At 66.5% G+C, this 57,671-nt stretch carries 49 protein-coding genes (2 of these 49 running past the window's edge); 24 read left to right on the plus strand and 25 right to left on the minus strand.

Features of this window, described 5'->3' with window-relative positions:
• The 7 genes from V8V93_RS17360 to V8V93_RS17390 all read right to left on the minus strand — a co-directional run.
• Positions 1-805 carry the 5' portion of a glycerophosphodiester phosphodiesterase gene (locus V8V93_RS17360; protein WP_338667892.1) on the minus strand. It extends 38 nt beyond the left edge of the window, so 805 of the gene's 843 nt are visible here — the first part of the coding sequence; the start codon lies at positions 803-805; its stop codon lies off the left edge, out of view.
• Positions 805-1,659, minus strand: coding sequence for an ABC transporter permease (locus V8V93_RS17365; RefSeq protein ID WP_338667893.1), 855 nt, complete (start codon positions 1,657-1,659; stop codon positions 805-807). The genes V8V93_RS17360 and V8V93_RS17365 overlap by 1 nt, the downstream gene beginning before the upstream one ends.
• Complete coding sequence (locus tag V8V93_RS17370) at positions 1,656-2,510, minus strand: ABC transporter permease (protein ID WP_338667894.1); 855 nt, start codon at positions 2,508-2,510, stop codon at positions 1,656-1,658. Before V8V93_RS17370 ends, V8V93_RS17365 begins: the two co-directional genes overlap by 4 nt.
• Before the next feature lie 4 nt (positions 2,511-2,514).
• Complete coding sequence (locus V8V93_RS17375) at positions 2,515-3,600, minus strand: ABC transporter ATP-binding protein (RefSeq protein ID WP_338667896.1); 1,086 nt, start codon at positions 3,598-3,600, stop codon at positions 2,515-2,517.
• A gap of 84 nt (positions 3,601-3,684) precedes the next feature.
• Positions 3,685-4,743 (minus strand): extracellular solute-binding protein, encoded by a 1,059-nt coding sequence (locus tag V8V93_RS17380; RefSeq protein WP_338667897.1) that lies wholly within the window; start codon positions 4,741-4,743, stop codon positions 3,685-3,687.
• Between the two features lie 121 nt (positions 4,744-4,864).
• Positions 4,865-5,677 carry an ethanolamine ammonia-lyase subunit EutC gene (gene eutC / locus V8V93_RS17385; protein WP_338667898.1) on the minus strand — a complete coding sequence of 271 codons (813 nt, stop codon included), beginning with the start codon at positions 5,675-5,677 and terminating at the stop codon, positions 4,865-4,867.
• A complete protein-coding gene (locus V8V93_RS17390; RefSeq protein ID WP_338667900.1) occupies positions 5,661-7,049 on the minus strand; it encodes an ethanolamine ammonia-lyase subunit EutB in 1,389 nt (462 codons plus the stop codon). Before V8V93_RS17390 ends, eutC begins: the two co-directional genes overlap by 17 nt.
• A gap of 414 nt (positions 7,050-7,463) precedes the next feature.
• Between V8V93_RS17390 and V8V93_RS17395 the strand changes: the two genes are divergently transcribed.
• Positions 7,464-7,967, plus strand: a complete 504-nt coding sequence (locus tag V8V93_RS17395; protein ID WP_338667901.1) for an AbrB family transcriptional regulator — start codon at positions 7,464-7,466, stop codon at positions 7,965-7,967.
• Between the two features lie 9 nt (positions 7,968-7,976).
• On the opposite strand, the gene V8V93_RS17400 is transcribed toward V8V93_RS17395, so the two are convergent.
• The 3 genes from V8V93_RS17400 to V8V93_RS17410 all read right to left on the minus strand — a co-directional run bounded on the left by V8V93_RS17400 (position 7,977) and on the right by V8V93_RS17410 (position 11,217).
• Complete coding sequence (locus tag V8V93_RS17400; protein ID WP_338667902.1) at positions 7,977-9,302, minus strand: amidohydrolase; 1,326 nt, start codon at positions 9,300-9,302, stop codon at positions 7,977-7,979.
• Between the two features lie 201 nt (positions 9,303-9,503).
• Positions 9,504-9,800, minus strand: a complete 297-nt coding sequence (locus tag V8V93_RS17405) for a hypothetical protein (RefSeq protein ID WP_338667903.1) — start codon at positions 9,798-9,800, stop codon at positions 9,504-9,506.
• A 181-nt stretch (positions 9,801-9,981) separates the two neighbouring features.
• The gene (locus V8V93_RS17410) at positions 9,982-11,217 is read right to left on the minus strand and encodes an NAD(P)-dependent oxidoreductase (RefSeq protein ID WP_338667904.1); all 1,236 of its coding nucleotides are present in this window, start codon (positions 11,215-11,217) and stop codon (positions 9,982-9,984) included.
• Positions 11,218-11,834: 617 nt separating this feature from the next.
• Between V8V93_RS17410 and V8V93_RS17415 the strand changes: the two genes are divergently transcribed.
• From V8V93_RS17415 to V8V93_RS17465, 11 genes are all read left to right on the plus strand, one after another.
• Positions 11,835-13,802: a TonB-dependent receptor plug domain-containing protein gene (locus V8V93_RS17415; protein WP_338667905.1), complete on the plus strand. Its 1,968-nt coding sequence runs from the start codon at positions 11,835-11,837 to the stop codon at positions 13,800-13,802.
• A 25-nt stretch (positions 13,803-13,827) separates the two neighbouring features.
• The gene (locus V8V93_RS17420) at positions 13,828-15,171 is read left to right on the plus strand and encodes an ABC transporter ATP-binding protein (protein ID WP_338667906.1); all 1,344 of its coding nucleotides are present in this window, start codon (positions 13,828-13,830) and stop codon (positions 15,169-15,171) included.
• Complete coding sequence (locus V8V93_RS17425; protein WP_338667907.1) at positions 15,155-15,856, plus strand: energy-coupling factor transporter transmembrane component T family protein; 702 nt, start codon at positions 15,155-15,157, stop codon at positions 15,854-15,856. Before V8V93_RS17420 ends, V8V93_RS17425 begins: the two co-directional genes overlap by 17 nt.
• A complete protein-coding gene (locus V8V93_RS17430; protein WP_338667908.1) occupies positions 15,853-16,395 on the plus strand; it encodes a hypothetical protein in 543 nt (180 codons plus the stop codon). The genes V8V93_RS17425 and V8V93_RS17430 overlap by 4 nt, the downstream gene beginning before the upstream one ends.
• A 13-nt stretch (positions 16,396-16,408) precedes the next feature.
• On the plus strand, positions 16,409-17,143 hold the full coding sequence (locus V8V93_RS17435) for a hypothetical protein (protein WP_338667909.1): 735 nt from the start codon (positions 16,409-16,411) through the stop codon (positions 17,141-17,143).
• A gap of 41 nt (positions 17,144-17,184) precedes the next feature.
• Entirely contained in the window at positions 17,185-18,021 is an 837-nt protein-coding gene (locus V8V93_RS17440; protein WP_338667910.1) for a DUF3450 family protein, read from the plus strand.
• Entirely contained in the window at positions 18,018-19,457 is a 1,440-nt protein-coding gene (locus V8V93_RS17445; RefSeq protein WP_338667911.1) for a MotA/TolQ/ExbB proton channel family protein, read from the plus strand. The genes V8V93_RS17440 and V8V93_RS17445 overlap by 4 nt, the downstream gene beginning before the upstream one ends.
• The gene (locus V8V93_RS17450; RefSeq protein ID WP_338667912.1) at positions 19,454-19,990 is read left to right on the plus strand and encodes a MotA/TolQ/ExbB proton channel family protein; all 537 of its coding nucleotides are present in this window, start codon (positions 19,454-19,456) and stop codon (positions 19,988-19,990) included. Before V8V93_RS17445 ends, V8V93_RS17450 begins: the two co-directional genes overlap by 4 nt.
• Positions 19,987-20,436 (plus strand): ExbD/TolR family protein, encoded by a 450-nt coding sequence (locus tag V8V93_RS17455; RefSeq protein ID WP_338667913.1) that lies wholly within the window; start codon positions 19,987-19,989, stop codon positions 20,434-20,436. The genes V8V93_RS17450 and V8V93_RS17455 overlap by 4 nt, the downstream gene beginning before the upstream one ends.
• Before the next feature lie 180 nt (positions 20,437-20,616).
• On the plus strand, positions 20,617-21,075 hold the full coding sequence (locus V8V93_RS17460) for an energy transducer TonB (RefSeq protein WP_338667914.1): 459 nt from the start codon (positions 20,617-20,619) through the stop codon (positions 21,073-21,075).
• Positions 21,072-22,379: a tetratricopeptide repeat protein gene (locus V8V93_RS17465; RefSeq protein ID WP_338667915.1), complete on the plus strand. Its 1,308-nt coding sequence runs from the start codon at positions 21,072-21,074 to the stop codon at positions 22,377-22,379. The genes V8V93_RS17460 and V8V93_RS17465 overlap by 4 nt, the downstream gene beginning before the upstream one ends.
• 294 nt (positions 22,380-22,673) lie before the next feature.
• Here the strand turns inward: V8V93_RS17465 and V8V93_RS17470 are convergent, their stop codons facing one another.
• From V8V93_RS17470 to V8V93_RS17490, 5 genes are all read right to left on the minus strand, one after another.
• Positions 22,674-23,441 (minus strand): tetratricopeptide repeat protein, encoded by a 768-nt coding sequence (locus tag V8V93_RS17470; RefSeq protein WP_338667916.1) that lies wholly within the window; start codon positions 23,439-23,441, stop codon positions 22,674-22,676.
• Between the two features lie 13 nt (positions 23,442-23,454).
• A complete protein-coding gene (locus tag V8V93_RS17475) occupies positions 23,455-25,002 on the minus strand; it encodes a SpoIID/LytB domain-containing protein (protein WP_338667918.1) in 1,548 nt (515 codons plus the stop codon).
• Positions 25,003-25,082: 80 nt separating this feature from the next.
• Positions 25,083-25,907 carry a hypothetical protein gene (locus V8V93_RS17480; RefSeq protein ID WP_338667920.1) on the minus strand — a complete coding sequence of 275 codons (825 nt, stop codon included), beginning with the start codon at positions 25,905-25,907 and terminating at the stop codon, positions 25,083-25,085.
• 19 nt (positions 25,908-25,926) lie between these two features.
• Positions 25,927-27,120: an S-layer homology domain-containing protein gene (locus V8V93_RS17485; protein ID WP_338667921.1), complete on the minus strand. Its 1,194-nt coding sequence runs from the start codon at positions 27,118-27,120 to the stop codon at positions 25,927-25,929.
• A 218-nt stretch (positions 27,121-27,338) separates the two neighbouring features.
• Positions 27,339-27,821 (minus strand): hypothetical protein, encoded by a 483-nt coding sequence (locus V8V93_RS17490; protein WP_338667922.1) that lies wholly within the window; start codon positions 27,819-27,821, stop codon positions 27,339-27,341.
• Between the two features lie 570 nt (positions 27,822-28,391).
• Between V8V93_RS17490 and V8V93_RS17495 the strand changes: the two genes are divergently transcribed.
• From V8V93_RS17495 to V8V93_RS17505, 3 genes are all read left to right on the plus strand, one after another.
• The gene (locus tag V8V93_RS17495) at positions 28,392-31,469 is read left to right on the plus strand and encodes an AAA family ATPase (RefSeq protein ID WP_338667923.1); all 3,078 of its coding nucleotides are present in this window, start codon (positions 28,392-28,394) and stop codon (positions 31,467-31,469) included.
• Positions 31,470-31,963: 494 nt separating this feature from the next.
• Positions 31,964-32,725 carry a hypothetical protein gene (locus V8V93_RS17500; protein WP_338667924.1) on the plus strand — a complete coding sequence of 254 codons (762 nt, stop codon included), beginning with the start codon at positions 31,964-31,966 and terminating at the stop codon, positions 32,723-32,725.
• A gap of 21 nt (positions 32,726-32,746) precedes the next feature.
• On the plus strand, positions 32,747-34,828 hold the full coding sequence (locus V8V93_RS17505) for an ankyrin repeat domain-containing protein (RefSeq protein WP_338667926.1): 2,082 nt from the start codon (positions 32,747-32,749) through the stop codon (positions 34,826-34,828).
• A gap of 260 nt (positions 34,829-35,088) precedes the next feature.
• Here V8V93_RS17505 and V8V93_RS17510 read toward each other — a convergent pair whose 3' ends face one another.
• The 4 genes from V8V93_RS17510 to V8V93_RS17525 all read right to left on the minus strand — a co-directional run bounded on the left by V8V93_RS17510 (position 35,089) and on the right by V8V93_RS17525 (position 40,809).
• Positions 35,089-35,550 carry a tetratricopeptide repeat protein gene (locus tag V8V93_RS17510; RefSeq protein WP_338667927.1) on the minus strand — a complete coding sequence of 154 codons (462 nt, stop codon included), beginning with the start codon at positions 35,548-35,550 and terminating at the stop codon, positions 35,089-35,091.
• Between the two features lie 107 nt (positions 35,551-35,657).
• Positions 35,658-37,973, minus strand: coding sequence for a hypothetical protein (locus V8V93_RS17515; RefSeq protein ID WP_338667928.1), 2,316 nt, complete (start codon positions 37,971-37,973; stop codon positions 35,658-35,660).
• 14 nt (positions 37,974-37,987) lie between these two features.
• Complete coding sequence (locus V8V93_RS17520; protein ID WP_338667929.1) at positions 37,988-40,126, minus strand: AsmA-like C-terminal region-containing protein; 2,139 nt, start codon at positions 40,124-40,126, stop codon at positions 37,988-37,990.
• 329 nt (positions 40,127-40,455) lie between these two features.
• The gene (locus V8V93_RS17525) at positions 40,456-40,809 is read right to left on the minus strand and encodes a DHCW motif cupin fold protein (protein ID WP_338667930.1); all 354 of its coding nucleotides are present in this window, start codon (positions 40,807-40,809) and stop codon (positions 40,456-40,458) included.
• Positions 40,810-41,049: 240 nt separating this feature from the next.
• Here V8V93_RS17525 and V8V93_RS17530 point away from each other — a divergent pair, with 240 nt between their 5' ends.
• A complete protein-coding gene (locus tag V8V93_RS17530) occupies positions 41,050-42,348 on the plus strand; it encodes a (Fe-S)-binding protein (protein ID WP_338667931.1) in 1,299 nt (432 codons plus the stop codon).
• Between the two features lie 124 nt (positions 42,349-42,472).
• Complete coding sequence (locus V8V93_RS17535) at positions 42,473-43,627, plus strand: iron-containing alcohol dehydrogenase (RefSeq protein WP_338667932.1); 1,155 nt, start codon at positions 42,473-42,475, stop codon at positions 43,625-43,627.
• Positions 43,628-43,634: 7 nt separating this feature from the next.
• Here V8V93_RS17535 and V8V93_RS17540 read toward each other — a convergent pair whose 3' ends face one another.
• Genes V8V93_RS17540 through glpA form a run of 6 tightly spaced genes read right to left on the minus strand, consistent with a single transcriptional unit; the run spans position 43,635 to position 51,664 of the window.
• Positions 43,635-44,753 carry an acyltransferase family protein gene (locus V8V93_RS17540; RefSeq protein WP_338667933.1) on the minus strand — a complete coding sequence of 373 codons (1,119 nt, stop codon included), beginning with the start codon at positions 44,751-44,753 and terminating at the stop codon, positions 43,635-43,637.
• A 21-nt stretch (positions 44,754-44,774) separates the two neighbouring features.
• Positions 44,775-46,286 (minus strand): glycerol kinase GlpK, encoded by a 1,512-nt coding sequence (gene glpK, locus V8V93_RS17545; protein ID WP_338667934.1) that lies wholly within the window; start codon positions 46,284-46,286, stop codon positions 44,775-44,777.
• A gap of 44 nt (positions 46,287-46,330) precedes the next feature.
• The gene (locus V8V93_RS17550; protein WP_338667935.1) at positions 46,331-47,203 is read right to left on the minus strand and encodes a CoB--CoM heterodisulfide reductase iron-sulfur subunit B family protein; all 873 of its coding nucleotides are present in this window, start codon (positions 47,201-47,203) and stop codon (positions 46,331-46,333) included.
• A complete protein-coding gene (locus tag V8V93_RS17555) occupies positions 47,203-48,795 on the minus strand; it encodes a 4Fe-4S dicluster domain-containing protein (protein ID WP_338667936.1) in 1,593 nt (530 codons plus the stop codon). The genes V8V93_RS17550 and V8V93_RS17555 overlap by 1 nt, the downstream gene beginning before the upstream one ends.
• 20 nt (positions 48,796-48,815) lie before the next feature.
• Entirely contained in the window at positions 48,816-50,084 is a 1,269-nt protein-coding gene (gene glpB / locus V8V93_RS17560) for a glycerol-3-phosphate dehydrogenase subunit GlpB (RefSeq protein ID WP_338667937.1), read from the minus strand.
• Positions 50,081-51,664: an anaerobic glycerol-3-phosphate dehydrogenase subunit A gene (gene glpA / locus V8V93_RS17565; RefSeq protein ID WP_338667939.1), complete on the minus strand. Its 1,584-nt coding sequence runs from the start codon at positions 51,662-51,664 to the stop codon at positions 50,081-50,083. Before glpA ends, glpB begins: the two co-directional genes overlap by 4 nt.
• Positions 51,665-52,000: 336 nt before the next feature.
• Between glpA and V8V93_RS17570 the strand changes: the two genes are divergently transcribed.
• From V8V93_RS17570 to V8V93_RS17600, 7 genes are all read left to right on the plus strand, one after another.
• The gene (locus V8V93_RS17570) at positions 52,001-52,705 is read left to right on the plus strand and encodes a DeoR family transcriptional regulator (RefSeq protein ID WP_422394424.1); all 705 of its coding nucleotides are present in this window, start codon (positions 52,001-52,003) and stop codon (positions 52,703-52,705) included.
• A gap of 142 nt (positions 52,706-52,847) precedes the next feature.
• Positions 52,848-53,927, plus strand: a complete 1,080-nt coding sequence (locus V8V93_RS17575) for an ABC transporter ATP-binding protein (protein WP_338667941.1) — start codon at positions 52,848-52,850, stop codon at positions 53,925-53,927.
• A gap of 10 nt (positions 53,928-53,937) precedes the next feature.
• A complete protein-coding gene (locus V8V93_RS17580) occupies positions 53,938-55,032 on the plus strand; it encodes an ABC transporter ATP-binding protein (protein ID WP_338667942.1) in 1,095 nt (364 codons plus the stop codon).
• Positions 55,029-55,901: a carbohydrate ABC transporter permease gene (locus tag V8V93_RS17585; RefSeq protein WP_338667943.1), complete on the plus strand. Its 873-nt coding sequence runs from the start codon at positions 55,029-55,031 to the stop codon at positions 55,899-55,901. Before V8V93_RS17580 ends, V8V93_RS17585 begins: the two co-directional genes overlap by 4 nt.
• Entirely contained in the window at positions 55,898-56,701 is an 804-nt protein-coding gene (locus tag V8V93_RS17590) for a carbohydrate ABC transporter permease (protein WP_338667944.1), read from the plus strand. Before V8V93_RS17585 ends, V8V93_RS17590 begins: the two co-directional genes overlap by 4 nt.
• 12 nt (positions 56,702-56,713) lie before the next feature.
• Positions 56,714-56,992 carry a DUF2160 domain-containing protein gene (locus V8V93_RS17595; RefSeq protein WP_338667945.1) on the plus strand — a complete coding sequence of 93 codons (279 nt, stop codon included), beginning with the start codon at positions 56,714-56,716 and terminating at the stop codon, positions 56,990-56,992.
• A 126-nt stretch (positions 56,993-57,118) separates the two neighbouring features.
• Positions 57,119-57,671: the start of an ABC transporter substrate-binding protein gene (locus V8V93_RS17600; RefSeq protein WP_338667946.1), read on the plus strand. It continues 1,145 nt past the right edge of the window; the window shows 553 of its 1,698 coding nt (coding positions 1-553); the start codon lies at positions 57,119-57,121; the stop codon falls past the right edge of the window.

A 57,671-nucleotide genomic window follows, 5' to 3' on the forward strand; every position in this document is an offset into this window, starting at 1 on the left:
AGTCGGTGATGATCCCGAAGCAGCCCGCATCGATGAGCGCCTGCGCCCGGTCCATGTCGTTGACCGTGTAGGGGGAGACGTGGATGCCCGCTGCGGTCAACCGGCGGACCAGCTCCTCGTCGAGGATGGCCTCGTCCGGGTGGTAGCCCACCGCGCCGAGCGCGGCGAGGTACTGCTCGATGTTCTCGGGATGGGTCCCCTCCACCAGGGCGGCCACCGGGATTTCCGGGGCCAGACGGCGCATCTCGGCGAGGTAGTCGTGGTTGAAGGAGGAGACCAGGATCAGGTCCTCGGCCTTGGCCTCGCGGATCTTGCGCAGGACCTGGGAGACGATGGACAGGTCGCCGGGGGCGTACTCCAAGTCCTTGATCTCCAGGTTCATGGGGAAATCGTTGCGCCGGGTGAAGGCCAGGGTCTCCTCCAGGGTGGGGATACGCTGGCCGCGCATGCGCCCGAGATCGGACTTGCGCACCTCGCCGCGGGCGATGGTCCCGTAGGGATCGGACACGGCGAACCACGACCCGGCGTCCAGGGAGCGCAGCTCCTCCAGGGTGAACATGCGGACGGGCCAGGGCGCGCGCTCGCAGAACTCGGGACGGGACGAGACGTCCGTGGTCCGGCCCAGGTCGTCGTCGTGGATGACCACCAACTCGCCGTCGGCGGTCCGCTGGACGTCCATCTCCCAGAAGTCGGCGCCCTGCACCAGGCCGAGCTCGGCGGCCAGCATGGTGTTCTCGGGAGCCAGGGCACGCGCGCCGCGATGGGCGCAGACATAGCCCGCGCCTTGCAGATGATCGAAGAACATCAGTCCGTCTTCCTGGTAAAATAGAAATTGATCAGGGCGAGCAGGGAGGTGCCCACGATGAGCATCAGCGAGACCGCGTTGATGACCGGGGTGGAGCCGTCGCGCACCTGGAGATAGAGGTTGATGGGCAGGGTCGGTTCCGAGCCCACCAGGAACAGGGTCGTGTTGAAGTTCTCGAAGCTCATCAGGAAGGCCACGGCCCCGGCCCCGACGATGGCGGGCCGCAGGAACTTGAGCGTGACGTGCCGGATGACCCCGAAGTGCGTGGCCCCGAGGTTCAGGGCGGCCTCCTCCAGGGAGGGGTCGAACTTGCGCAGCCGGGCCGAGACCACCAGGGTGACGAAGGTGGTGATGAACGAGAACTGGCCGAGCACCACCAGCCAGAAGCTCGGCCGGAAGATGGGGATGTCCACGCCGAAGGTGTCGTCGAAGAAGGTGCCCGCCGTGTTGGCCGCGAGCAGCTGGGAGATGCCCAGGATGACGCCGGGGATGACCAGCGGGGCAAGCATGAGCATGTACAGCAGCCCCTTGAAGCGGAAGGTCTCCTTCTCGAACAGGAAGCTCGCGCAGGTGCCGACCACCACGCTCAGGATGGACACGAAGAAGGCGGTCTCGAAGCTGGTCAGGATGGAACGCAGGTTCTGCGCGTCGTGGAACAGGCCGACCCGGTCCGGCCCGTCGGCCAGGAACCAATCCAGGCTGAATCCTTGCCACGGCAGGGACGGGAAGTCCGAGTTGTTGAAGGCCAGCACGCAGGTGACCACCAGCGGCGCGAACAGGAACACGAAATAGAGGATGATGAACGCGTTGAAGGACCAGTCGTAGGTCTTGGAGCGCGGCAGGGAACGGATCATGAGGCCACCTCCCCGAGTTTCTGGCCCGACAGTTTGAGCCCCGCCCAGATGATCAGGGAGCTCAGGACCAGGAGCAGGAAGCCGAAGGCCGAGCCCTGGTTCCAGTTGAAGCTGGCGATGAACTGGTTGTAGATCTGCTCGGTGAACCACAGGGAGTTCTTGCCGCCCATGAGGTTCGGGGTCAGGTAGTTGCCCAGCGTGAGCATGAAGACCACGATGGCTCCGGAGGTGATGCCCGGCTTGCAGTGCGGGATGATGATCGTCCGCCAGATGGCCAGTTTCCCGGCCCCCAGGTCGTGGGCCGCCTCGATCAGGCTGTCGTCCAGGCTGTCCATGACCGAGACCAGGGGCACGACCATGAAGAGCATGGAGGTGTAGACCAGTCCCATGATCATGGTCGCGTCGTTGTAGAGCATCTCCACCGGCCTGTGCAGGATGCCGAGCTTGACCAGGAAGAAGTTGAGCACCCCGGACTCGCGCAGGAGGATCATCCAGCCGTAGATGCGCACCAGCTCGCTGACCCAGAACGGCAGCAGGATGAGGATCATCAACGCCCCTTGCATCCGGTGCCGGGCGAGCTTGGAGATGTAGAAGGCCACGGGCATGGCCAGGACAAAGGTGATGGCCGTGGTGATGACCGCGTAGAGCGCGGTGCGCACGAAGGTCAACCAGTAGATGGGCTCAGTAAAGAAATTCAGGTAGTTCCGTGTGGTCCAAACCATGTCGCCGTAGTCGTTCTCCCCCCGGAAGCTCATGGTCAGCAGGTCGAGGTGGGGCAGGACGATGAGCAACAGGAGCCACATCAGCACAGGGGCCAGGAAGATCCAGAAGGCGAGTCGCGAACGGGGCACGGCGCTAGTCCTCCGCCCGGAAGCAGATGCCGGACTCCGGGTGCCAGCCCACGCGGATGTGGTCGCCGGGCCGGATGTGGTCGAACTTGCGGTTCTGGGGCAGGGTGACGATCAGCTCGCGGTCCTCTTTGGTGACCGTGAGCAGGCGGCTGTTGGCCCCGTCGAAGAGGATGGACTTGACGGTCACGTCGAAGGTGTTCAGCCCCTCGCTTTCCCTGGGCTCGATGCGCATGGCCTCGGGCCGCAGGAAGAGATCCACCCGCTTGCCGCCCGCGCAGGAGCTGTGCGCCCGGGTGCGGAAGGAATAGCCCTCGTCGGTCGACAGGAGCACCTCGCCGCCCTCCAGGGTCTGGGTGATGGACCCGCGCCAGCGGTTGTTGTCGCCGACGAACTCGGCCACGAACGGGGTCTCGGGCTGGCCGTAGAGCTCCTGGGGCGTGCCCACCTGCTCGAACCGGCCCCTGTTCATGACGGCCACGTGGTCGGACATGACCAGGGCCTCGGACTGGTCGTGGGTGATGTAGATGAAGGTCGTGCCCACCTTGGCCTGAAGCTTCTTGAGCTCGACCTTCATCTGCTCGCGCAGCTTCAGGTCGAGCGCGCCGAGCGGCTCGTCCAGGAGGAGCACCGAGGGTTCCAGGACCAGGCAGCGGGCGATGGCCACGCGCTGCTTCTGCCCGCCGGACAGCTGGTCGATCCGTTTCGCCCCGAAGCCGGGCAGTCCCACCCGCTCCAGGATGGCCTCGACTTTCTTACTGATCTCGGCCCCTGCCGTGCCGCGGCGCTTCAGGCCGAAGGCCACGTTCTCGGTCACGTCCATCATGGGAAACAGGGCCAGATGCTGGAACACGAGGTTCACGGGCCGCTGGTTGGGCGGCACGCCGAGCATGTCGCGGCCGCGTATCTCGATGGCCCCGGAGGTCGGGGTCTCGAACCCGGCGACCATGCGCAAGAGCGTGGTCTTGCCGCACCCGGACGGGCCGAGGATGGAAAAAAAGGACCCGTCTGGGACGTCGAAGGTCACATCGTCAACCGCGGTGAAATCGCCGAAACGCTTTACCAGGGCTCGTACGGAAAGATCGTTGGTCATAGGTTCTCAACTGCTGGAGTACGGAATAAGGCGGGGAGCCTCGCCGGCTCCCCGCCCCGTGCAATTGTCGTAAGCCGGGTCAGATTAGTTGGCGGCCTTGATCTTGTCCAGGACTTTGCCCTCCAGGCTCTCAAGCTTGGCCGGAACCGGCGGATACCACTTGATGTTGTCGATGGTCGCCTGCGGGAAGGAACGGGCGAAGTTGTCCGCCACGGCCTTGTCCGTGTACTTGAGGGCGTCCTTCGACGCGGTGGCGTACTTCTCCTGCGAGGAGAAGAAGCCGCAGTTCTCGGGCTTCATCATGAAGTTGATCCACTTGTAGGCGGCGGACACGTTCTCGGCCTTGGCAGGGATGGCGAAGGTGTCGATCCAGCCCAGCGCGCCTTCCTTGGGGGCCTTGAAGTCGATGGCCGGATTTTCGGCGTGCAGCTTCCATCCGCCCGCATCCCAGGCCATGGCCACGTAGACCTCGCCCGAGCGCATGGATTCGAGCAGCGCGTCGCCGTTGGCCCAGTAGTTCTGGACGATGGGCTTGGCCTTGATCAGGGTGTCGGCGATCTTGTCGAGCATGGCCTGGTAGCCCTTGACGTCGCTGTACAGGGCGAACGGGTCATAGCCCAGGGCGAAGCCCATGGCGATCAGGGTCGGGCGCTTCAGGCGGTAGCTCACGCGGCCCTTGTACTTGGGGTCGAGCAGGGCCTTGAAGGAGTCGGCTTCCGGGGCCATCTCGCTGTTGACGATCAGGCCGGAGGTGCCCCAGCAAAACGGCACGGCGTAGGACTTGCCGTCCACCAGGGTGTTCTTCTTGACCGCTTCGAGCATGGACGGGATGAACAGGGGGGCGTCGATCTTGGAGTAGTCCAGGGCCTGGTAGATGTGGAACTTGGACTGGACCGAGGAAATGCGGTCCTGGGAGGGCTGGGCCAGGTCGAACCCGGCGCCGCGGGTGGCGCGCAGCTTGGCGATCATCTCCTCGTTGTTGGAGAAGGTCACCTCGACCTTGATGCCGGTCTCCTTCTCGAACTGCTCGATGAGCTTCTGGGGGGCGTATCCCTTCCAGGTCAAGAGTTTCAGGGTCTCGGCCTGCGCCGTACCGGCGAAGGCGAACATTGCCAGCATGAAGATCACGAAAATCCGTTTCATCATCGTCTCCGTTTGCACGTAGTGGGTTAAATTCAAACGCTTGTTACATTTATCCGGTCCGTTGCGCAATAACGCATTGTGACGAATACATTACGTTCTCGGGTAGGTTGCGCCATGGCCCCTACTCCGCCAACTCCCCGGCCCCGGCCCCGGGCGCCAGGGCCAGGGCGTCGTCCACCTTAAGCTCCACTCCGGACACCGAGCGCCTGAACGCCTCGCGCATCAGCGCGCACAGGGTCCGGACCGCCTCCGCGTATCCGAGCCCCGCGGACCGGATATTGGAGATGCAATTCCTGGCTTCGTCCGTCGTATCAGATTTCGGGGCGTATGTCATATAAATGCCCATGCTGTCCGGGGAGCTCAAACCGGGCCGCTCGCCGATGACGACCACGGCCATGCGCGCCTTGAGGGCCAGGGCCACGCGGTCGCCCAGAGCGACCCTTCCCTGCTCGGCGAAACACGGCGGAGCCGCGCTCAGGCCGAGGCTTGCGAACGCGGGCGCAAACTCGTGCCAGAAGGGCTGGAAATTCCTCTCCACGGCCGTGGACGACAGCCCGGCCGAGACCGTGAAGGCCACGTCGAACCCGTTGCCCGCCCGGGCTGCGAGCATCGCCTCGCTCTCCGGGGTGAGCAGCCGCCCGAGGTCGGGCCGCCGCAGGAAGCCCGCCCTGTCCGGGGCCCGGCTCGTCACTTCCAGAAATTCGATGCTTCCGAAGGCGGTCTCGCGGTCCAGGACCTGGTGCACCGCGTCTCGCGCCCTGGCGTGGTCCAGTTGGAAGGCGAGCACGTCGCGGGTGCGCTGGCTGACCCCGGCCCGGCCGAGCGCGATGCGGGCGTCGGTCCAGGAGCGCAGCCCGGCCCAGAAGTCCTCGCGCACCAGGTCGTCGGGCTTCGCGCCGTCTGCGGGACGGACGGATTCAGGAGGACAGGCCACGGAACCGCTCCTTGTCGGGGATGTGCAGGGAATGCCTGGGGGCCTTGAGCTCGCCGTCCTTGAACACGCCGGTGCGTTCCAGCCAGGCCGCGAACTCCGGGGCCGGGGAAAGGCCGAGCTGGCGGCGGAGGTACAGGGCGTCGTGGAAGGAGGTGGACTGGTAGTTGAGCATGACGTCGTCCGCGCCGGGCACGCCCATGATGTAGTTGCACCCGGCCACACCGAGCAGAGTCAGCAAGGTGTCCATGGAATCCTGGTCCGCCTCGGCATGGTTGGTGTAGCAGACGTCCAGGCCCATGGGCACGCCGAGCAGCTTGCCGCAGAAGTGATCCTCCAGCCCGGCCCGGACGATCTGCTTCTCGTCGTAGAGATACTCCGGCCCGATGAAGCCGACCACGGAGTTGAGCAGGAACGGCTCATAGTGCCGGGCCACGCAGTAGGCCCGCGCCTCCAGGGTCTGCTGGTCCACTCCGCAATGCGCCCCGGCGGACAGGGCCGAGCCCTGGCCGGTCTCGAAATACATGACGTTGTCGCCCACCGTGCCGCGCCTCAGCGACCGCCCGGCCTCCAGTCCTTCGCGCAGGATGTCCAGGGTCACGCCGAAGCTCCTGTTCACGCCCTCGGTGCCGCCGATGGACTGGAAGACCAGATCGACCGGTGCGCCCCGCTCCACCGCCTCGATGGTGTTGGTTACGTGGGTCAGCACGCAGGACTGGGTGGGGATGTCGTATTCCCGGCGCAGGCGGTCGAGCAGCTCCATGAGCCGGACGGCCGAGGCCGTGCTGTCCGAGGCCGGGTTGATGCCGATGCAGGCGTCGCCGCTGCCGTACATGAGCCCGTCGAAGACCGAGGCCACGATGCCCGCCGGGTCGTCGGTCGGGTGGTTGGGCTGCAACCGCGTGGCCAGGGTGCCGGGCAGCCCGACCGTGGTCCGGAACCTCGTGACCACGCGGATCTTGGAGGCCACGTGGATGAGGTCCTGGACACGCATGAGCTTGGACACGGCCGCGGCCATCTCGGGCATGAGGCCCGAAGCCAGGGCCGCGAGCGCCTCCCGGTCCGCTTCGGCCGAGAGCAGCCAATCACGGAACCCGCCCACGGTCAGCCCGGCCACGGGTTTGAGGGCCTCGCGGTCCAGGGTGTCCACGATCAGCCGGGTCACGGCGTCGTCCTCGTAGGGGATGACCAGATCGTCCAGAAAGGCGGTCAGCGGGACCTCGGCCAGGCAGAGCTGGGCCACGGCCCGCTCATGGGCCGACCGCGCCCCGATCCCGGCCAGTTCGTCCCCGGATTTGGGTGCGGAGGCTGCGGCCAGCAAGGTGCGCAGATCCGCATACTCATGGGTCACGCTGTCGATGGTGATGGCATACATGGCGGCACCGGGTCAGGGTTGTCGGAAAGGGGCTTTAGTCGCGAAGGGCTTTGACACCATTTGCGAAAACCATTCCACCTTTGAGGAATGATCTTAGGCCCGGCCCTATCCAGGCCACTATACCCCGTCCGACCCGCCCGAGACAAGGGAATTGCCGCCTTCCCGGACCGGACCGGCCGCGCGGCCGGACGCAGGGCGCGCCCGCCGTGCCGCGACAACATTGTCGAACAGGACGCGCCGATTGTCCCATATTGTGCAAATCCGGCAGGTTGCGCGGCGCGGGAGCGGATTGCAAATCCGGCCCGCAGGGCTTAGATTGCATGCTCCCGCGCCACGGCGCGACCCCAGAACAACAAGACCACTGCCCCAGGCGAAACAACCAGCGACCCGGTCACCGCTTTCGGTACATGAACAGTGCAACAACTCACGCAACTGCCGCTCATCCTCGGGGCGGCCCTTCTGGGCGGCCTGCTCGTCGGCCGCCTGAACATCCCCGGCGGCGTCATCATCGGCTCCATGCTCGCGGTCATCGCCCTGAAGACCCTCTCGTCCCTCAACCTGGAGCTGCCGGGCAACTGGCCCTTTCTCATCGAGGTCGCCGTGGGGGCCACCGTGGGCATGAGCTTCACCCCGGCCATCCTGCCGGAGCTGAAGCACTACCTCGTGCCCATCCTGACCTCGGCCCTGCTGCTCATCCTCCTGGGCGGATTCCTGGCCGTCGTCTTCTCCAAATTCTGGGGCATCGACCTGGTGACCGCGTTCATCAGCACCAGTCCGGGAGCCATGACCGCCATGACCGGCATGGCGGGCGGCCTCAACGTGGACATCTTCCTGGTGCTGACCTTCCACGTCATCCGCGTGGTCCTGGTCATCCTCCTCGCCCCGGCCCTCATGCGGCTGTGCCGCGCCCTGCTGTAGCGGGCCCGGCTAGACGCCGGATTCCACGGGCCGTTCCATGAGGTCCAGGACGCAAGCGGCGAACAGGGCCGCGCCCGGCGCCAGGCAGCGCTCGTCGAAGTCGAAGCGGGCGTTGTGGTGCCCGGCGGCCAGGTTGCTGCCGAGCATGAGGTAGGCGCCGAGCCCGCCCCGCCCCTGGACCTCGGCCAGCATCAGGGCGAAATCCTCGCTGCCGCGCAGGTCCATGCGGTCGATGATCCCGGCGGGAGCGAAAAAGTCCATGGTCTCGGCCACCCGCCGGACCCGCGCCGCCAGTCCGGGATCGCTCTCCCCGCTCACGCTGTGCCCCACCTCGGTCAGGACCGCGTCCACGCCGTACATTCGCGCGGCCCCGGCGACCACCTCCCCGGCCCGCTCGAACATGCAGTCGTTGATCGCGGAGGTCTCGCCGCGCGTCTCGGCCTTGATAAGCGCGTTCGGCGGGATAACGTTGCGCCCCCGCCCCGCGTCGAGCACGCCGACCGTGACCCTGGAGGCGCCCTGCCCGTGGCGGGGGATGGCGTGCAGGTTCAGGGCCGCGTTGGCCGCGGCCAGCAGGGCGTTGCGCCCCTGTTCCGGGGCCGCTCCGGCGTGGGCCGCCAGCCCGGTGAAGGCGACGTCGAACTTGGTGGTGGCCAGGAACCCGCCCGTGCCGCAAACCAGTTGCCCGGTCTTCGGCGCGCGGAACCCGATGTGGCCGCCCAGAAGATAGTCCACCCCTGCGAGCACGCCGGCGTCGACCATGGGCCCGGCCCCGCGCACGCCCTCCTCGCCGGGCTGAAAGATCAGCCGGACCGTGCCCCGCAGCCGGGCCCCGAGCCGGGCCAGGAGCTCGGCCACGCCCAAGCCGACGGCGACGTGCCCGTCGTGGCCGCAGGCATGCATCACACCGGGATTGATCGACGCGAACCCCTCGCGCATGGGCCGATGCTCTCGGTCGCGGGCTTCGTCCAGGTCGTTGGCGTCCATGTCGAAGCGCAGGGCCACCACCGGGCCGTCGCCGCGACGAAGCTCCCCGACCACCCCGGTCAGGCCGCCGCGCATGCGCTCTATCAGGTCCGGGGCGCCGCCCTGGGCCACGGCGCGCGCCATGTGGGCCGCGAGGTCCTCTTCCGGAGGCACGCCGAGCATGGACTCGCGGCGGACCGCGTCCTCTCCGAGGCGGACCTCGTATCCGGCGGCCGTAAGCCCGGCCGCCACGATCGAGGCGGTCCGGAACTCGGTCCAGGCGGCCTCGGGGTGGCGGTGCAGGTCGCGCCGCCGTTTGATGAGCCCCTCTTCCAATGCCGCCGCCAGCCGTTCGATATCCTCTGTCATGTCGCCCCTCCGTTCGTTCGTCCCCCTGTTCTGGCCCATCAGGCGGCCAAATGCAAAGGGGAACCCGCGTTCGCGCCCTCCCCGCCCGAGCCTGCCGCCGCCCATGCGAAAAGGCCCGGAAGGGATGCCTTCCGGGCCTTTGCCGTCCGGCCCTCGGGCCGAGTAGATTCGTTCGCGCCGGGCCGACGCCCGGCCACCCGCCTAGTCGTGGCTGTGGCCGTGGTCTCCGCCGCCGTCGTGGGCATGGTCCACGTCGTGGCTGTGCGCGCCGTGGCCGTGCTTGTGCTCGCCCTCGGTCCCGTGCTCATGCTCGTGGCTGTGCCCGTGGCTGTGCACGTGGCAGTGTTCGTGGGTATGGGTGGTGCCGTCCTCGTGGGTATGCTCGTGCACGTGGGAGTGTTCGTGCTCATGCTCGTGCTCGTGCTTCCCCTTGTCGCCGTGGGCGTGCTTGTGGGCCACCTTGTCCTTGCCGAGATTGCAACCGCAGTCCTTGCACATGGTGTCGCTCCTTTGGGGCTTGGTTATATCCCTCTGTGCATAATATGTATTCAATCCCCGCAGGAGGCAAGCCCCGCAAGAAAATTCTTTTCATGCCCCGGCCGGGGGACCGGCCGCCGCCGGGTGGCACGTCTTCACACGAAATCCGCGCCCGTTCGCGCCGCGGCACACGATGCCGGGATCAGTCGTCCAGGCCGGCCACGTAGTCCATGATGGCCCGGGCCGAGCGCTTGGACCGGGAAACGGCCTCGGCCACGGTCTTGGCGCCGGTGACCACGTCGCCCGAGGCGAACACGCCCTCGCGGGTGGTCCGGCCGTCCTCGTCGGTGATGATCAGGCCGGTCTTGCCCACCTCCAGGCCGACCAGGTTGGAACGCGGCGCCTGGCTGACCGCGATGAAGATCGAGTCGGCCTCGAACAGGAACTCCGAGCCCTCCACCGGGACCACGCGCATCCGGCCGTCGTCGCCCTCCTGCACCTCCGTCTCCACGCAGACCACGCCGTCGTCGTTGATCTCCTCGGGGGAGGTGTAGAACCGGAAGCGGACCCCGTCGACCTTGGCGTACTCGTACTCGTACTTGGTGGCGCTCATGTCGTCCTCGCCCCGGCGGTAAAGTACGGTGACGTCGCGGGCCCCCTTGCGCAGGGCGGTCCGGGCCACGTCCATGGCCACGTTGCCCGCGCCGATGACCGCGACCTTCTGGCCCAGGCTGTAGACCGAGGGGTTCTTGAGGTAGTGGATGGCGTAGTGCACGTGGCCCAGGGTCTCGCCCTTGAGCCGGAGCGGCCGGGGGTTCCACACGCCGGTGCCGATGAAGATCGCCCTGTACTCGTCCCGGAACAGGTCGTCGATGCCGATGACCGGCCCGATGAGCGTGTTGGGGCGGATCTTCACGCCCAATCCCAAGAGCTTCTCCTTGAGCTTCTCCAGGATGTCCTTGGGCAGGCGGAAGTCCGGGATGCCGTATTGGAGCACCCCGCCGATCTTCTCCTTGGACTCGAACAGGGTCACGTCGAACCCCTGCCGCGCCAGGATGAAGGCCACGGTGATCCCGGCCGGGCCGGAACCGACGATGGCGATCCGCTTGGCGTTGTTGCCGTTCGTCGGCCGCTCGGGCTGGAACTGCTCCAGGTAGTAGCGGGAAATATACTGCTCGATGCTGCTGACCTGGACCGGCGCGCTCTTCCTGCCCAGGACGCAGTGCCCCTCGCAAAAGTGCTCGTGCGGACAGATCAGCGAACAGACCGAGGTCAGCGGGTTGTTCTCGAACAGCAAGGCGCCCGCCTTGCGCATGTCGCCTTCGAGCAGGGCCTCGACCATCAGGTTGGCCGGGGTCGACACGGGGCAGCCCTTGCTGCACAGCGGTTTCTTGCATTGCAGGCAGCGGGACGCCTCTTCGATTATATGCTTGCCCATGTACTTTCCTTGTTGGTTGTCGATGCGGCTCTTCGAACCGGACAGAAGGATGCTCCTACAGCATGTGCGGCCGACGTGCAATTCCCCGGCGGAGGCTGTGGAAGTGGATCATTCCGACCCGGCACATCACCTGGATTGGGTCATATGATCACACCCGGCGGCATGCATCCCGGCCTGGAGCGGGCGCCCGGCTCGCCCGCGGGCGAGAATTCGACTATATAACAACCTTGATTAACAGTCTTTCCCCCTACACCGAGACAAAATTACCCACTACAACCGCAATGGCGCGCCGCTGGCCCCGGAATTGCTTGGACGGGTTCGTTCGACAAAACCCCGACACCGGCAAGGAGGCCGCCCGATCCGCACAACCCGGCCATGGAAATCCCGGTCCCGACCGGCTCCCGCAACGGTGCCGAACCATTATGCACTCCAATGTTTATTGACATGTTACATCGAGCATAATAATAGAACCGTCTGTCTGGGATCTCACATAATTCCCCACTGTTGGAAACGCTGCTGCTGGTATCTGCACCGCCGCGTTCCGCGCCGTCCTGGGGGGACGGCACGGATGTCCCGGACACGCGACCGGTCTGCCCACGCTCAAGAGGAAAACGGTAATGAAATGCTCTCGCCTGCTGCTGTTCATCGGATTGCTCACCACACTCTTCATCACGCCCGCCCTCGCCCAGGACGAAGGCGGCAAAACCAATGACCAGGCCGAGTACACCCTCGGTGAAGTCGTTGTCAGCGACTCGTCCAGCACCCTGCAAAAGTCGCTCACGGTGACGGAGATCACCGCCCAGGAACTGAAGGACGCCGGGGCTCTGACCCTGGCCGACGCCTTCAAGATGGTGCCCGGCGTGACCACCCGCACCGCTGCGGACGGCACCTGCCGCATCGACATCCGCGGCATGCGCACCCGGAATGTCAAGCTGCTGCTCAACGGCATCCCGTTCCAGTCCGTGCTGGACGGCCAGTTCGATCCCGACGCCATCCCGGTGGAGAACATCGCCCGCATCAAGATCACCCGCGGCGCCTCTTCGGTGCTCTACGGAAACGACGGCAACGCGGGCGTCATAGACATCATCACCAAGAAGGGTACCAAGGATTTTAAGGGAACGGCCGGCGTCCTGGCCGGTCAGGGGGATCTCTACAAGGCGCAGTCGACCATCGCGGGCGGCGACGGCAAACTGGACTACTTCGCCGGCGCCAGCTACTTGACGCGAAACAACTACCCCGTGTCCTCGGACTTCGACAAGACCGACGACCAGGACTCCGACGAGCGCAAGAACAGCTACCGCAAGCACGCCAACATCCTGGCCAACCTGACCTACCAGTCGAGCGACGACACCAACTTCGGCGCGGTCTTCAACCTGTTCGAGGGCGAATACGGCAAGCCGCCGTCCACCCTGCGCAACGCCAGCGACCCGTTCGCCAAGAACCCCAAGTATGAGAAGGTGCTGGACTACAGCGGCGCGGACATGCAACTGGCCATGAACCATACGTTCAACAGCACCGTGGACACCCGGCTGATGGTCTACGCCAGCCGGGAGTACAACGAGACCTCGCGCTACGACTACGCCAACTACTCGACCCAGACCAGGAAGAATTCCTATCACAGCAAGTCCACCTCGACCACCGTGGGCCTGAACAACCAATGGGGCTACAACACGGACACCTTTGGACGCCTCGTGCTCGGCCTGATCGGCGAACGGCAGAACTGGAGCGAAAACGGCTTCACCCGGCCCAACAACACATCCTCGGCGGAACTCGACAGCAACGAAACCCTGAGCAACTACACCGCCGCCCTGCAGGACGACCTGACCCTGTTCGGCAAACTGGGAATCTCCCTGGGCCTCAGCCTGAACGGACAGGCCCGCAGCGACAAGCGCTCGGACACCTACTCCTACGTGCTGGCGGCCAACTACCAGCTCTTCGAGGGCACCACCCTCAAGGCGTCCCAGGCGCGCAAGATCCGCAACCCCTCGATCCAGAACCTGTATGACTCCGTCGCGGGCAACTCCGACCTGGTCAACGAAGTGGACTGGCTTTACGAGATGGGCATCTCCCAGGCCCTGCCCCTGGCCTCCACACTGGACTTCACCGTGTTCAGAAACGATGCGGAGAACTACATCGAGAAGGTCGGCGACGTTTACGAAAACAACGACAAGTACCGCTTCCAGGGCTTCGAGACCACCCTGTCCAGCCGGATCATGGAGGGGCTGACCACCCAGTTGGGCTACACCTACCTGGACAGCCAGAACCTCTCGCGCAATGCCGCCACCGACCGGCTGCAGTACCGTCCGCGCCACAAGATCACCGCGCAGGGCACCTGGATCGCGCCCACCAAGACCAAGGTATACGCCGGGTGGCGGTTCTTCTCGGACCAGTACGCCCTGGACGGCGGCAACAGCAAGCGCATGCCCGACTACGGCCTGATCGACGTCAAGATCAGCCAGGCCTTTACGGACACGCTGTCCGCCTACGTCGGCGCGGACAACCTGCTGGATGTGGACTACGCCGAATCCTACGGCTTCGCGCGGCCCGGCCGCGTCGTGTACACGGGATTGGACTACACCTTCTAACCGGACACGGAGCGTTCCGGAGAGTATGTCGGCACACCTGCGTCTGAACGAACTGAGCATACGGTTCAACGACCAGGCGCCGCCGGTTCTCTCCGGCGTCCGCCTCACGGTGGGGCCCGGCGAATGCCACTGCATCGTCGGCCCCACCGGGAGCGGGAAGTCCAGCCTCTTGCTGGCCGTGGCCGGGCTGCTCCCGCCCGACGTTCTCGACGGCGCCATCGAACGGCCCGCGCGCCCCGGCGCGGTCTTCCAGAATCCGGGCACCCAGATCCTCTTCGACCACGTGGGGCCGGAGACCGCCTTCGCCCTGGAGAACGCGGGCGTTCCCCCGGAGACCATGCCCGACCGGGTCGCCCGCGCCCTGGCCGAGGCGGACCTGCCCGTGCCCACCCACACCCCCACCGCGAGCCTGTCCATGGGCCGCCAGTACCGCCTCGTCCTGGCCGGAGCGCTGGTCGCCGAGCCGGGCCTGCTCCTGCTCGACGAGCCGTGCGCCCAGCTCGACCCGGACGGCTGCCGCGCCGTGGCCGGGGTCATCGACGCCACCCTTGAGCGGGGCGGCGGTGTGCTCCTGTGCGAGCACCGTCCCGAACCTTTGGCCGAACGCATCACCCACTGGTGGCGGATAGAGGGCGGCGAGCTGCGGCCGTCCGTTCCGCCCCCGTCTCCCGCCAAGCCGGGCCGGGCTGCGGACCGGCCGCCCGAGTCCTCGGCCCCGCCGCTGCTGGACATCCGGGGGCTGCACGTCCGGCGGGGGACCAACCAGGTCTTTTCCGGCCTCGACCTGGCCATCCGGCCGGGCGAGGCCGTCCACGTCGAGGGCGGCAACGGCAGCGGCAAGTCCACCCTGACCCGAATCATGGCCGGGTTCCTGCCCCCGGACTCGGGCCGCGTGGCCCTGTTCGGCGAGCCCGTGGCCCCGGCGCGGCTGCGCGGCCGGGTGGGGCTGGTGCTGCAGAGCCCGTCCGGCCAGCTCTTCGAAGACACGGTCCTGCGGGAACTGGCCTTCGCGGCCCGGCGCAAGGGACTTTCCGACCACGAGGGCCGGGCCCGGCACGTGGCCGAGGAGCTGGGCATCGAGCACCTCCTGGGCCACGCCCCGTTCCTGCTCAGCTACGGCCAGCAGCGGCTGACCGCGCTCGGGGCCTGCCTGACCCAGGAGCCGGACCTGCTCATCCTCGACGACCCGTTCGCCGGGCTGGACAGGGACGCCAGGGAGCGTATCCACGGACTGCTGGACCGGGAGCGCGCCGAGCGGGGCATGGCCGTGCTGGTCACCGGCCACAATCCCGCCTCGTCCCTGCGCTTTCACAATTTCTACACCCGCGAGCTGCGGATCGTCGGAGGGCGCCTTGAACCCGTGGCCTGAACCGTCCCCGCAACGCACGGGCTGCGCACCCTCCCCCTGGGTCATGCTCATCCTCTGCCCGGTGCTCTCGCTCCTGGCCGTGGTCTGGCACGGCCCCTGGTCCATGCCCGTCCTGGCCGTTGTCGAAGGAGTGCTGCTCGTCATATCTCGACCCGGCCCGCGCCGTCTGCTGCGCCTGGCCATGGCCTGCTTCTGGCAGATCGCGGTGGTCACCGGGCTGTACTGCCTGCGCTTCGGGCCGCAGGAATGGCGCGGCGGCTTGGACGTGTCCCTGCGCCTGATCCTGGTCTTCGTGCCCGGCATGCTGACCATCCGCATGGTGCCCCCGGCCGCCTTCGAACGGATCCTCAAGCGCATCCTGCCGGGCAACCTGCCCTTCGTGGCCTCCTGCTGCCTGCGCTTTTTCCCCCTGCTCCTGGAGCGCGCCCGGATCATCCACGAGGCCCAGGTCCTGCGCGGGGCGCGGGTACTGCCGCGCGAGCTGCTCAACCCGCGCAACTGGCCCGACGCAGTGTCCTGCATCGCGCTGCCCGCCGTGGTGCAGAGCGTCGAGCTGGCCACAGAGATCGCCAACAGCGCCAGGGCCAGGGGGTTCAGCATGCGCGGCAGGCGCACGTCCTGGCCCCTGAACGAAGAACAACGCCACGCGGAGGCCCAAAGCGCCGCAAAGGAGTCCACCCGATGACCGACCAAGCCTCCGCCACCGGCCTGCGCGACACGCTGCTCGTGGGCTTCTGCGCCCTGTTCCTGCTGGTCACCAAACTGGCGCTCCGCTTGAACCTGGGCATTCCGGGGCACGCCATGTTCTTCACCATCTTCTTCCTGATCCTGCCCAGGGCGGTCACCGGGCGGAAGCTCGCGGCCACAGCCACCGGGCTGGCCGCCGGGCTGGCTTCGGTGCTCCTCGGCATGGGCAAGGGCGGCCCCCTGCTGCTGCTCAAGTTCCTGTTCCCGTCCCTGTGCGTGGACCTCGCCTTCCTGCTCTTCCCCGGCATGGGCGGCTCGCTGCTCTTCTGCACCCTGGTCGGATTCGTCGCGGCCGCCACCCGCATCGTCGGCGTGGCGGTCACGGACTGGCTGGTGGGCATGGACCCGGCGATCATCATGGCCCACGCCTTCATCAAGACCCTCGGCGGGGCCCTGTTCGGGGCCCTGGGCGGCCTGGCCGCCGCCCCCATAATCCGTAAACTCAAGGCCAGGGGGCTGCTTCCCCAGGGCCGATAACCACGAGGCAGACATGCTTTACTATCTGTGCATAGACGACACCGACAACCTGGAGACCAAGGGAACCGGCTGGCTGGCCGAACAGGCCTGCACCGAGATGAAGGAACTGGGACTGGGCTCGTTTTCGGCTATCAGCCGCCACCAGCTCTTCGTCCACGAGGACGTGCCCTACACCTCGCACAACAGCTCCATGTGCGTGGAGGTCACGGACTGCGGCGAGCCCGAGGCGCTTATCCGCTACATGCAGGATTTTTTGGAACGCAACGGCGCGCCCGGCTCGGACCCCGGCCTGTGCCTGGTCCCCGAGACCCTCTGTGACGAGGCCAGGGAGCGGCTCATCCGCTTCGGCAACGACGCCAAGTGCACCGTCCTGAACAAGGGGTTGGCCTACGGCCTGGCCGCGGAGCTCGGCGTGCACCTGTCCGAGCACGGCGGCACGGGCGACGGCGTGGTCGGGGCCCTGGCGGGCGTGGGCCTGCGCATGGGCGGCGAGGACGGCCGCTACCGGGGCTGGATGCACCTGGGCCCCGAGGACACGGCCATGCCCGCGGGCGATATCGCCCGGCTGTGCGGGGCCCATCACGTGCAGGACGAGGCGGATCATGCCCTGGCCGACGAAGCTCCGGTCCTGCTCCGGGAGCGCATCAAGCTCATCCGCCGCCACGGCCTGCCCGTGCTCCTGGCCCGGCCCGACGAAACCGGCGGAGCCATGCGGCTGTTGCACAAGAACGAATTGAAGATATACTGAGCCCACGGCCGCAGCCCGGCCCAAACCCGCAAGGATGTTCCATGACCGCCTTTCTCCGCCTGTTCGCCGCCCTGTCCCTTTTGTTCCTGCTCGTCGCTGGAGCTGCGGCCGAGAGCCCTCCCGGCCCGAAGGACGGCGCGGTGCCCGCGGCTCGGGCCGGGGTGGAGGCGGCGGCGCGCAAGGCCGGAGCCGCCGGGGTCCGGGCCGAACAATGGGCGGGCGAACGCGAGGAATTGCTCGACCAGGCCCGGCAACTGCTCTACGACGCCGAGGCGGCCCGCTTCGCCGTGGCCCGGCAACAGGCCTACATCGCCAGGGAACGGGCGGACATCGGCGAGCTCAAGGCGCGCACGGACGCGGCCCTGGCCACCCGGCGCGACCTGGACCCGGTGATGGAGACGCTCTACGCCGAACTCGCGCGGGCGCGGGACACGGGCCTGCCCTTTGACCGGGACGAACGGCGGGCCCGGCTGGGTGCCCTGCGCCGGACCCTGGACGACCCGGACGCCACGGCCGGGGAAAAGCTCGGCCGCCTGCTGGAGGCCCTGCGCATCGAGGCGGGATACAGCCTGGACATGGAGGCCGAAGACGTGGTCATGGAGCGAGACGGCGCGCCCATGGCCGTGACCGTGCTGCGGGCGGGCAGGCTGGCCCTGCTGCGCATGCCCGCGTCGGGCGCGTGGGTGGAGCGGTTCGAACCGGCCTCCGGCGAATGGGTCCGGCTGGCCGGCGCCGACGGCCGCGAGCTGGCCAAGGCGGTACAGATTTCACGCAAGCAGCGCATCGCGGAACTGGTCTACCTGCCCGTGGGCCACCCCGTTGCGCAGATGCCGCAGCAGGCTCCTCCGGCGGACACGGAACAAGGGGAGGCGCAATGATCCGCCTGGTCCTCGCCTCTCGTCGCGCCCTGCCGATCTGTTGCCTGGCCCTCTTTCTCGCCCTGACTGCCTGGACCGTTCCGGCCCTGGCCCGACAAGGCGATCCCCCGGTCCGGGAAGACGCCCCGGCCCGCCTGAACGGGCTGGCCGCGTCCATGGCGGCCCGGACCGAGGCCGTGAACAAACTCCTCGACCTCGATGAACACGAACTGCGTGCCCGCGTGGCCGCGCTGCGCAAGGCGCGCAACGCCGAGCGGGCCCGGCTGGACAAGGCCGTGGCCGAATTGGCCCGGCTGCGGACCGAGCACAAGGCCCTGGCCGACCGGTACGAGGCCGTGGCCGGGAAGATGCGCGCGGTGGAGGACGCGGTCCGGTCCAACGCGGCCCAGGCCCGCACGCTCCTTGAACAGAGCGCCCGGACGTCGCTTGTCCCGGACCGACTGGCTCCCCTGGACCGCATGGCCCGCTCCCGCGACTTTCCCGGACTCGAAGCCATCTCCGCCATGGGCGGCCTGCTCCTGGACGAAATCACCTCCGGCGCGACCGTGGAAACGCGCGACGGGACCTTCCTCGGCCCGGACGGGCAGGCGCGCCGGGGCAGCCTGCTGCGCGCGGGCAGCCTCTTCCTCGGGGCGACGGATCGGGACGGACACGCCTTTCTGCTCACCCCCGGCTCCATCCCGCCCCAGGCCGTGGCCGCCACGCCCGGAGCGGCGGCCGACGCCATCGAGGCTTGGGGGGACGGCTCGGGCAGTGTCCTGCCCTTGGACCCGTCCCACGGCGCGGCCCTGTCCCTGCTCCAGGCCCGGCGCACCCTGGATGACTGGATCCAGGGCGGCGGCCTGCTCCTGTGGCCCATCCTGGCCATCGGCCTGGCCGCGCTGCTGGTCGTGCTCTACAAGGGCGCGCGCCTGCTCCTGGCCCGCCCCTGCCCCGGAGATTTCCCCCGCCGGTTGCGGATCGCCCGGGACGCCGACGGCTGGCCGGGCGTGAAGCGGCTGCTCGGGTCCCTGCCCCGCTCCCCGGCCGCGCGGGTCCTCCTGTGGACCTCGCCCGACGCCGACCCGGACCTGCGGGACAAGCAGTTGCAGGAGGGGTTCCTCTTCGAGTTGCGCCGCCTGGAAAGCGGGCTCGGGTTCATCGCGGTCATGGCCGCCGTGGCCCCGCTGCTGGGGCTGCTCGGCACGGTCACGGGCATGATCGACTCCTTCCAGGCCGTGACCGTGTTCGGCACGGCCAACCCGAGGATCATGTCCAGCGGCATCAGCGAGGCACTGATCACCACCCAGGCCGGGCTCGGCGTAGCCATCCCGGCCATGCTTCTGCACCAGTTCCTCAAGCAGCGGGTCCAGGCCCTGTCCGCCGACATGGAGCAGCAGTGCGCGGCCCTCCAGGCCCTGCTCGCGTCCGAGCCCGACAAGGACGGCACGTCGTGACCGGCCTGCTGCACACGGTGCTCGACTTCGTGGATGCGGGCGGCGGGACCATGCCGCCCCTGCTCCTGTGCTGCCTGGCCATGTGGTACTGCATCCTGCGCGCCTGGCTGGACCTCCTGCCCGTCTCGGCGGACGCGCTGCGGGCCGAGATGGACCGGACCTTCGCCTGCCTGTGCGGGAGGTCCAAGGCCGAGGACGCCGACCTGGCCCACGTGCTGGCCGAGACCGTCCGCGCGCGCACGCGCCGCAGGCTGTCCCTGGCCGCCGTATTCGCGGGCGCGGCCCCGCTGCTGGGGCTGCTCGGCACGGTCACGGGCATGATCGAAACCTTCGACGGCGTGGCCCGCTTCGGCATGATGAGCCCCAAGGTCATCTCGTCCGGCATCAGCCAGGCCATGATCTCCACCCAGACCGGGCTGGTGGTCGCCGTGCCCGGCCTGATCGCCGTCTATTTCCTGCGCCGCCGGCTCCACCGCCGGCTGTTGGCGCCCGCAGGGGTCGGCCCATGCCCCGGCGGAGGGGACGCGCCATGAGAATCCAGCGCCGCATCCAGCGCGACGAGTCCGTGGACATCAACGTCGCCCCCATGGTGGACATGATCTTCATCCTGCTCATCTTCTTCCTGGCCACCGCCAGTTTCGTGCGCGAGAGCGGCCTGGACGTGCAGCGCCCGGCCGCAGCCAGCGCAAAGACCTCGCCGGACGAGGCCCTGATCATCGGGGTGACGGCCGCGGGGACCCTGGCCATCGAGGGCGAACGGCTGGACATCCGGGCCCTGCGCCCGCGCATGGAACGGTTCGTGGCCGAGCGACCGGCCGGGGCCGTGGTCGTGGTCGCGGACCGGGACTGCCCCACGGGCATCACCGTGCGCGTGCTCGACGCCTGCCGTCTGGCCGGGGTCCGCTCGGTCAGCCTGGGGGCGCGGGCCGTGGAGGACGGCGCGGGGTACGGCCCGGTAACGGGCGGGATGTCCCCATGACCTGCTGGAAACCGTGCCTGGCCCTGCTGGGCGCGGCGGCCGTGACCTTCGCCTTCTGCCTGCTCATCCCCCTGCTGGGCACGGTGCGCCACGCGGCCGCGCCGGTCCTCGAAACCGACCCGGTGCCGGTGGCGGCCATGCCACCCGACGCCGAACGCCGCGTGGTGGCGGGCGCTCCCGGTGCTGCGCCCCGCCCGCTGCCGAGCGCGCCGTCCGCCCGGCCGCACCCTGGCCCTGCCCGCGCTCAGCGGTCCCACGGACATGCCCGTCGCGGCCATGGAAGGGCTGCCCGACGCATCCAGCCTGTCCCTGTCCGCGCCCAAGGGCCCCGGTGCGGCGGCCGCCGGACCGGGCCAGCCGATCTTTGACCGGCCGCCGCGCGTGCTGACCCGCCTGGACCCGTATTATCCCCCCTCGGCCCGGCGAACCGGGACCGAGGGCCACGTCCTTGTCCGGGTCCTGGTGGACGAGTACGGCCGGGTGGAGGAGGCGAAGGTGGTCGAGTCCCAACCGGCGGGCGTGTTCGACGACGCGGCGCTCGAGTCCGTCCGCGGCTGGACCTTCTCGCCCGCCACCAGGCTGGGCCGCCCGGTGGCCGTGCGCATCGACATCCCCATCCGCTTCAGGCTGGACCGATGAACCGGCCGCAACGCCTTACCCTGCGGCCGGGCCCGGCTTCCGCCCTGTTTTTCGCCCTGTGCCTTGGCGCCGCGCTTTTCCTCTCCGATACGGCGTATGCGGCCCGCGCCAGAGACGAGCGGCTCGGTCCGGCGCAGTATGCCGCCGTGACCGAGGCCCGCGCGCTCCTCGACAAAGGCGACCCGGCCGGGGCCGTGAAGCGGCTCCTGCCCGTGGCCGACGACGCGCGCCCGCCCCTGCCGGTCCTCGATCACCTGGCCTGGGCCCAGGAGCGGGCCGGGGACCACGGCGCGGCCCTGGCCACCTACCGGAAGGCGGCCGCCCTGTACCCGGACGACCCCGGCACCCTGCGCAACCTGGGCATCCTGCTGTTCAACCAAAGACACTTCGCGGACGCGGCCCGTACCCTGGAACGGGCCTACGGCCTGCAACCCGAAGGCGCGCGCGAACCCGCCCTGCTGGCCATGGCCGGGTCTGCCCAAGCCCGCCTGAATCATTTCGTGAAGGCGCTTCGCCTCCTGGACCGCGCCGGACACACGGGCGGCAAGGTGCCCGTGGCCTGGTCCGCCATGGCCGTGTACTGCTGCCAGCGGCTGGAGCGGCCCGATGACGCCCTGGCCCGGAGCCGCGCCTGCGCCCAAAGCCACCCCGCCAGCCCGGCGGCCTGGACCCTGCTGGGCCGGGTGCTCGCCCGGCACGGCGACCCCCTGGCCGCGGCGTCCGCCCTGGAGACCGCCAAAGCGCTTCGGCCCGGCCTCGGAGCGTCCGGCGAATCCGAGGAACTGGCCGCCCTGTACGCCCTGGGCCACGCCCATGCCGAGGCAGCCCGCTGCCTGGCCGCGGACGACGGTCCGGACACGACCCTGCGCCGGGCCGGGCTGCTCTGGCTGGCCGGAGACAACCGGGCGGCCCTCGACGCCTTGGACCGCTTCGACCGGGAAGCGGCCGCATCGGACACAGCCGTGAAAGAGCGCCTGCGCGCCGCCCTGCTGCGGGGGCGCATTCTCCGGGACATGGGGAAACAAGGGGCCGCCGTGGACGGCCTGCTGGCCGCGGCGAAGGTCATCCGTCCCCCGGCAGCGGACCGAACCGGGCAACGGCTCCGGGGCGCACTCCTGTTGCTGGCCGGGGAACTCCGTTGGGCGCAACGGGACTGGACTGGGGCAGCGCGGATATTCGACGCCCTGGCCGAGGCGCCGGGCTACGGCGAAACCGGCGCGTCCCTGGCCGCGGGCATGCGGGCCATGGCCCGCGAGGCCGCCCTGGCTCCGGCCCCGCTCCGGGAACTCCCGGCCGACCGCTGACCATGGGCATCCGGCAACCGTCGGCCCCGACGAGCAGGAAGAGCTGAAGCCCGCCTCAGGCTCTCTGAAAGATCTCTTGTGTGACGAACGGATTCCTGATTTCCAGGTGGTTCCCGACCACGGATACTTCACTGCCGGACACAACCAACTCCCGCATGAACTCAACGAGGCATCGGGCACCAGGCCAGGACCCATTTCGTCAGCGGGAAATCACCACCGGGATGCGATGAATTATCCCCTCCGGGACTGCGCATGACCCTCGTTGCATGAAGCATCAACGGGTTGCGTCAGAGGCTATCCGCGCTTCGCATGCATTTTCTGCAAAAAGAACAACAGTTGATCTTCATACTTCTGCACATCCACATAATCCCGGATGATCTTCGTCACCTCTTCCTGCGGCATCTTTGCCAGCATCATCTCCATGTTCGTGCGCAATTCCCGCTTCTTCCAATTGGCGATGAGATTCTCCAGGATGTCGGTGACCGTATCCCAGTCCTTGCGGGACAGGGCCTTCTGAAAATTCGACCGGGCGAAGCGGTTGGCCAGCCTGCCGGACAACATGGACAGGATCGTGCCGAACCAGACGCCGATGGCGATGACGCCCAGGTCCCCGATTTTGTCCATGCCGAGGTTGACCAACTCGTTCATCTCCCTGTCCTTCAGGGCGTCCTTGGTCAGGCGGATCTCCTTTATCAGCATGCGGGCCACCGGGTTCTCCTTGTTGATCTCCAAGGCCTGCTGGAACTGATCCTCGGCTTCGTCCAGCCGGCCCTCGGCAAAGAGGGAACGGCCGTAGAGGCTCCGCAGCCAGTCCGAATCGGGATAGGCCCTCACGCCCTTCGCGAGCAGGGCGGCCGCCTGGGCGTCCTTGCCCTCGTTCAGCAACTGCTGGGCGCGCTCGCCGTACTGCACCGGAGACACCTTGGCCGCGGCCCGCGCCGGGGAGGCCGTCCCGAGAAGCACGGCGAGCAGCAGGAACAGCGGGGCGAACCGAACCGCCCCGGAAACCATTGCGCGGCGCCGCATGGGGCCCGCCGGGCCTATCCGATAAATATTGCTCATGCCCTCGCCACCTTCAGTTCCAGTTCGTTTTCATGGCCGTTCCCGGGTAGTAGAAACTCAGGATCCTGCCGTAGTCCCATGACTTGCCCAACTCGGCGGCGCCCCATTGCGAATAGCCGACGCCGTGCCCGTGTCCCCTGCCCTTGAATATATACTTGTCCCCCTGCCGCTCGATGCCCATGAGCACCTCGGGCAACACGAGCACGCGGGAGCTGGCCAGGGTCGTCCTGGTCCGCAGCACGGTCGAGCCCCGTGCGTGCAGGAGCCGCACCTTCACCAGCCGCCCGGACGGGCCCGCCACTTCCGGCTCGATCGACCGCAGCCCGGCGGCGTCGACCCCGATCCTGCCCAGCGCGTCCACGATCTCCCCGGCCGAGTAGGTCCGGCTCCAGTAGGCCATTTTCCCCTTGAGGCTGGCGGGGTCGGCATGGGCCACCAGATAGGGCTTGGGCGTGCCGAACACCGCTGCGGCGTCAGCGGTGTACCCGCCGCTGTTGGCCGTGTATTGGGCGAGAATGGGCTTGCCCGCGTAGGTCAGGACCCGCCCGGCCGTCTCGCGCACGGCCCGGTCGGTCCGGGCCGCCTCGCGCTCGACGCCGCCGTACATCTGATCACAGGTGTCAGCGCGCACGTCGTACGCCCGGCTCGCGCGGTGCAATTTCTGGTAATAGGCATAGGTCCGGGCCGCCACGGCCTGAGCCCTCAAGGTCGCCAGCGGCCAGCCCGCATAGGATTCGGCCGGGACCACGGAGCGAAGATAGGCCTCGATGTCCACAAGATTCATGAGGCCGAAACGCCCGTCCGCACAGCTCACCCCGAGATCGCCGCGGACCGTCTTCCCCTTGCCGTTCACGCTGAACCGGATAGGCTTGTCGGAACGGACGCGAACCTTGCCCCCGGCGAAGCGCCGCCCGTTGATCAGCGGCACGCCGTTCCGGACCTGGAAATCCATGGACGGGAGGCAGCCTATGCCGTCCGCGCAGAGATCGGCGCCCTGGCCGGACAGGCGTATCCGGCCGCACTTGCGCGCCAGCAGAACCCGGAGCACGGGCCGGGCCACGGTTGCCCGCCGGGGTTCCGGGAGCGGCCCGGCCTCCCCGAGGCTTTCGAGCATGGCCTCGGCCTGGAAGCGGAACCGCCCTTCGGGATACCGCTTGAGGTATTCCCCGAATCCCTGCCTGGCCTGGTCCGGCCTGTCGGCCTGCATGTACAGAAACGCCGTCTGGTAGGCGGCCGTCTCCGCGTATTCGGGGAACTCGCGGGCCAACTGCGCGTAGGCCTTCACGGCCTGGAGCGGGGCATCCAGAAACGTCGCCAGCACCATGGCCCTGGCCAACAACGCGTCGCTCTTCGTCTTGGGATAACGGCTGATCTCGTAGGCGGAATCCACATATTCGACCGCTTCCAGATACTTGCCCTCATCAATGAGCAGGTCCGCGTTGTTCAACTGCCAACGGGCGAGCCGCTCCGTCTCGGCATCCGCCCGGGCCGAAGCCGGAGCGGGACCGCACAGCAGCGCGACGAGGATCAGAAAAACTATTCCGGACGGACGGATCTTCATACGTGGCTCCATGCCGGGACACGGCCGGGGCAGGGGCTCCAAGGCGTCCTCCCCGGCCGGAACAAGCGGGATCGTCCCGTTTACAGGACGAAGACGACCTTGGCCTGCGGCAGCATGTTGGTCTTCTGGTCCTGCTCGAAGATGACCGTGGCGTCCTTGACGGAGATGACGGCCTCGGTGCCCTTCATGACCTTGACGCACTTGACCACCAGCGGCGACTTGCTGCCCCAGGAGGCCAGCAGCGCCTTGGCCTTGTCCTGCGTGGTGGTGTAGCCGCCGCAACCGCGCTCGATGAGCATCCTCGGGGAGACCTTGGACGGCTCGAAGAGGATATCCTGACTCTCGGTGACGATCCGGTTGGCCAGGGCGGGTTTGAACCCGGTGCCCTCGACGATGACGATCAGGCCGTCATAGGTCTTGGGCTGCGGCGCGGGGGCCGTTTCCGGCTTGAAGGCCGGCAGCTCCTCCAAACCGAGCTTGGCGGGAGTGCCCTGCAGGACGGGGGCCGCGGCGTCATACAGCCCCCCCGTTCCCTTGAGATTGTAGCGCACCCAGGCGACCGCGTTCCCCTTGGCTTCGTCGAACACGACCTTGACCGGGGTCGCCCCGCGCAGCCGCCCGACCACCTTGGTGTTGATGATGTCGCGCATCCCGACATTGTTCACGATGGACGTCTCGCCCGCGAGGTTGAGCCCCTGGATGGTCTCCAGCAGGTTGCGCTGGGCAATGACCACCGCGGCGCGTTCGGCCATGGACTCCTCCTGCCCCGTCGCGGACTTGCCCTTGACCAGGATGTACCCCTTTTCGAATATCGAGGCCTGGTCGCGGACTTCCGTCATCTCCTGGGCAAAGGCCGCGGAGGCCAGCATCAACACGCAAAAAACAATGACCGCTATCCGTTTCATCTTCCTCTCTCCTCTCTCGTTAATAGACGTTGACGGCGTTGCGCAGACGGACCACGGCGAGCAGCAGCTCCGCCCCGTTCAGGTCATCGTCGGGGCGGAACGCGCCGGTCAGGTCGGTTTCCATCAGGTTCCGCGTGACCGCGTTGACCACGGCGTTGTAGCAGGCCTCGGTGGGCTTCACATCGGGGTAGGCCGAGGTCTCCTGGCCGAGATACTTCCTGGACAGGGACTCGTCGCCCGAGACCTTGATCAGGATATCCTCCAGGGCCAGGGCCATCTCCTTGCGGCTCAGCGGCGCGCCGGGCTTGAAGAGTTCGGCCTTGGCGGAGGCGTCGTAGACCGGCTCCAGGCCGCGCACGTTCCACTTGAGTACCTCGACGATCTCCGCCTCGAAGGGATTGCCGGCCACGTCGGCGGGGATGAAGTCCGCCTCGGGCGTCAGGGCGGTCAGCTTGCCGAACAGCCTGGGCAGATTCAGTTCGCCGGCGATGAGCGCTGCCACGTCGGCGCGGGACACGGCGTCCTTGGCCGCGATGGCCCTGGACACGCCGGTCACGGTGTAGTTGGCGGTGGCGAGTTCGATCTTCTGGATGCGCGCATAGAGCTCGTTGGCGGGCTGGTGCCACTTGTTCCCGGCCGCGCCCACGACCTTGCCGAGCAGCCCCTTGGCCTCGGCGTATTCGCCCGCCTCGAAGCGGGCCTTGCCCATGAAATAATCCAGGGCCTCGACGTTGCGGTAATAGGGCAGGCCGCCTTCGTCCACGTCCTTGATGACGCGTCCCTTTTCATGCCACTTCTCGGCGCGCCGCATCCATTTGGCGTCCTTGGCCGAGGTCTCGGCGCGGATCCCGGTCACGGCGACGATGAACTTGTCGGCGGGCGTCCCGGCCTTGGCGTATCCCTTGTCGAGCAGGACGCGGAACTTGTCCAGTTCGACGGCACGGTGTTCGGCGTCGGGCTGGACGCCCGCCTCCATGGCCGCGACGAGCGCCTCGCCCGCAAAGCCGGGGGCATACCCGGGATCGAGTTCCAGCGACCTGGCGAAGCGGAGCCGCGCCTCGGGCAACCGGCCCGCGTCCACCAGCTCCATGCCGTGCAGGTAGTGGTTGGGCGGCGTGTCCTCCGGCGAATCGGGTGCAACGCCCTTGGGGCCGCAACCCGCCAGCAGGGCGACCGCCAGCAGCCCCAAGAAAACCAACAGATACTTGCTCATGATACGCTCCTTCAATCTGATCCGGCCAAAATTTGTTCTTGTAGCACCGCCATCATACATTTTTCTCTCACGCCCAGGCCGGCCGCGCCTTCTGACGGCGGCCGAGATGTTTTGAGAGGAGGTGCGTCGATTTCCGTATACTCAGGCTGAAAGGGAAAGCGTAGGGAAAGGGCCCTGGGCGCAACCTACGCTTCCAATGCCGCGATGCTTTCCCCGGCTCATCGGGAGGAACCGTACTTCCTGTCCCACAGGGTCATATAGCTGACCAGGGTTTCATCCACTTCCTGCTTGACCCGCTCGGCCTGGCGCTGCACCAGGCGGGGGTGCTCCCGCCTTCCGATGAGACGGTCCAGCTCGGTCAGTTCGGGGTAGTCGTCCAGGCACTCCTCCTCCACGGTGTCCTTGTCGGGCCGAGGCTTGCCCGTGGGACTGACCCGGCAATCAATGCATTCCGCCAGGATGTTGAGGGAGGCGCGCACGAGTTCGTCCTCGCCCGCCTGGGCGAGCTTCTCGAACATCAGCTTGAGACGGTCCAGGGGATTGCGCTGGGCATCGCCGCACAAGGGGTTCATGCAGTATCGGTTGATCTGCGTCTGGCCGCGCGAAAATATCTTCTGCAATTCGGTGGCTCCGACCTTGTCGCGGGACAGCAGCATGATTTCCCAGGATTCAACGGCACGGGGTTTGTAGGATTCGGACATGGCAACTCCAGAGGTAGAACATGCGGGCATAGTTGGTTCAAGGCCGAACAACTATCCGATATACACTCAAACTTCAATGATAAAACTGAATCAAAGTGATAGGTTGGAGAAAGTGCTCCGATGAAGTCGTCGCCGTCGGGCACAAATCCGCAGAGCCCGGCGCCTTGCCGACCGTCCCCGACGTCCGTTCGAATTTGAACCGGCACACCGAACAGGCAGCGGTGACGCCCGTGCGGCCCCTTTCTCCTGCCCGGGCCTGCCCGCCCCTGACGTCGGGCGGCGGAAGCGATGGGCTATCCCGGCAGGGAAACGTGCGCGCGAGGGGCAAAGGAAGCCTGTCCACCCCATGCGGACCAAGGCCGGGCGAGCACTGAACGGAACCCCGGAGACGTCTGGCCGCATTGGGAATTACATACTGACAACGCAACACATTCTGTATATGAAGAAACAAGAACATCAACCGGATAGCCTTCTCAGCAAGACGTCGCCATGACCGCCCCTGTCCACCCAAAACCCCTTCTCCTCCGTTCGGACGCGCTTGAGCAATGCGGCTATCTCGACAATTCACCGATGCGCATCCTGTCGGTCACAGCGCAGGCCGGGTCCGGCAAGACCGTGTTGATCTCCCAATACGAGGAATCCGGCGACACCCCTTTCGCATGGGTCACCTGCGCCCAGCAGCATGCCGACCCCCGCGTCTTTTTCGAGGACGTTGTCACCGGCCTGGCGAACGCCTGCCCCGCCCTCGACGGCGAGAGGGTCCTTCGACCTCTGCGGCAGCAGTTGAACACGCCGGAATTGATCGACATCGGCACCCGGCGGCTCGGGGATGAGGTGGAAAACATCGCCACGCCCCTGGTCCTGGTCATCGACGACGCCCATGTCCTGCAGGAGCACGAACCGACGCTGCGGCTGATCCGTCAAATCCACGATGCCACCCCCGCCACCCTGCGCCTGATCGTGATCTCGCGCTTTGCGCTGACCCTGGCCGAGCAACCGCTTTTTGCGAAAAGCAGCCAACTTTTCATCGACGAGTCCATTCTGGCCCTGAGCCGCGAGGAGATAGCCGGGCTGTACAACGGGGTGCTGGGCATCCCGGCGAGCACGAAACATATCGAAAAACTGCACCAAACGACCCAGGGCTGGATCGCCGGGCTGGTGTTGTTGCGCAACACCGCGAATCCCACGCAATTGAAGCCCTCCACCTCGGTCCGGGCCATCGGGCGCCATTTCGACGAGTTGACGACCTCTCTGGACAGGGAGTCCTTCCGCGAGCTCCTGCTCGTCGCCAGCCTGTCGGGAATTCCCGCCTTGGTGCTGGACAGGCTCGTCTCCTCCCCCCTGCGCGCCTGGCTGGCCGACATGGCCTCGGCCAACCATTTCGTCCGCGCGAACGGCAAGCCCGGCCAAGCCACATTGCGGCTGCATCAGCTATTTCAGGCCCACCTGCTCCACAAGGCCGAGGACGCCATCCCCGCAGCGGAACGCAACGCCTTCCTCGCGGAATGCGGGAACGCGATCCTGGAATCCGGGGACCTGGAAGTCGGTCTGGCCTACCTCGCCGAGGCGGAGGCATGGAGCCCTCTTACCGAAGCCCTCAAGGTCCATGGCCTTGCCATGCTGGCCAACAACCGCCACTGGACGCTGAAGAACATCCTCGACGCCGTGCCGGAGCCGGTCCTTGACGAGAGCGGCTGGTTGACCCTGTTGCTCGGCATGGCGCTGTTGAACCTCCAGGGCTCGGACAGCCGCCTGTACCTTACACGGGCGATCGAATTATTCCAGAAGCAGGGCGACCTTGCCGGAGAGTTGATCGCGACGTGCATGCTCATCAACTCCAACGTCATCATCCTGGGCGAGTTCGGTCGCAAGGCCCACCTGGTGCGACGCGCCGTCGAGCTCCTTGAATCTCTGGAAGGACAAATCCCCCCACCCCTGATCGAATTGGCCGCCCAGTCCATTGCCCTGGGGTATGCCTATTATGTCTCGGATACCCGCACCGCTGCCCACTACTTCGATCGGGCCATGGCGCAGAGAAGCGGGCCAACGGACATCACCTCCGATCTCTGGATGCTGGTCAGCAAACTGGCCCTGCTGGGAATCGAGGGCAAGATCACGGCCGTACTGGATGCGCTCTCCCCTTTCTTCGCGGAATCGAACGACGCCATGATCAGCCCGACCTTGCGCTACGCCCTGGACATATTCCAAGCCAACTTTCTCCTCATGTCGGGCGACCTGATCGGATATCGGGCCATACGGGAACGCCTCCGGACCAAATGGCGAGACCTGAAGACCGACTCCTTCGTCTCCATCTTCCTGACCGTCTGGGACCTGGACGCACTCATGGCCGACGGGCACTACGACAAAGCGTACAGACTCGCCGGGGACTATGACAAAGAGCACCCCGGCATCATCCCACACATGCGCTGCCAGATACTGCACTACCAGATGCTTGCCTCGGCGCTCCTCGGCAAAAAAGAGGAAACGCTCCGCGTCATGCGGACCGCCCTGCGCCTGCGGGCCATCGGTGGCGGGCGGTACTTCGTGCTGTTGACGCAGGCTTTTGCCGGCGCGGCGTTTTCCCTGTCGGGAAAACGGGGCATCGCGGAGCGTATTTTCGACAATTGTATAAAATCACACGAAAAACACCAGATCAACCAGGCTTATGCCATCTTTGGCTACCGAGCCGCCATGCTTTTGAACGCCGGTCGGCGGGAGGAAGCGCGACAAGACATCAAGGCCTTGCTCGGAGAAATGAAACAATACCGGATCCACCACTTTTTCGGTTGGACGCCGGAGATAATGCGGCCGGTGCTGTGCGAGGCGGTCAGGGCAGGCATCCAAAAGGACTTTGCCCGTGAGCTGGCGAACCGGCGGATGCTTCTGGACATACTCGACGACGGGACGCCCGTCCCGTTGCTGCGGATCGACTGCCTGGCGGGCATGGAGTTGTCGTGCGACGGGACGAGCATCCCGGAAAGCGCACTCGCCCCCATGTGGCGGGACCTGCTGCGACTGCTCTGCGAATCTCCGAACATGGCGCTCGGAGTCGAAGCCGTACGGGAAGAGTTGTGGCCGGGAAGCCCGACGGAGAAGACGCGCTCAAAACTGGACACCATGCTCTCCCGGCTGCGCGGCAAGATCGGCGCGGTCTTCGGAGAGGAGGCCAAACAACGGCATCTCCAACTCCATGGTCAGAAGCTGTATCTGAAGCATTGCCTCGTGGACCTGAGCCGGGTCCGTCGTTTGGCCAAGGAAGGCATCGAACTCGTCGCCCGGCGGAAATACTGGCATGCGCACAACGCCTTCACCCTCATGCGGCACTGGCTGGGCGACGCCTATGAACATCCCGCCGCCTGGGCGGCCGGACAGGGCCACAGGCAGGCGGTCATGCAGGCGCTGGTGGCCTGGACGGACCTGCTCACACGGTCCCACGACCCGAGACAGGCCCTGGAGGTCGCGAAAAAAGCCCTGGCCCTGGACCCCATCAACGACTCCGCCCAGCGACAGCATTACGACCTGCTCATCCAGCTCAAGCGCCCCGGCGAGGCGCACCAGGGCCTGAGACAATACCGGCGGTCCCTTGAGGATGAAGGGTTCCACGAACCGGAGATCGAACAGATCATAGAGAACTTCTTCGAAAGGTAGCTCGCGTACGCCGCCCGGCGGCCCCCTCCCGCGGGTCGGAGCCGACGCAGCGCAGCCCCCGGCGCGTCTCCGAGGTCCGCCGACCCGTTTTCCCGCAACCGGCTTCCGGCGCTCCCCGGACGCCCCTCGCTCCAGCCTCCTGCGACTCGTCATGCCTCCCGGCTTCCGGCCATCCACCCGCCGGAAAAGATCATCGTAAGACCGACAGTATATAAAGATCCCCCTCTGGGTCGCGGACGGCGCGCCGCCCGGCGCCCGCAGCCCGACGGATACGGGAGCCACGCCGGGGAAGCGCCGGCGTCAAAGCCGAGCGTAGGTTGAACGACCGCAGTTCGCGCTACGCTTTCGCTCCAGGTTCCCTAGACTGGCCATAGCCTGGATCAACGTCATCCGGCGGGCCCGGGCGCGGCAACGCCACGCTGCCGCACGCAAACGCATCCCGTCGCGGACGGGGAAGCGGATATTGCAGGCGGACAACCCTGAAAGGAACTGGCATGGAACTCAATGCACTGTTGCAACAAGGCGGCATTCTCTTCCTGACGGTCATGCTCGCCGGCGGCACCGCCCTGAACTATTTCGGTCTGCGGCTCCAGTATATCGCGCTTTTCCTGGCGGGCGCGCTGTTCGGAACATTCCTGGGCTCGGGCGGGTCGATCCTGTCCGGTCACGACGGGCTCGCCGCCGTCCTCATAACCCTGTTCACCGCGCTCGCCTGCGGGCTGCTGACGGTCTTCCTGACGCGGTTCACCGTGTTTATCCTCGGCGGCTTCATCGGTGCCCTGCTCGCAGCCTCGACGGGACACGGCGAGCCGCTGATTCTGGCCCTCGCCGGGTTCGCCTGCGGCACCCTGACCGCCGCCCTCCTTGATCTCGGCATAATACTGATCACGTCCTTCAGCGGCTCGCTGCTGATGTTTCACGGGCTGGTCAACCTTCATTCGTTGGCGACGGATGGACACACCGCCTCCGTCTCCGGGGCCACGCTCAACTATGCCGAGCGCCTGATCGAGGCCGTCAGCCGTGACGGCCTCCAGGGCCTGGACCGGACGTTCCAGGGCGACGGCTGGCTGCTCGGCCTGCTGTTCCTGTCGGGCGCGCTGGTCCAGTTCGGGGTGAATGCGCGCCGGAAGAAGCCCGCGCCCGTCCGGGGAATGGGAGCGGGAGACACCGGACCCGCCGCCGCGGATACCCGAAACCCCACACTCTCCGGGGGCCGGTATCCCGAGGAAGTGACCCCCGGCAGCCAGGTGGAATAGCCGGTATATCCAGGGAAGGACATGGCCGGACACCTGTACCGGTCAAGGAGAGACGGCCAAGCAAAAATCTCCGGCGGACATGCGCCCGACGGACCTATCCACTGGACGCGGCCGACACGGAACCGCCTGAATTATATTTTAAAGGCGATGTTCGCCGAAGGACCTTTGAAACACCTCACCGCAGTTTGGAGAGTCATGCCCAAGAGGATTCCGTTCTTATTCGTATGCCTGTCCGTCGCCGTATTCCTTACGGGTTGCAAGCCGAGCATCGGTTCCATAAACCGATTTCTCCAAAACGGTGCCGGTTCCGAGGAGCTTTCGCCGGAGACCAAAGCATTGTTTGCCGCCGCCCTAGACGGGGACACCGACGAAATGCGCAGGCTCATCGACCAGGGAGCGGATATCCTTGCGATCTCGGGCGACGATCACCAGACCGTCCTGCATGCGGCCACCCTTTCAGGGAACCCGCAGGCGATTAGATTTTGTATCGACCGGGGAGTCTCCCCGTCTTCAACGGATTCCCGCAATCACATCCCGCTGCTTGTAGCGGCCTATGACGGCTGCCTGGAATGCGTCAGGCTCCTGGTGGAAGCGGGAGCCGATGTGAATGCGGCGGACTCCCGTTCCACCACGGCGCTGCACAGGGCGATCATCAACGACAGGCGATCCGTCATCGAGTATCTGCTGCAAAGGGGAGCGGCCGTGAATGCCCCATCCTGGGATGGGACTCCCCTTTTTCTGGCGGCGAAACAGGGGGATGTCGGACTCATTCAGCTTCTGCTGGATCGGGGAGCGGACATCAACGCGCAGGCCGCGAACTGGTCGACCCCCCTGCACGAGGCCGCAAAGGCGGGGAAAATCGAAGCCGTCGAATTCCTGATGTCCAAGGGGCTTCGGGTCACGGCGAGAAAAATAGACGGCTCGAACGTGCTGCACATTGCCGCGTCCCGTGGGGACCTGGAGTTGACCCGATTTTTCCTGGCGCAGGGCGTGGCCATCGATCAGCGTGAAACAACGGGTAAAACACCGCTGTATCTGGCCGTGTCCAATAACCATCTGGATGTGGCGGAATGTCTCATTCACAACGGTGCGGATGTCAATGCGGCCACGGTCGCGGGGCGCACCGTTCTTTTTGACGCAGCCGGGGAAGGAGACCAGGCGGCCATGGCTTTTCTCCTTTCCCGTGGAGCGGATATAAACAAAACCACGGCCGCGGGGCGTACCGTTCTTTTCGACGCCGCCGGAAAAGGGGATCTGGCGACCCTGGGCCTGCTCCTTTCCCGTGGCGCGGACATCAACAAGGCCGATCCCTCCGGCAAGACCGCCCTGTTCGTGTCGGCCGATAAAGGCGATTTGATCACCACGCAATTTCTCATCGACCATGGCGCCATGGTCTCCGGCGGCAATGCCTGCCGGCAAGAGGGGACGCCCCTGCACGAGGCTGCGGAACGATGTGACCTCAATATGGTCAAACTCCTCGTCGAAGCCGGAGCTCCCGTGAATTCGACGGACGGCCGGGGCCACACCCCCCTGTACTACGGGTTGGATCAATTCCGGGGAAGCGAAGAACAGTTCCAGGTCGTACGGTACCTGCTGCAAAAAGGGGCCTCTCTGCCGGACGAAGCATTGACGCTCGTCATCAAGAAGGAAAACGACTTGCGGCTGATTCGGCTCTTGCTCGACAGCGGCGCGGACGTCAACGCCAAAAGCAAGGACGGCATGCCCGTGGTGGGCCTGGCGATTGAAAGCCGAAGCCTCGACCTGATCAAACTCATTGTTTCAAGCGGTGCGGATATCAACGCAAAAGACGGCAGAGGTCATTCCGTCCTTTTTCTGGGCATGTCCAATCATCCTGAAATAACCAATTATCTGATCCGGTCGGGGGCAGATGTGACCGTCACCGACGGATGGGGAGTCACGCCGCTCCACAAGGCTGTTGAATACGATCACACTGAAACCATCAAGCTCTTGATCCTCGCCGGAGCGGACAGCAACGCCAAGAGCGACTTCGGGGGCACGCCGCTGAACCGGGCCAGGGGCCAGTACGGCCCCCATTCGGACCTTGTCCATTTCATGATGAACGGGGGGCCCGAAAAGAAGTAGCCGAGGAACCCGGGCCGGGAGAAGCCGTCGACACGGCCCAGATTTGACGCAAGGCGCGGGGCCCGGCCGTATCGGCGGCGGAAGCGCCCGCCCGGAATTCCCTACAGCGAGGGTTCCCAGGTTGGGGCGAGTTCCTTCGCTTTGGCAAGCTCCGCCGGGGACATCGTCCCGAGGACCTTTCGCATCAGCTTGTCTTCCGCCAGATCGCGGGCCACGTTCCCGTCTTTGGTCTCATCGCACAGCTTGATCGCCTGATTCGCTCAAAGGTACGCTTGGACGGAATCCTTTTCGACCCCGTTTCCGTCAAGGCAAAGCATGCTCATGTATATGGCGCCATAGGGGCTCCCGCCCTTTGCCGCCCGTGAAAAATGCTCCGCAGCCATGCCCGCGTCCTTGGGGACTCCCTTGCCCTCGATGTAGAGGACGCCCAGCTTGAAGTCCGCTTGCGGGTACCCGAGTTTCTGGGCCTCCCGGTACCATCTCACGGCGGCGGCCATATTCTTCTTCCCGCCGATTCCCTTCTCCGCCCTTTCTCCCAGCCGATATGCCCCCCTGGGGTCCCCGTTATTCGCCGCTTCCTCGAAGAAGTCCTGGGCCATGGAATGCTGGCCGATATTATCACTCAGTACGCCCGCCACCAATGGATCCGCCGGCGGATGAGGCGAACACGCGGACATCAGGGGAAAAAAAGCCAACAGCGACAGGACCAACACTCTTTTCACGACAATTCTCCTTTTTCATCAACCGGCGCCGCGATCTTCCCGGCATACCCGGCGTCGAACGGCTCTTTTGACGGCTACCGGAAGGAAGCGGTCGGCCTTTCGCCTTCTCATCGTGCCCCGCGGCCTGCCTCCGAGCGCATTTTTCCGACTTCCTCGACCACATATTCCTTCAGGAACTTGAGATTCTCGTTGCCGGGGTCCATGCGCAGGGCCTCGTCCACCACGGCCAGGGCCTTGCCGTCGCGACCCGCGCCGAGCAGGTAACGGACGTAGACCTGGCGCAGCCGGAAGTCATAGGGAAACGTGCCGGTCGCGGCTTCCAGGGTCTTTCCGGCCCGGTCGTTCTGGCCCAGTTCCATCAGTGCGTAGGCGGTGTAGAGGCTCACGTCCCGGTCGGCCCCGTAGCGCGCGGACCGGGCCAGCTCCACCAGGGCGTCGCCGTACTTGCGCCGGTTGAAGAGCTCGATGCCGCACGCCTTGTGCTCCTCCAGCCGCTTGGCGATCTGCTCCGCCGACAGGTCCTCGTCCTCCATGAGGGCCAGCACCTTGCCGTCGGGATAGGGGGCGTCGAGCACGCTCTTGAGGATGACCTGCTCGGACACCCCGGCCTTGTCCGCCGTGGTCGCGCCCAGGAAGTTCGCGCGCACGGCCAGTTGCCTGCGGGCGTCGATGTTGCGCTCGTTCTGATGGATGTTGTTGTGGTCCAGGACAAGCTCGCCGCCCGCGTAGGCCACGCCGGTCCCGTTGCCGGTCAGGGAGGATTCGGCCAGGACGCCCTCGCCGCCGTCCACGGACAGGGCCCGCGTCCAGCCGGTCAGGTCCACGTCGCGCAGTTCGAACACGCCGCCGGACAGGACCAGGCCGTCGCCGCCCGCGCCGTGGGCATCGACGTCTTCCATGCGCAATGATCCCGAGCCGGACACGGCGGGCGCACAGCCGGACAGGGCAGCCCCGGACAGGTCGGCCGCGCCGCCCTCCTCCACCGTAATGCCGCGCCACGTGCCGCCGGTCAGGACCACCGGGGCATCCTTTTCGCCCTCGACCGCCAGCCTGCCGAGCACGGTCAGGCCCACCCCGTCGGCAAAGGTAAGCTTTGAACCGCGCATGACGGTCAGGGCCTGGTCCGCCGGGACCACGGCATCACGCTCGACACGGTAGTTGCCGGTGATGAGCGTGCCGGTCAGCTCCCCGCCCACGGCCAATTCGTCGAAACGGGGCATGACCACCTCGGCGGGCGTACCGGGCCTGGAAAGGTTGCGCGCTCCGTCTTCGGAGCGGATGCGGTAGTAATAGGTCCGGCCCTGCTCCACATCGCCGTCCACGAAGGCGGCGTCCTCGATGCGGGCGATGCGCGTGAACTCCCCGACGGGGTTGTCGTTGCGCTCCACCACGAAGGCCGCGACCTCCTCGCCGGACGGCAGTCGCCAGCCCATGTGCACGCCGTCGCTCTCGGCCCTGAAGACCGCCTTTTCCGGGGCCTCGGGCGGTACGCCGTCCAGGGCGACCAGGGCCCCGGCCTCGGTCCACTCCCGCTCGGCCCCGTTCAGGCGGGCCACGCGCACGGTCAGGGGTTGGCCCGCCGTCCGGTCGCCCTCGCGGACCACGTAGACGCCCTCGTACTCGCCCTCGCCGACCATCTTGAGCGGGATGCCCCGGCGGAAGTCGCCGATGTCGAACGAGCCGACCAGGTCCTTTTCGGCAAAGACCTTGACCGCCACCCTGTCGCCCACGCCGAAGGTTCCCACGTCGACGTTGCTGTCCACGAGCATGATCTCCGGCAGGCTCTGCCCTTCCAGGCAATCGGGCATGATCTGGGCCATCTTCCAGCCCCAGTCATAGACCACGTGGCGGAACTGCTTCTGCGGCGAATCGCTCAGGAACGCGCCCACCAGGGTGCTGGCGATGCCGCCCAGGCTCACCGGGATGGAGAACTTGCGCTTGTCCGCGGTCTCGGTCCAGGAGCCGATCTCGCGCCCGGAGGCGTCCACCATGCGGGCCCCCGCGCTGAGCATGAAATTTTCCACGGCGGCCACGTTGACCATGGCCCAGCCGGAGATGTCCACGTAAACCACCCCCTGCACGCCCAGAAGCCTGCACAACGCCTTCGGCTCCATGGTCCGCCACTCCGGGTGGTCATGCAGCTTGCGGTCCACCGCCTGGATCAGCAGAGGCCGGTATCCCTTGCCCGCCAGATGGTTGTGCAGCACGTTGCGGGCCAGCCCGCCGACGAACCCGGCTTCCTCGGGGTCTACCTTCCGGCTCTCCGTTGCCGCCTCGGCCTGGGCCACGCTCGCGGGGAGCACGGCCACGACCTGGGGCACGTCCTGCTCCATGGCATAGGCCCCCGGCCCCTCGGCCTTTCTGCCGGCCAGACAGGACGCCAGCGCCAGGCAGACAACCACCGTCAGCACAACATTCCGCATTCCGTACACCCTGTTCACGATGATTTCTCCTCGGACAAAACCATGTCGATGGACACATCCCTGCTCATGCCGAACGGGGTGGCAACGCGCGCGCCGAGGCGCAGCCGCTTGTCCGCCATATCAAAACTGCCTTTCCCGTCGACCGAGACCCTGCTTCCGCCGAAGCGGACGGTCTTGAGCTCCAGCGCATCGCCCCGGACCGAGGCGAGGACCGTCCCGTCCCGAAAGGGGAGCGTATCGCCCATGTCCGGTTTCAGGTCGACCGCGTTCATGATCGCGATGAAAAACCCGAGCCGCCTGTCGAGGTTGGACAACTTGAGAACCTGCATGTCCCGCAACCGCGCGACCACGTCCCCGCGCAACGATTCGCGCACTTCCCCGAGGCTGCGGCCGCGCACGGAAAATAGCGCCTGCACGCTCAGCCGCCCCCGGAGGTAGACGGGAAGCTCGTCCACGAAACAGCCGAGCACGCCCGGCAGTTGCACACCGTTCCCGGTGACGGCGACGTTCGCGGTCAGGGAGTCGGGAACCAGGGCCAGCTCCAGGCCCACCCGCATCAGGCACAGCCTGCCCCGGCCCTTGGCCACGACCTTGCCGTCGGCCGAGGCGACCCGCGCGGACAGATCGCGGACGACCGGCAGGTCATTGTATTGCAGCCGTCTTGCAACGATCTTACCGGACAGGACGCTGTCGCGGACGAACCCGAAATCAAAGGGCTCGGCGTCGTCGCTCCGCCCGGCCTCAGCGGTCCTGATCACCAGGTCGTCGAACACCGCGGCCCAAACGCCCGCCCCGCCGTACCCGGCGCGCGCAAGCCCCCGGGCCGCGACCTGGGTTCCGGAGCCGGAAGCCGTGAAATCGAAATCGATCTGCCGCCCCTTGCCTTTGCTCGCGGTGCCGTCAAGAACCGTCCCGAACCAATCGAGCCGCCGGGCCTCGGCCTTGAAGCGAGTCCCGGCCAGCACGAAAGGGACGGGCGATTCCCCGGCCAGCGCCCCCGTGCCCCCGGCTGAGGACGCGAACTCCAGCCGGTCGACGCTGACCATGGCCCGACCGTTCTTCAAGGTCACGGTCCCGGCGAGATCCTTCAACGTGACGTCCTGGGTTTCGCCCTTTTCCGACACCAGGGAGAGCTTGAGGGAAGGGGAGGACAGCGACAGGCTCCCGGCGGGCTTGGCCCGGCCGCCCGCGCTCCGGACCCGCACCCCGTCCAGGCCGACCACGCCCTCGGCGGCCAGAGTCCTCAGCCCGAGCCCCTCCAGGCCGTCGGCAAAGGCCCTCCCGCCGTCCGGGTGGGCTGTGAGGAGCGCCGCCATCTGCGCCGCGTCGAGCGTCCCCTCCTTGCAGGCAAGGGTCCACCCGCCCTTGGGGTCGACCCCGACGTCGAAGTCGGCCAACGTGCTGTCGTCCAGGGCCAGGGACCGGGCGACGAATGACGCGGCACCGGTCTTCGCATCGAAATCGAGCCGGAACTCCCGTGCGGCGATCCGCTCCGTCCCCGCGAACATGGCCGTCCACGCCTCGTCGAGGTAGTCGAAGCGGCGCAGGAAATCGAACAGCTTCGCCGGGTTGAACGTGCCCTGCCGGGCCTCCACGGTCAGGGCCAAGGGCGCCGTGGAGCGCATCTCCACGGTACCGGCAAAGTGCAGACCGAACTCGGGCACCTCGGCGTTCCTGACCACGAAACCGATGCCGACCGCCTCTTTTTCGAGATCGACGGAAAAGGCGACCGGGGTGCCGTCCCGGTCCGCGACAAAGGCGGCATCGTGGAGGCTCAGGGATTGCGGCAGCAGGGCCGGGTTCACACTCCGGCCGGGGCCGCCGCCGGACAAGGCGGCCCGGATCAGGGGCCGGTCGAGCACGGCGCGGGAAAGCCTCACCTCGCCGTGCAGGATGCCGGAGAGATCGGGATACAGTTCGATGCGCGGGGCCTCGATCCGCTCGGCTCCCGTATCGAGTTTGAGCCCGTACAGGGTCACGGACGGCGGCAGCCAGGACACGTCCATGCGCTCGACCCGCGCCCCCGCGCCGGTCAGCTCCGCCACCAGGAGTTCCGTGGCCTCCGCCAGATAGACCCGCACCAGTACGAGCCCCCCGGCAAGCACGGCCAGCGTGGCCAGCGGCCCCCAGAGAAACACCACACTCCGATTCATGCCCGACTCCCTTTCGCAACAGTTGCAACCATCGTGATCACCGTGATTTTATTCAGTAATACAATACCGATTGAACGTCCACGACCACGGATAAGGAAAACCCCGTAAACGTGGAATAACAAATACGACGGGTAAAGCGAGGGGCGGACCGCCGTCCCCGCACCCACACTTTGCGCGGGGAGAGGACGAGCGGACATGTCCCGCGAAAAAGGCTTGAGAGATAAATCTCCCAAGCCTCAACCGTCAGTTCTCGAACAGGCGGGAATTCACACGACGGCCCCGGGGCGCCGTTCGCTCCGGGCCGGGGAGGACGGACGCGGGATGCCCGGTCAGGATTTCAGCTTCAGGAAATCGCCGTCGATGATGAGCAGCTTTACCCCGGTCTCGGTTACCGACCGGTGGGAACTCAGCTCGTCGGAGACGATGTAGGACATGCCCGGCTTCAGGGTCGAACTGGGCGCGCCTTGCCGTTCATTGACCACCTCGCCCTCCAGGCAATGGACGATGTGCCCCTTCGCGCACCAGTGGTCCGCCTTGTACCCCTTGGAATACTCGACGATTCGGACCCGCAGGCCGTTGAATTGCAACGTCTGCCAGTAGGCGATGCCCGTTTCCCCCTTGTGTTCCGTACGGGGGACCGTGGACCAGTCGATGGATTGGAACGGAATATTCTTGTCGCTCATCGCTTCTCCTTGCGGATATTTGTCATGCGTTCACAAGACGATACTCAAACCGCCGGATTGCGCAAGCCTTGCCGGTCACGTCACCGCGTTGCCCGATACGTGCTGCGACCCCCACGCACCTGCAAAATCACCCTTTTGACTTGGCGGGGACTCTCAGGTAGGGGGGATTTCCGTTCGGGGCGGATCGGGGCTTTCCCGGACCCCGACCCTGGAGGATTTCGCTTCAAGCGAGGAACGGAAATGCAACGTAAAACGACGTGCAACGGCTCGGAATTCCTGGCCGACTATAATTTCTCCAATTGCCTGGTCTGCGGCACCTGCGCCAACGTCTGCCCGACCACCGGCGCGCCGGGGCTGGACGGCCTGGATGCGCGCAAGGTCATGCGCATGCTGGCCAACGGGCTGATCGAAGAAGTCGTGGCCTCGGCCTTCCCCTGGTTGTGCACGGGCTGCGGCCGGTGCACCGGGGCCTGTCCCGGCGGCATCGACATCACCTCGCTCATGGGCAAGCTCAAGGGGCTCCGGCCCCGCGACCAGGTGCCGGGCTCCCTGCACAAGGGCATGGTCAACAACCTGGAGACCGGCAACAACCTGGCCATCCCGCAGCAGGAGTATTTCGAATCCATGGCCGACCTGGGCAACGAACTGGCCGAGGAGGAATGCCCCGGCTTTTACGTGCCCATCGACAAACAGGGCGCGGACACCCTGTTCTTCCCCAACTCCAAGGAAGTGTACGGTGACTTCGAGGACCAGTTCTGGTGGTGGAAGATCTTCTACGCGGCCAGGGAGAACTGGACCGTGCCCGGCAAGAACTGGGAGGCCGTGGACTGGGCCCTGTTCACCGGCAACGAGGAAGGCAACAAGGAGCTGGCCCGGCGCAAGATCGAGTACATGAAGGAGCACGACATCCGGCGGATGATCATGCCGGACTGCGGCGGCGGCTCCTACGGGGCGCGCAAGGGCATGGCCAGACTGGCCGAGGAGAACCCGGCGAACCGGGTGGATTTCCTCTACCTCTATGACTACCTCATCGAGGTCATCCGCGACGGCCGCATCAAGCTCGACAAGTCGGTGCACGCGGGCCGCAAATTCACCTTCCACGACTCCTGCAAACACGGCCGCGAGTTGCAGCGCACCTTCGGCAAGGGGTATTTCGAGGAACCGCGCTGGATCATGCAACAGTGCGTGGACGACTTCGTGGAGCTGACCCCCAACCGCGAGAAGAACTACTGCTGCGGCGCGGGCGGCGGCCTGTGGCCCCTGCCCTATGAGAAACAATCGGCCTGGCACGCCCGGATCAAGCAGCAGCAGATCGAGGACAGCGGGGCCGACGTGGTGGTCGTGGGCTGCTCCAACTGCCGCGACCAGCTCATGCGCCGCATCCCCAAGTTCTACCAGGACCGCAAGTACGAGGTGAAATACCTCTGGCAGTTGGTGGCCGAGGCCCTGGTCATCGAGCCGTGGGACCGGGAGCGCGTCGAGCGGGCCGAAGCCGAGGCCGCGGCCCAGTGGAAATCCTTGGGTGTGGAGCTCGACTGATCCGTTTCACCGATTCACCGGCGAAAATGGCCCCGGTCCGCGTTACGGTCCGGGGCTTTTTCTTGCGATTGGGCAAAGCCCGGTGCTACCCTGCCGTTTCAACCGACCTCAACCCGGAGATCCCATGCAGTTCACCTTTGCCACGGCCTCGAAAATCCTCTTTGCAACCGGCGCGGCCCGGCGCATCCCGGAGCTGGCCGGGACCCTGGGCAGCCGTCCCTGCCTGGTCACGGGCGGTCATCCCGAGCGCGCCCAATGGCTTATCGACGGGTTGACGCAAACCCTGCGTGAACCGCTGGTCGTGCCGGTCTCCGGCGAACCGGACACCGAGGGCGCGGCCAAGGCCGCCGAGGCGGCCCGCGAGGCGGGCTGCGACGTGGTCATCGGGCTGGGCGGCGGCTCGGTCATGGACACGGCCAAGGTCGTGGCCGCGCTGATCACCAACACGGACGACATCTATGAATACCTGGAGGTCGTCGGCCGGGGGAAGCCGCTGGACAAGCGACCCGTGCCCCTGATCACCGCACCGACCACCTCGGGCACGGGCTCCGAGGTCACGGCCAACGGCGTGCTCCTCAGCCGTGAGCATGGGGTCAAGGTCAGCCTGCGCTCCACCGCGATGATCGCGGACCTGGCCGTGGTAGACCCGCAGTTGGCGGCGTCCATGCCGCCCCAGGTCACGGCGGCCACGGGCATGGACGCCCTGACCCAGCTCCTGGAGGCCTTCGTCACCCGCAAGGGTACGCCCATGACCGACGCCCTGTGCCGGGAGGGGCTCATGCGCGCGGCCACGGCCCTGCCCCTGGCCTTCGAGGACGGAGAGGACATGTCGGCCCGCGAGGACATGGCCCTGGCCGCCCTGCTGTCCGGCATCTGCCTGGCCAACGCGGGGCTCGGCGCGGTGCACGGATTCGCCGCCCCCATCGGCGGCAGAAGCCACGCGCCCCACGGCGCGGTCTGCGCCGCCCTGCTGCCCCACGTCATGGAGGCCAACCTGCGCGCCCTGCGCGAGCGCGACCCCGACTCCCCGTCCCTGCACGCCTACCGCGAGGTCGCGGTCATGCTGACCGCGGACGTGGCCTGCGACGCCGAGGACGGCGCGGCCTGGGTGCGCGAACTGTGCGAAGATCTGTCCATCCCCACCCTCGGGGAGCTGGGCGTCGAGCGCGGGGACTTCGGCCTGCTGGCCGATCTGGCGGCCAAGGCGAGCAGCATGCGGGGCAACCCCGTGGAGTTGACCCGCGACGAATTGATCGGGATTCTGGAGAAGGCCTGGTAGGGTCGGTTCACGAGACCAGGCGCGGCAGCAACGGCCCCTTAGTGCGAGGCTTGCCCACCAGTTGCGGCAGGTAGCGCTTGAGCAGCCAGATGGCGGGCAGGCAGGCCGCGAGCGAGAGCACCGTGAAGCCGAACGTCACGGCGGTCACGGCCGCCCAGTGGTCCGGGAAGGTGCGCACGTACCAGTCCGCGAACGGGCCGTTGAAGTAGTGGTAGAAGACCCCGTTCAGGCAGAACAGGATGAGCACGTTCTCCCCCAGGAACATCAGGAACCGGTTGGCCCCGACGCTCCGGGCCGCCAGCAGCAGGAACAGGCTCCCTATCAGGGCGGTCAGGGGGAAGAGCAGCACGTTGCCGTGCCCCGAGGCCACGACGACCACGGCCTGGAAGACGCGGAACGGGCCCTGGTTGAGGTCGAAGGTCAGGACGACGCCGAGCAGGCACAGCCCGGCCCCGGCCAGGAACCGCCAGCGGGGCTGCCCGCCGATGAGCACGGACTCCCTGCGCATGAGCACCCCCACCAGATAGAAGGCATAGGACACCGGGGCCTCCGGGATGAGCCAGTAGGTCGGTCCGGGCAGGAGCATGACGTGCAGGGTCAGGTAGTACCCGCCCAGGTAGCAGGCCACGGCCGCCGCGATGATCTTCAGATTGGAGTCCAGGAAGCGGCCCACCGCGAAGTGGATGATCTCCACCACGACCAGGGTGGCCAGGAACCACAGGGGCACGTTGAACAGGGGGAAACCCAGGAGCGTGTACCACAGCCCCTTGAGGTATCCCTCCCCCTTGGTCAGGTCGAGCAGCGGGAAATGCCCGGCAAAGAGCAGACTCAGGCCCAACAACAGGGCCGAGAAGGCAACGTAGGGCACCAGCCGGGAGGCGGCCAGCCGCTTGAGGAAGCGGCCCACCCGCAGGCGCGATTTTTCCGGGGCCAGGGTGAACCCGGCCAGCAGGAAGAAGAACGGCATGTGGAAGGAGTAGATGAACTTGTACTGGGCCGTGGCCACCGGGCTCTGGAGGTACATGATCCGCTCCACGGCGTGCCCGTAGTAGACCAGGAACATGCCCAGGAACCGGGCCACGTCCAGCATGGGGATGCGCCCGGCCGATCTCGCTTCGCTCGTCATCTCGCCTCCTTCGTCGTCTGCCTACTCCACCCAACCCAGGGTCCGCTCGACGGCCTTCTTCCACCCGGCGTACTTCTCGGCGCGGTCCTTCTCGTCCATGTTCGGCTGCCAGGTCTTGTCCTCTTCCCAGTTGTTGTAGAGCTCCTCGCGCCCGGACCAGAAGCCCGAGGCGATGCCCGCGGCATAGGCCGCGCCCAGGCAGGTGGTCTCGGCCACCTTGGGGCGGACCACCGGCACGTTGAGGATATCGGACTGGAACTGCATGAGCAGTTCGTTGTAGACCATGCCGCCGTCCGCTTTGAGGGACTTGAGCTCCACGCCCGAATCCCGGTTCATGGCCTCGACGATGTCCTTGGTCTGGTAGGCCGTGGCTTCGAGCACGGCCCGGGCGATGTGGTTGCGGTTGATGTACCGGGTCAGCCCGACCATGACGCCGCGCGCGTCGGGCCGCCAGTACGGGGCGTACAGGCCGGAGAAGGCTGGCACGATGTACGAACCGCCGGTGTCCTCGACCTTGGCGGCCAGGGCCTCGATCTCGGGCGCGGACTCGAACATCTTGAGGTTGTCGCGCAGCCACTGGACCAGGGCCCCGGCGATGGCGATGGACCCTTCCAGGCAGTAGGACGGCTTGCGGTTGGAGAACTGGTAGGCCAGGGTGGTGATCAGCCCGTGCCGGGACTGGATGGGCTCGTGCCCGGTGTGCATGAGCAGGAAGCAGCCGGTGCCGTAGGTGTTCTTGGCCTGGCCGGGCGCGAAGCAGGTCTGGCCCACCAGGGCGGCCTGCTGGTCGCCCACCGCGCCGCAGACCGGCACGCGCGCGCCCAGAGGGCCGCTCTCCGAGGTCGGCCCCCAGGTCCCTTCGTCGGACGAGGGCACGATGCGGGCCAGCCCGCTCATGGGCACGCCCAGGATCTTCATGATCTCCTCGTCCCAGGCCAGGGTCTTCAAGTCCATGAGCATGGTCCGGCTGGCGTTGGTCACGTCGGTCACGTGCGCCCCCCCCTTGGGCCCGCCGGTCAACCACCAGATGATCCAGGTCTCGATGGTCCCGAACAGGGCGTCGCCCCGGTCCGCGGCCGCCTTGGCCTCGGGCACGTTGTCGAGAATCCAACGGATCTTGGGGCCGGAAAAGTAGGTCGCCACGGGCAGGCCGGTGGCCTCGCGGAAGCGGTCCTGGCCGCCCTCCTCGGTCAACCCCTTGCATATGTCGTGGGTCCGGGTGCACTGCCAGACGATGGCGTTGTAGAAGGGCTCGCCCGTACAGCGGTCCCAGACCACGGTGGTCTCGCGCTGGTTGGTGATGCCGATGGCGGCCAGGTCGCCCCCTTTGAGCCCGGACTTGGTCAGTGCGCCCCGGATGACCTCCCCGGTGTTGTGCCAAATCTCCATGGGGTCGTGCTCCACCCAGCCGGGCCTGGGGTAGATCTGGCGGTGCTCCTTCTGGTCCTGGCCGACGATGCGGCCCCGCTCGTCAAAGATGATGAACCGGCTGCTGGTGGTTCCCGAGTCGACGGCTCCGACGTATCTGGCCATAATTCCTGCTCCTTGTGCTCACGGTATGGGGATTCCCCCGCATATCACGAAACGTCTTCCGACAAAACCGATTTGGGCGGGCGGATGCGGTTGCCCCGCAGGCCCAGCTGCGTCTCGTCCAACCCCAAAGCCTTGCCGACCAGTTGGCTGACCAGTACGGCCGGGACCATGGCCCGCCAGGGGCTCTTATAGGGCTGCCGGTCCCGCTCCACGTCGAACTGGAGCTGGCAATAGGTGCAGGCCGTGGCCAGGACCTGTGCCCCGGCCCCGTCCGCGCTCTCCAGCTTGCGGCGCATCAACGATTCACTGATGACCTCATCGCGCCCGCGCAGGGGATGGCCGCAGCACTCCAGGCGCAGGGCCCAGTCCACGGTCTCGGCCCCCAGGGCGCTGATCACCCGCTCGAACACGGTGGGGGCCAGCGGGTCGTCAAACCCGGTGACCTTGCCCGGTCTGAGCGCATGGCAACCGTAGTGGCAGGCGACTTTCAGCCCGTACAGGGGCGAGACCACCCGCTCGGCCAGCGTTCCCGCTCCCACGTCGCGGTCCAGCACGGTCAGCAGATGGCGAACCTCCATGCGCTGCGGCAAGGCCAATCCCTCTCGGGCCAGCAGCCGCTCCACCTCGCCGGCCAGGGCCGCATTCTCGTGCAGGCGCGAGACCGCGTATTTGAGGTTGCCGAAGCAGCACTTGCACGGGGTCATGATCGGCAGCCCTGCCCGTTCGGCCAGGGCGAAATTGCGCGCCGCCGAAAACACGGACGCCAGCTCACTCTCGTGGCGCACCGGGTAGCCGCAGCAGTTGAATTCGATGTCCACCAACTCCACGTCCAGGGCCCGGCAGACCGCCCGGACCGAGGTGCCGTAGTGGGGCAGGTGGTGGGGAATCTTGCACCCCGGGAAATAGGCGTAGCGCATCAGCCCTCCCCGCCTTCGGTCTGGCGCAGCCTGGCGGCCGCGGTGTTGCGCAGTTCATAAAGCACGTCGGCCACGCGGATGTCCTGCGGGCAGTGCTCCTGGCACTTGTAACAGGTGGTGCAGCTCCAGACCATGCGCGCCCCGAGCGTCTCGTCCTTGAGCCCCATACGCAGCAGGTTCATGACCTGCTGGGGGAGCAGATCCAGGTCGCGCGACGGGTCGTCGCTGACCGCCACCACCGGGCAGACGCTGGTGCAGGTGGTGCACTGCACGCAGGCCCAGAACGACTCGCGGTTGTCGGCCAGCCCCTCGGGCTCGATGCGGCAGCAGATGGCGCTGCGGGCGGCGACGGTCATGGCCCGGACCGCCTGGTTCGGGTCCGGGACGGACACGGCCGCGTCCGGCTTGGAGGCCAGCCACAGGTCCTGGAGGTTGATGCCCGCCGAGCAGATGTCGGTGCAGCGCAGACACTCGGTGCAGATGCGGCTGCCCTCGGCGAACCGCTCCAGCCCCAGGCCGGACAGTTCGCCGTCCCGAAACGCCTTGAGGGAGGCGAGCTTTTCCGAGGGCAGGATGTCCGGGTTGCCCAGGACGGCGAAGGACGGGGCCACGCTGCAATGCAGGGAGCACTCGCCGCAGCGCGTGCAGGCGTCCAGCCCCAGGCCTCGGGCCGCGACGCCGCCCGGCCGGTCGTCATCGCGCCGCCCGGCGCGCACGGCCAGGTTGGCCGGGGTGGCCAGGGGGTGCAGGAACTTGGCGTAAGGCAGGGCCGCCAGCCCGACCAGACAGAAAAGGATGTGCACGTACCAGAAGACGCGGTCCGCCCGGCTGCGGTTCATGGCCGGGGCCAGGGGCGCCAGTGCCGCAGCCAGGGGCCGGGCGATGAAGGCCGAGGCCGTGTCGCTGTGGCAGGCCGCGCAGCTCTCTTCGTTGACCTCGAGCCCGAGCTTGACCCGCTGCGGAGTGACCAGTCGGTCGGACGAGAAGACCACGCCGAAGCGGTCGGCCCAGGCCGCCTTGAGCGCGGTGGTCTCGGGCCCGCCGTCATAGACGCCGTATTCGGCGACCATGGAATCGAACATTGCCGGGGAGATGATCTTGGAAGCCTCAAGCAGGAACCCGGACCCGACGATACCGCCGACCACGAAAAGCAGGGCCCAATCCTGGAATCGGGTCAGCGCCCGGAGCCGCCGGTCGCGCACGCGGCGCAGGACCATGAGGGCCAGCCCGATGAGGACCAGCCCGCCCAGCAGGTCGCGCAGGAACTGCCAGGGATCGAGGGTGGGCTCGTAGCCGGGAAAGAGGTTGGCCGTGACCAGGCCGCCCATGGCGTGGAACAGGAGCAACCCCATGAAGCCGTAGAAGACCAGGCAGTGGGCCAGCCAGCGCAACGGACCGGTCCGGGCCGTGCGCCCGAGCAGGAGGACATCCAGGACAACGGCCTTGATCCCGGACGGGAGCCGCTTGGCCGTTCCCCGTCCCCGGAAGGGGCGTTCGCCGCCCGGACCGGACCGCCACCGGGCCACCCTGCGAACCATGAAGGCGACGCAGACCACGGAGGCGAGAAACAAACCGATGTCCAAAAAATCCATACTGTTACCTTTGTGCTGTTTTAATCGACTCCCTGCCTCAGCCCCTGTACGGCGCGCCAGGCCGAGGTGATGGCCAGCCCGGCCCCGCACTTCATGCGCATCCAGTCCTGATGGGCGAGGATGGCCCCGGCCGCGAAGAGCCGTTCGTGCGCGGGCCGCCCGTCCCGGGCGAGCGGCCGGAACAGCTCGTCGACCTCCAGGCCGGACGCGTTGGCCGCATGGCCCCTGGCGTTGAAGAATTCCCGGTCATGCCACTGTTCCCTGGTCTCGGGCTGGACCACAGGCAGGTCGAAGACCGCCTCGCGGATGGCGTGGCGGTCCGCCATGAGCCCCTTGCCGAAGAAGCGGCCCGTGGCCAGGATGGCGGCCCCGGCGCGGACCTCGGTCTTGCCGCCGCCCCGGCCGACCACGAAGCGGAAGCCGTCCCGGTCCATCCCGGCCTCGGTCACGGTGGCCTGGGACAGGGTGCGCACGCCGAGCGGGGGCAGGCCCCGGTCAAAGGCACCGCGCAGTCTCGGGCCCGCGATGGACGGCGGGATGGTCGGGATTTCGAAGACCTGCCTGCCGGTCAGTTCCTCCAGATGGGCGACGACCCGGCCCGGATCGACCAGCCCGAGCACGGCCGGGAAGCCCAGGTACTCGGCGTCCCCCAGGTGCGGGGCCACGGCCTCGGCCAGCTTGGCCCGGTACTTGGGGTCGGCCAGAGCCCAGGCCATGTGCTCGGGGTAGAGCTCGCCGCTACCTCGTGGAAAGGTCACGCGTGCGGTGCGCAGGCCGGGCCAGGTGGCTTTGCGCATCTCGACCAGTTGGCGGCCGCTGAACCCTTTGAGGCCGTGGAAATCCACGATGACCGTGGGCGCCGCGCTCTCCAGGGCGAGCACGCCCTTCCAGGCCGTGCGCGGAACGCGCCAGGTGCGCTTGACCGTGCCCGCCGGGGTCAGCGCACGGCAGTTGCGGTCCGCGTGGCCGGTGTACTCAAGCCCCTGGGAGGCCAGAAAATCCGTGAACCCGTCGATGGCCGCTTCCATGTCCGGCCGGTTCATGCGGGCGTAGGGATGCTTCGAGCAGTCCCTGGACACGGCCTCGACCGCCGCCCATGGGTCGTCCCAGCGGACACCCTCGGCCACGGGGTGCACGCCCATCAGGTCGATGAACCCGGTGCTGAAGTCGATCCCGCCGGTGACCCCGGACTGGGCCACGGACAGCCCGGCCTGGGCCGCGAACAGGGCGGCCGCCATGCCCGCAAACCCCGCGCCGATGACCATGACGTCATGGGTGTTCCCGCTCACAGGTCCCCCCCGTCGTCGCGCGCGTCCGCTTCCAGCTCCAGGTCCAGGGCCCCGCAGTACAGGGCCTCCTGGAGGTCGGCCTGGACCAGGGGCAGCCCCCAGAGCACCGGCCTCAGGCCGCGCCAGCGCCTGCGGGTGAAGGCGTGCATCTCGTGCACGCCCCTGAGGCCGGAGACATAGCCCTCGTCGTACAGGTGGCCGGTGACGCGCAGGCCGCAAAACCCGCCCTGGCACGGCCCTTTGCCCACGCGGCTGCGCAGTCCGATGCCGTTCAGCAGGGAGGAGCCGTACTGGCCGTCCATGCCGTCGATGATCTGGTTGACCGCCTTGCGCGAGACCATCTCGCACTCGCACAGGATGATGTCGTCCCCGTCGCGCTCGCCGATCCAGCGCCGGGGCCCGAGGCCGGGCTCGGTCCACTCGCCCCTGGTCGAGGCGGGCAGCGGCTCGATGCGGGTGGTGCAGGGCGCGTCCACGCCGAGCTTGGCGCAGACCAAATCCCCGGTGCGCTCGGCCATGAGCCGGTAGGTGGTCAGCTTGCCGCCGGTGATGGTCACGAAGTTGTCCACATCGTCCTTCTCGTGGTCGATGAGCGAAAAATTGCGGCTCACGCTGCGCGCATCGCCGACCCCGGCCACCATCACCAGGGGCCGCACCCCGGCATAGGCCCGGATGTAGCGCGTGGTCTCCAGCACCGGGATCATGGCCCGGGCGTCGTCGATGATGGCGTCGGCCTCGGCCACGGTCGGGCGACACAGGTCGGGCGAATCGATGGTCACCGAGGTGGTCCCGAGGACCGAGACCGTGCCGCCGGGGACCAGGATGTCCGAGTCCGCGGCCTTGCGCAGCCGGTTGACCACGCGCGTGGTCAGCCGGTCCTGGGTGACCAGCAGGCTGCCCGAGGAATAGAGGATGTCGATGTGTGCCCCGGCCAGAGCGGCGACCATGCCGGCCCAGGCGCCCGTGGCGTTGACCACGATCTCGGCCTCGATCGCGAACCGCTCACCGGCCGTCTGGTTCAGGAAAACGGAGCGGGCTATGCGCCCGCCGTCCATCTCGAACCCCACCAGCTTGGCGTTGCGCAGGTAGCGCGCGCCCTTGTCCACGGCCTGGGCCAGGTTGTCGAGCGAGAGCATGAACGGGTCCACGGACGCGTCCTCGGTGGCGTAGGCCGCGATCAGCCTGTCCGACAGCGCGGGCTCCAGGTGGCGGGCCTCGGCGAGGTCCAGGGGACGGGTGGGCACGGTGCTGGCCGCGCACATGGACTCGAAATTCGCGATATAGTTTTCGTCGTCGCCTTGAACGGCCACGAACAGTCCGCCCGTGTCCTCGATACACTGGGGGGCCAGCCGCTTGAGCAGCTCCCCCTCTTCCCGGCACTCAATGGCCGCGGCCGCGTCCGAGGCGACGTAGCGCGCCCCGCTGTGCAGCAGCCCGTGGTTGCCGCCCGAGGCCCCCGCGTTGATGTCGCGGCGCTCGGCCAGCAGGCAGTCCACGCCCCGCAGGGCCAGGTCGCGGGCCAGGCCGGTTCCGGTCGCCCCGCCGCCGAGTATGAGTACCCGGGTTTCCATGATCTCCATCGTCCTTCCGACCTCTTTTCCCTTTATCGAATCACGCAGTGCAGAGTTTCATTTTCTCTTGTAGCAAAAAAACGAACATGATATGAACAAAAATCATCATTCCAAATCAAAATTACGGATGATCTTATCCCAAAACCAGGGATTGGTCACTATCAATTTTCACTTTCCAACACAATAGCGGGCTGTTTTCCGTTCACAATCGAACAAAGCGAACATCACATGAAACAGAACATCACTCCACAGGCCCCCGGCGGGACAGGAGACAACGGCGGGCGGCACGCCTCGGTCCGGGGGCGGCGCGCCAAGATCGTGACCCTGGTCAGGGAGCAGGGATTCATGGCCATCGGCACCCTGGCCGAAACCTTCGGCGTCACCCCCCAGACCATCCGCCGGGACATCAACGCCCTGACCGACCAGGGGCTGCTCCAGCGCCACCACGGCGGGGCCGGCCCCATGCTCAGCACCGAGAACGTCGACTACACCAACCGCAAGATCCTGTGCCTGCGGGAAAAGCAGATCATCGCCCAACTGGTGGCCCGGCACATCCCGCCCCGATCCTCCCTGTTCATCAACATGGGCACCACCAACGAGGAGGTGGCCAAGGCCCTGACCCGCCACGACCGGCTGCGGGTCATCACCAACAACCTCAACGTGGCGAAAACATTGAGCAGCAACGACGGGTTGGAGGTCATCGTGGCCGGCGGCGTGGTGCGCCACAAGGACGGCGGCATCGTGGGCGAGTCGACCATCGAATTCATCCGCCAGTTCAAGGTGGACTTCGGGATCATCGGCATCAGCGGCGTGGACATGGACGGCACCCTGCTCGACTTCGACTACCGTGAGGTCACCGCGGCCCGCTCCATCATCGACAACTCGCGCAAGGTATTCCTGGTCACCGACCACAGCAAGTTCGGGCGCAACGCCATGGTCCGGCTCGGCAACATCAAGGAGGTGGACGCCATGTTCACCGACGAGACGCCGCCCGCCGAGTTGGTGGAAGTCATGCGCCTGAACGGGGTGGAACTGTACGTGGCCAAATAAAAAAACCGCCTTACATCCCTAATAAAGGGCCGGGAGGTGCAATTTTCCTGATTTTCGCTTGCGAACATTTTGTGACAATGTTATGCTATAATGTGACTAATCAGAACAGTTTTGACCGCAATCGATCACCCGGAGACCTGACATGGGGCTTAAACTCGACGGCATCGGCAAGACGGTTGGAAAAGAGATTCACCTCAAGGACATAGACCTGGAGTTCGAATCCGGGTCCCGCTACGTGGTACTCGGGCGCACCCTGGCGGGCAAGACCTCGCTGCTGCGCATCATGGCGGGGCTGGACCGGCCCACCACCGGCACGGTGGAGGCGAACGGCGTGGACGTGACCGGCGTATCGGTGCGCAAACGCAGCGTGGCCATGGTCTACCAGCAGTTCATCAACTACCCCTCCCAGACAATCTACGAAAACATCGCCTCCCCGCTGGCCATCCACGGGATGCCCAAGGAGGAAATCCGCACGCGGGTCATGCAGGCGGCCTCCATGCTGCACATCGAGAACATGCTCGACCGGCTGCCCGCCGAGCTGTCCGGTGGCCAGCAGCAGCGCACGGCCATCGCCAGGGCTTTGGTCAAGGACGTGGACCTGCTCCTCCTGGACGAGCCCCTGGTCAACCTCGACTACAAGCTGCGCGAGGAGCTGCGCGACGAACTGCGCAAGATATTCAGAGCCCGCGACTCGGTGGTCGTCTACACCACCACCGAGCCCACCGAGGCGCTCATGCTCGGCGGCAACGTCATCGTCATGCACGAGGGCGAGGTCCTCCAGGTCGGGCCCACGGCCGAGGTCTTCCTCCACCCGGCCAACACCAGGGTGGCCGAGGTCTTCAACGACCCGCCCATCAACTTCATCAGCGGTTCGGTAGACGACGGCAGGGTCAACATCGGCCACGCCCTGTCCCTGCCCGTGCCCCGGACCATGTCCGGCCTGTCCCCCGGTGAATACACCTTCGGCATCCGCGCCAGCCAACTGAACCTGAAGTGCGAAGCCGACGGATGCGCGCACATCCGGGGCCGGATCGGGCTGGCCGAGATCAACGGCTCGGAGACCTTCGTTCACTTCAATTACGGCGACGATTCCCTGGTGGTCCAGGAGAACGGCGTCCACGCCTTCGAGGTGGGCAACCAGGTGTCGGTCTACGTAAGGCCCGAGGCCTTCTACGTCTTCAACGCCACGGGCGATCTCGTTGTCGCGCCGGCCAACCTGTAGCGGGGGTCCCATGGCACGCATCGAACTGAACGAAATCAAGCACAGCTACCTGCCCAACCCCGCCGGGGAGCAGGATTTCGCGCTCAAGCGCATCCATACGGTCTGGGAGGACGGCGGGGCCTACGCCCTGCTCGGCCCCTCGGGCTGCGGCAAGACCACCATGCTGAACATCATCTCCGGCCTGCTCAAGCCGTCCCACGGGTCCATCCTGTACGACGGGAAGGATGTCTCGGCCATGCAGCCGGAGAAGCGGAACATCGCCCAGGTCTTCCAGTTCCCGGTGCTCTACGACACCATGACCGTATACGAAAACCTGGCCTTCCCCCTGCGCAACCGGGGTGTTGACAAACGGAGCATCCGCGAGCGGGTCCTGGAGATCGCCGATGCCCTGGACCTGACCCCGGACCTGAACAAGCGGGCCGCCAACCTGTCGGCCGACGCCAAGCAGAAGATCTCCCTGGGGCGCGGGCTGGTGCGCAGCGACGTGGCGGCCATCCTGTTCGACGAACCCCTGACGGTCATCGACCCGCACCTGAAGTGGAATCTTCGCCGCAAGCTGAAGGAGATCCACACTAAATTCAACATGACCATGATCTACGTGACCCACGACCAGGTGGAGGCCATGACCTTCGCCGACCAGATCGTGGTCATGTACGAGGGCGAGATCGTGCAGATGGGCACGCCCCAGGAGCTGTTCGAAAACCCGGAGCACACCTTCGTGGGCTACTTCATCGGCAGCCCCGGCATGAACTTCCTCGACTGCACCCTGGACGGGCACATCGCCAGGGTCGGGAACCTCGACATCCCCCTGCTGCCCTCCCTGGCCAACCTGTGCGCCGGGGACAACCTCAGGATCGGCATCCGGCCCATGTATGTGGGCGTGCACGACGGCCCGGTGGAACACGGCATCGAGGGCACGGTCACCGGCGTGGAGGACCAGGGGTTCTGCAAGATCGTCACCGCGGCCTTCAACGGCAGCGAGATCAAGGCCAGGGTCAACGAGGCCGGGGCCGTGCCGGAGGGGAAGTGCTGGCTCTCCCTCCCGCCGGAAAAGATCAAACTCTACTGTGACGAGCGGCTGGTCAGACAGGGGGATTCCCAATGAACAAATGGCGAGACAACAAGGCGTGGTTCCTGGTTCTCCCGGTCTTCGCGATCGTGGCCTTCTCGGCAATCATTCCACTGATGACCGTGGTCAATTACTCGGTCCAGGACATCTTCGGGCCGGGCCAGCGTTACTTTGTGGGCGTGGAGTGGTTTAGGGACGTGCTCCTGGACGCGCGGCTGCACGACGCCCTGTTCAAGCAGCTGTCCTTCTCCTTCCTGGTCCTGGTCACCGAGATACCGCTCGGCATCGTCATCGCCCTGATGATGCCGAAGAAGGGCTGGACCGCCTCGGCCTGCCTGGTCATCCTGGCCCTGCCCCTGCTCATCCCCTGGAACGTCATCGGGACCATCTGGATCATCTTCACCCGGCCGGACATCGGCCTGTTCGGGGCCATCGTCAACAACGCGGGCATCGCGTTCGACCACACGGCCTCGCCGGTGGACGCCTGGATCACCCTGATGCTCATGGAGATATGGCACTGGACACCGCTGGTGGCCCTGCTGGCGTATGCGGGCCTGCGGGCCATCCCCGAGGCCTACTACCAGGCAGCCAAGATCGACGGGGCGTCGAGCTGGGCGGTCTTCCGCTACATCCAGCTGCCCAAGATGCGCGGGGTCCTGACCATCGCCCTGCTGCTGCGCTTCATGGACAGCTTCCTGATCTACGCCGAACCGTTCGTCCTGACCGGCGGCGGGCCCGGCAACACGACCACGTTCCTGTCCATCTATCTGGTCAAGATCGCCGTGGGCCAGTTCGACCTCGGTCCGGCCGCGGCCTTTTCGCTCATCTACTTCCTCATCATCCTGCTGTTCTGCTGGTTGTTCTACCAGGCCCTGCAGGCGGTGGGCACGGGAGACAAGGCATGAGACTGAAAAAACGACACCTGGGGCTGATCGCCTACCTGATCATCCTGTTTCTGCCCATCTACTGGATGCTGAATATGTCCTTCCGGACCAACGCGGACATCATGCGGTCGTTCTCGCTTATCCCGACCCATCCCACGCTGGTCAACTACATGAAGATCTTCACGGACCCGTCCTGGTATTCCGGGTACATCAACTCGATCATCTACGTGACCATCAACACGGTGATCTCGCTGGGGACCGCCTTGCCGGCCGCCTACGCGTTCTCGCGCTACCAGTTCATCGGCGACAAGCACGTCTTCTTCTGGCTGCTGACCAACCGCATGGCTCCGCCCGCGGTCTTCCTGCTCCCCTTCTTCCAACTCTACTCCACCTTCAACCTGATCGACACCCACATCGCCGTGGCCCTGTCCCACTGCCTGTTCAACGTGCCCCTGGCCGTCTGGATCCTGGAAGGGTTCATGTCCGGCGTGCCCAGGGAGATCGACGAGACCGCCTTCATCGACGGCTACTCCTTCCCGCGCTTCTTCATCCGGGTGTTCATCCCGCTGATCCGCGCGGGCATCGGCGTGACCGCGTTCTTCTGCTTCATGTTCAGTTGGGTCGAGCTGCTGCTGGCCCGCACCCTGACGACCACGGCGGCGAAACCCATCGCCGCGACCATGACCAGGACCGTCAGCGCCACCGGGCTGGACTGGGGGCTGCTCGCCGCGGCGGGCATCCTGACCATCGTGCCCGGCGCCCTGGTTATCTGGTTCGTCCGCAACCATCTGGCCAAGGGCTTCGCCCTGGGCAGGGTCTAGGAGGAGGCAATCATGAATCTCGAATGGATGGCATGGACCCCGGTCACCGCCGGGTTCTTCCTGACCATAGCGCTCATCCTCGTGGGCATGACCATCTGGGAGATCGTCTCCCCCTGCGTGGCGCGGCGGGGCTTCCTGCCGCTGACCACCACCCGCGGCGACCGCCTGTTCATCGGGCTGCTGGGGAGCGCCTACATCCACCTGGCGTGGATCGGATTGACCACCTTACCCGTCTGGATCGCTACGGCTATATCCGTTTGTTTCCTGATCATCGTCATGCGGTGGGGATAGCGAGACCGCATGGATATCGCGAACGGGAAACGGGAGGAACGGAAATATTGGGTATTACGGCAGAGGTCTTTTCTTAATCAGCATACGGAGGTACGTATGAAGTTGCGGCGTTTATTGACTACGGGAATGCTGACCCTGGCATTCCTGAGCTTCGCCACCGTCGGCCTGGCCGACATGAAGGCAGCGGAGAAATGGGTGGACAGCGAGTTCCAGCCGTCCACGCTGAGCAAGGCGGAGCAGATGAAGGAAATGGAGTGGTTCATCAAGGCGGCCGCTCCGTTCAAAGGCATGGAGATCAAGGTCGTCTCCGAGACCATCCCCACCCACGAGTACGAGTCCAAGGTACTCGCCAAGGCATTCTATGAGATCACCGGCATCAAGGTCACCCACGACCTGATCCAGGAAGGCGACGTCATCGAGAAACTCCAGGTCCAGTTCCAGTCGGGCGAAAACGTCTTCGACGGCTACATCAACGACTCCGACCTGATCGGGACCCACTTCCGCTCCGGCAAGGTCGTCAACCTGACGGACTGGATGGCGGGCGAAGGCAAGTCCGTGACCCTGCCCACCCTGGACATCGACGACTTCATGGGCAAGTCCTTCACCACCGGCCCGGACGGCAAGCTCTACCAGTTGCCCGACCAGCAGTTCGCCAACCTCTACTGGTTCCGCTACGACT

The organism is Pseudodesulfovibrio sp. 5S69 (assembly GCF_037094465.1).
Classification (GTDB): Bacteria; Desulfobacterota; Desulfovibrionia; order Desulfovibrionales; family Desulfovibrionaceae; genus Pseudodesulfovibrio; species Pseudodesulfovibrio methanolicus.

Coding starts and splice junctions, on each gene's coding strand:
- V8V93_RS17445 (WP_338667911.1), top strand. CDS start 18,018: ATGATCCGCCTGGTCCTCGCCTCTCGTCGCGCCCTGCCGATCTGTTGC.
- V8V93_RS17585 (WP_338667943.1), top strand. CDS start 55,029: ATGAACAAATGGCGAGACAACAAGGCGTGGTTCCTGGTTCTCCCGGTC.
- V8V93_RS17540 (WP_338667933.1), bottom strand. CDS start 44,753: ATGACGAGCGAAGCGAGATCGGCCGGGCGCATCCCCATGCTGGACGTG.
- V8V93_RS17430 (WP_338667908.1), top strand. CDS start 15,853: ATGACCGACCAAGCCTCCGCCACCGGCCTGCGCGACACGCTGCTCGTG.
- V8V93_RS17455 (WP_338667913.1), top strand. CDS start 19,987: ATGAGAATCCAGCGCCGCATCCAGCGCGACGAGTCCGTGGACATCAAC.
- V8V93_RS17405 (WP_338667903.1), bottom strand. CDS start 9,800: ATGTGCAAGGACTGCGGTTGCAATCTCGGCAAGGACAAGGTGGCCCAC.
- V8V93_RS17590 (WP_338667944.1), top strand. CDS start 55,898: ATGAGACTGAAAAAACGACACCTGGGGCTGATCGCCTACCTGATCATC.
- V8V93_RS17520 (WP_338667929.1), bottom strand. CDS start 40,126: ATGAATCGGAGTGTGGTGTTTCTCTGGGGGCCGCTGGCCACGCTGGCC.
- V8V93_RS17375 (WP_338667896.1), bottom strand. CDS start 3,600: ATGACCAACGATCTTTCCGTACGAGCCCTGGTAAAGCGTTTCGGCGAT.
- V8V93_RS17535 (WP_338667932.1), top strand. CDS start 42,473: ATGCAGTTCACCTTTGCCACGGCCTCGAAAATCCTCTTTGCAACCGGC.
- V8V93_RS17595 (WP_338667945.1), top strand. CDS start 56,714: ATGAATCTCGAATGGATGGCATGGACCCCGGTCACCGCCGGGTTCTTC.
- V8V93_RS17480 (WP_338667920.1), bottom strand. CDS start 25,907: ATGAAACGGATAGCGGTCATTGTTTTTTGCGTGTTGATGCTGGCCTCC.
- V8V93_RS17580 (WP_338667942.1), top strand. CDS start 53,938: ATGGCACGCATCGAACTGAACGAAATCAAGCACAGCTACCTGCCCAAC.
- V8V93_RS17465 (WP_338667915.1), top strand. CDS start 21,072: ATGAACCGGCCGCAACGCCTTACCCTGCGGCCGGGCCCGGCTTCCGCC.
- V8V93_RS17380 (WP_338667897.1), bottom strand. CDS start 4,743: ATGAAACGGATTTTCGTGATCTTCATGCTGGCAATGTTCGCCTTCGCC.
- glpA (WP_338667939.1), bottom strand. CDS start 51,664: ATGGAGATCATGGAAACCCGGGTACTCATACTCGGCGGCGGGGCGACC.
- V8V93_RS17440 (WP_338667910.1), top strand. CDS start 17,185: ATGACCGCCTTTCTCCGCCTGTTCGCCGCCCTGTCCCTTTTGTTCCTG.
- V8V93_RS17410 (WP_338667904.1), bottom strand. CDS start 11,217: ATGGGCAAGCATATAATCGAAGAGGCGTCCCGCTGCCTGCAATGCAAG.
- V8V93_RS17365 (WP_338667893.1), bottom strand. CDS start 1,659: ATGATCCGTTCCCTGCCGCGCTCCAAGACCTACGACTGGTCCTTCAAC.
- V8V93_RS17475 (WP_338667918.1), bottom strand. CDS start 25,002: ATGAAGATCCGTCCGTCCGGAATAGTTTTTCTGATCCTCGTCGCGCTG.
- V8V93_RS17435 (WP_338667909.1), top strand. CDS start 16,409: ATGCTTTACTATCTGTGCATAGACGACACCGACAACCTGGAGACCAAG.
- glpK (WP_338667934.1), bottom strand. CDS start 46,286: ATGGCCAGATACGTCGGAGCCGTCGACTCGGGAACCACCAGCAGCCGG.
- V8V93_RS17485 (WP_338667921.1), bottom strand. CDS start 27,120: ATGAGCAAGTATCTGTTGGTTTTCTTGGGGCTGCTGGCGGTCGCCCTG.
- V8V93_RS17390 (WP_338667900.1), bottom strand. CDS start 7,049: ATGTATGCCATCACCATCGACAGCGTGACCCATGAGTATGCGGATCTG.
- V8V93_RS17400 (WP_338667902.1), bottom strand. CDS start 9,302: ATGACAGAGGATATCGAACGGCTGGCGGCGGCATTGGAAGAGGGGCTC.
- V8V93_RS17505 (WP_338667926.1), top strand. CDS start 32,747: ATGGCCGGACACCTGTACCGGTCAAGGAGAGACGGCCAAGCAAAAATC.
- V8V93_RS17500 (WP_338667924.1), top strand. CDS start 31,964: ATGGAACTCAATGCACTGTTGCAACAAGGCGGCATTCTCTTCCTGACG.
- V8V93_RS17515 (WP_338667928.1), bottom strand. CDS start 37,973: ATGCGGAATGTTGTGCTGACGGTGGTTGTCTGCCTGGCGCTGGCGTCC.
- V8V93_RS17570 (WP_422394424.1), top strand. CDS start 52,001: ATGGCCATCGGCACCCTGGCCGAAACCTTCGGCGTCACCCCCCAGACC.
- V8V93_RS17495 (WP_338667923.1), top strand. CDS start 28,392: ATGCGCATCCTGTCGGTCACAGCGCAGGCCGGGTCCGGCAAGACCGTG.
- V8V93_RS17550 (WP_338667935.1), bottom strand. CDS start 47,203: ATGCGCTACGCCTATTTCCCGGGGTGCAAGATTCCCCACCACCTGCCC.
- V8V93_RS17415 (WP_338667905.1), top strand. CDS start 11,835: ATGAAATGCTCTCGCCTGCTGCTGTTCATCGGATTGCTCACCACACTC.
- V8V93_RS17555 (WP_338667936.1), bottom strand. CDS start 48,795: ATGGATTTTTTGGACATCGGTTTGTTTCTCGCCTCCGTGGTCTGCGTC.
- V8V93_RS17525 (WP_338667930.1), bottom strand. CDS start 40,809: ATGAGCGACAAGAATATTCCGTTCCAATCCATCGACTGGTCCACGGTC.
- V8V93_RS17530 (WP_338667931.1), top strand. CDS start 41,050: ATGCAACGTAAAACGACGTGCAACGGCTCGGAATTCCTGGCCGACTAT.
- V8V93_RS17470 (WP_338667916.1), bottom strand. CDS start 23,441: ATGAGCAATATTTATCGGATAGGCCCGGCGGGCCCCATGCGGCGCCGC.
- V8V93_RS17490 (WP_338667922.1), bottom strand. CDS start 27,821: ATGTCCGAATCCTACAAACCCCGTGCCGTTGAATCCTGGGAAATCATG.
- V8V93_RS17575 (WP_338667941.1), top strand. CDS start 52,848: ATGGGGCTTAAACTCGACGGCATCGGCAAGACGGTTGGAAAAGAGATT.
- V8V93_RS17420 (WP_338667906.1), top strand. CDS start 13,828: ATGTCGGCACACCTGCGTCTGAACGAACTGAGCATACGGTTCAACGAC.